This is a genomic window from Olivibacter sitiensis DSM 17696 (assembly GCF_000427965.1).
GTDB lineage: Bacteria > Bacteroidota > Bacteroidia > Sphingobacteriales > Sphingobacteriaceae > Olivibacter > Olivibacter sitiensis.
The window spans coordinates 1-52,878 of sequence record NZ_ATZA01000042.1 but is presented as its reverse complement, the minus strand read 5'-3'; the positions used below and the strand labels follow the sequence as shown (position 1 = coordinate 52,878).

Sequence of the window (52,878 nt, the reverse complement as noted above, 5' to 3'; positions counted from 1 at the left end):
CTGGGATTAGCGATGGCCTAACTTGGATCAAGTAAATAGAAGGAAGCTTATAGCTTCCTAAACACGCCAAGCTGCAAGCTACCCGCCCGCACTTGGGCTTTTACCCCAAAGCTTGCGCCAGTTTCCTTGGCAAAATAGGACGTACCAACAACCATTCAAAACAATGCCCCTCCCCACATAAAATCCTCGAAACCACCGGCCGATGGATGCAGCCCGACTAGCCAATCCGCTTGCAGGTCGATGGATGCGGCCCGTTGCTGCAGGGTTTTCTTGTCCTGCAAAACAGGTGTTTCTTTTACTTCGATGGCTATTTGGCCATCGAGTATGAAATCGATCTCCTGACCGCTCTTGCGCTGGTAGTAGTTCAGTTCGCCCAAGGTATATAGCTGTACCGCTACAGCATTTTCAAACAACTGCCCGCTAGACAAGGTATTGCCAGCCAGTGCCTGCAACAGGCCTGTATCTGCAAAATATAGTTTTTTCTGGTGAGATATCTCTTTGTCCACGTTACGTGTAAAGGGGGCAATTTGGTAGATCAGGTAGGTCTGCTCGAGCAATTGGATATAAGATGCTATCTTTTGCCTATTGATGCCCGATACACTGCTCAACTTAGAATTGTCCACCTTATTTCCTGCCCTAGCGGCCAATAGCTTGATCAACTTGTACAAATCTTCGCTCAACGAATAGTCGGCGAGTAACTTCACGTCCAGCTCGATGTACGAATTGATGATATCGCTCAGCATTTCCTTTTTATCTTCCACTTTCACCTCCAACACCACTTCAGGAAAGCCGCCATATGCAAGGTACTCTTCGTACCAATGCTTCATCTGGTTATACCAAGACTTCTTAAAGGTTTTCTGTGCATACCGGCCGAAGGTGTTTTTCCATATCTCCTTAAATACCAAAAACTCCTTGAAGCTCAAAGGATACATTTCAAAAATACGTTTCCTGCCTGCTAGACTTTCCGAGAACCTGTTCTTCATATAATAAGAACTGGAACCCGTAACGACAAACTTGGTAGAGTATGTATCATAGAAGTATTTGATGATGCTGGGCAGATTTTCCGAAAGCTGTATTTCGTCTATGGCAATGACTCCTGCCACCGCAAAATCGAAGCCCATTAGTTCCAGTTCGCTCCTGATCTCCTCGTAATGCGAACGGGCAAACAGCATTCTCACCTCTACGCGCTCACAATCCAGATACAGCACATTATCATGGCCTATATTGCGCAAAAGATGCTTAACGGCCGTACTCTTGCCTACACGGCGCATCCCCGTAATTACCGTCACCTGCTTTTTCTGCATATGTGCCTCCAATGCCGGATATATATCCCTCAAAAACATGACACAAAGGTAATATACAATCCCTAAATATGAAACAAAAAAATCATAAAGTATAACTTTATGATAAAAAACAAATCAAATAGTTATACTTTATGATTTTAAAATAGCGTAAAATACAATATATATTCTTCCTCGTATTTCATCAGGTAAGCCACATCATAGGAAGATATGTTAATGGTTAATTAGTATTAACCTGAGCTCGATTAATGGAGTTTGTACCGAAAAAAACCATCGATCGTCATCGTGAGCGAAGTCAAATCCATCATTCAACGCAAACTGACCCCTCCACTGTAGTCGGGGTGACGAGTTGTTTTTGCTTTTTTCAAGGAGTAACCTTAACAATCGAACTCAGGTTATTAAGTATCAAGACAAAAGTATCAAGATTAACTTGGCAGCCTGCTAGGGTGTCTCAAGCACTTGGGGTCTTTAGTCTTTTAAAAGACCAAAATACACCTTGACATTTATGAGATAGAGGGACTCTATCAAGCGGTTCCAATTTTCTATATATTCTATATCTTCAAAGCTCTTTATCAAGCCTATAGCGCTTTTTAGATGTCTGCGTAAAGAATAACTGTGATATTCGAATTCCCCAAAATCAAACACCTTGCTCAAGACCGAAAATGGATTAATACATTCCTCTAGGGATAGGTATGGATCATTTATTTCATATCCTTCGTTTTCCATTATAGGGACATAGGCATAAGGCCGTTTTTCCCTATCAAACCAATCTATAGGCCAATAGACACATCTGGAAATCAGATAGGCAACCTCAATTAAAGCCTGGAAGTGGTCGTGAAACTCCACCAGACCAGCAATTTCATCAGCGGATAACTGATTGTCTTCGTTTTTGGTCAACCCATATAAATTCGCGAGTTTATTTTTCAACGTCGAAGCATTTTCCTCACGCATCAGCTCATTAAGGTAATTAAAAGGCGCAAAAATAGCATCACCATCCGAATAAGCAGGGTTAAAGCCATCCTCGCCATATCCCATAAGCGGCGTATTGACAAAACTCTCGAAACACCATTTATGAAAAATACAGCACGCTTCAATTAACTTGAAAAGATGTTCACATATAGAAGCAATGCGTTCATCATCCATATATTCTACCGCACTGACGCCTGTAATCGCAGATTCTTCCCAATGTGACATCTTCCTTTTCCATTCAGGTAATGATGCATAATAAAAGAAATTTTCGAAGGCTAGATAACAATCCAAGCTTTCCTCTAGGCTCAGCCACCAAACCTTGCCGCCATGTAATTGGATTTTTTCATTAAAGAACCCTTTACTATGTTTTTGAGAGGAATAGAATGGGCTTTTTACATAACGCTCGAAATCCATATGATAACGATTATGCACATCGCGTTCGTAGAGCAATTCATGTGCAGCATCCATCAGCTTGCAAATTATCGCATGAGTTTTGCGTATTTCCAGCTTTTCTTCATTGGTTACAGCCGTTTCTTGTAGTATTATTGAAAACCAATGCCATACACGTTCTCGTAACTGATATGGGGCAATCTCAGTAAAAACTTCATCAATGCAGTTAGGGAAATATTCTTGACTGAAATCCCGTCTCAAAAAATCGCGTTTTTTTTCTTTTAGGTATTCCATAGGTTGTAGGTTTAGGTGAGACATTCAATCTATATCAACAAATATAAAAAGAAATAAATATGAAATAAAACAATATTTCAATAAAATATCTTTAAAAATTCTAGTCCAGAGACTAAAGACTAAAGCGTATACGGGCGTCCGCCAGCTGACGGATGCCCCAAGGGAATAAACCAACGACAAATCAACCAATAAGCTGCCCTACTGTCCACAAGCGTACAAAAAGTGTCCGAATACGAACATAATCGCTAAGGGCAAAAAATAACAAACTATTGATTTTCAATATATTGTATTTTTGGAACAAAAAAGGTGAATCAAAATAGAAAAAGAGCTAAGGCCTAATCGCTAATCGCTAACAGCTATTAAAGAATATGATTAAAATAACCAACTTACAGAAATTCTACCGTACAGAGGAAGTGGAAACGGTAGCGCTCAATGACTTGACCATCCATGTCAATAAAGGCGAATTTGTTGCCGTGATGGGCCCATCTGGTTGTGGCAAGTCTACCTTGCTTAACATCATAGGCCTGCTGGACGATTTGGACGAAGGTAGTTACCTCTTCAACGACATCGAGGTAGCCAAATTCAACGAGCGCAAGCGCTCCGACCTGCGTAAGCACAATATCGGCTTCGTGTTCCAGAGCTTCAATCTGATCGATGAACTCACGGTGTTCGAAAACGTGGAGTTGCCGCTCATCTACACCAATGTACCCGCTGCCGAGCGCAAGAGGCGCGTGGAAGAAGTACTGGAAAAAGTGCAGATCATGCACCGTAGGAACCACTTTCCGCAGCAGCTCTCCGGTGGTCAGCAGCAGCGTGTGGCCGTGGCCCGTGCCGTGGTGAACAATCCCAAACTGATCCTGGCGGATGAGCCCACTGGTAACCTCGACTCCAACAACGGTAATGAAGTGATGCAATTGCTCACCGAATTGAACGAAGCTGGCACGACCATCGTCATGGTAACACACAGTGAGCACGATGCCCGTTTCAGCGACCGTGTCATCCGTATGCTGGATGGACATGTGGTGATGGAAACGGTGGGGTAAATTTAGTTGTGAGTTGCAAGTTGTGAGATATGAGTAGTCTCAAATCTAAATACTAGATACAATGATAAAAAACCACATAAATACCGCTTGGCGCGTGCTGTGGAACAATAAATTGTTCACCGCACTGAACGTATTGGGATTGACAATAGGTATCAGTGCCTGTTGGCTGGTATTCAGTATTGTCCATTATGAGTTTAGTTTTGATAAGGATATTCCTGAAGTGGAAGATGTTTATCAGATTGTATCCGAAAATGAATTTGAGGGTGAAAAAAGCGGTTTCGCAGGTGCTCCTTTGGGTATGGCACCGTTATTGACCGATGAATCCCTGGACGACGCATTGGTTGTGCCTATTTATAGTCAATATTTCGAACGTTTGTCCATAAACCAAGACGGAGAAGACGAACCTTTGATGTTCGACGATCAAGAAGGAATGGTGGGTACACGGGCGACTTATTTCGACCTTCTACCTTACGAATGGATTGCGGGCAACGCCAAAACTGCCTTTGCCGCTCCCAACAATGTGGTATTGACAGAAGAAAGGGCCAAGGTCTATTTCCCGAAGACTAGGACCGCCGACCTTATCGGAAAGGCAATTATGGGTGATACGACACAATTGGTCGTATCGGGTGTCGTCAAAAACCTGCCATTCCCAAGCAGTTTTAACGCCCAAGTATTCATGCCGATCCCGGAAAAAGAATGGAGCAACCACAATTGGCTCGGCATGAATTCCAATCATATACTCTATGTGAAAGCCAAAAATCAAGCTTCCCTCAAACACTTGTTGGATTTAGCGCATAAACGCTACCAGGAGACAGCGTACGAACAACATGCGGCAATGGGATTCAAGGTACAATTTGCATCATTTCCTTTAATAAATAAACATTTTGAACGCCAATACGATACAGAGGGGACCAGCACCGACAAAAAAGTAATGTATGGGCTTATTGCCATTGGTGGATTTTTGCTCATCTTGGCCTGTATCAACTATATCAATCTAAGCACCGCACAGGTACCGCAGCGTGCCAAGGAAATCGGCATCCGCAAGACTTTAGGCGCCAGACCTATTTACCTGACGGCCAATTTTCTGGCGGAAACCCTGTGTATTACGCTTTTTGCCTTATTACTGTCTTGGCCATCGGTATCCTTTTTTCAAAAGATATATCCCGAGTTTATACCAAAAGGAATACACCACTTCGACAACGGACTTATCGTAGGCATATTCCTTATCGGATTGGTTATACTCGTATCGCTTTTTGCTGGTCTCTACCCTGCTTATCTGATAAACAAAGTGCGCTCTATAGAAACCCTAAAAGGCAAGGTAGAGACTAAAATCAAGGGTACCCGCCTTACATTGCGCAAGTCCCTTATCATATTCCAGTTTATCATTGCCCAGTTTTTTATCGTGAGTGCAATGATCATCGGGCAGCAACTGGATTACACGCTAAAAGCAGACTTAGGTTTTTCACACGATGCTTTGGTAAATATCCGTATGCCTTATAAATCATATCAAAACAGTGATGTTGACCCTTTTCTTTACAAACGGGCGTTGGAAAAACGTCCCGAAATAGCGGGTGTTGCGATGGGGCATGAACCGCAAAGCAACAACCATTGGGGAAACATATATTATTTTACCGCGGATACAGGACGTATACAACTGTCTACACCACGCAAATACATCGACAAGGATTACATCGACGTCTATCAGATCGAACTGTTGGCAGGACGCAATATACAGCAGACCGATACCATGCGCGATATCCTGATCAACGAGGCGGCCCTAGAGGCACTTGGATTGCAGTCTCCGGAACAAGCCATTGGACAGTTTCTCGTCCAAAGCGACAATATAAACCTACCTATTGTGGGGGTATTCAAGAATTTTCATCAAAAATCGTTGCGGACCGAGATAGGATCTTTGATATTGGGCTCGTCCAACAAATCAGGACAACTACAAACATTCCATATCAAACTGCCAAATGACCGGAAGCAATGGAAAAAGGCCATAGCCACCATGGAAAAAGAATGGAAAAACTTCTACCCAAATGCACCATTCGAATACAAATTTGTTGATGAAAAGATAAAAACACTTTATGAAACCGAATACCGCACGGCGAAATTGATCGATCTGGCGACAGGAGTCACGATATTTATCAGTTGCTTAGGCCTCTTTGGTTTGGCTACCCTCACCGCTTTCCAGCGCACCAAGGAAATCGGTATCCGCAAGGTGCTTGGCGCTTCGGTATCAGGGATAGTGGGGTTATTATCTAAAGATTTTGTAAAACTGGTACTCTTAGCCATTGTCATCGCCTCTCCCATTGCCTGGTGGGCTATGAACAAATGGCTGGAAGATTTTGCCTATAAGATAGAGATACAATGGTGGATGTTTGCCCTGGCAGGACTGGCGGCCGTGGTGATAGCCTTGCTCACGGTAAGCGCGCAGGCCATCAAAGCGGCGGTAGCCAATCCGGTGGATAGTCTAAGGGATGAATGATCATTTCGTATTGCGAGGTGCGACATGCGAATCGCGATAAAATTGAAAAATGAAAGAATAAGGGATAAAGATGAAAGAGCAAAAGACACCTAATATCTCAATACGCAATACGCATATCTCAATACTAAGTGCATGATAAGGAACTATTTCAAAACTGCTTGGAGGAACCTGAAGGAGCACAAATTCCACACCGCTGTCAACCTCAGCGGATTGGCCTTTGGTCTGGTTACCGCCATCCTGCTGCTGCTTTGGGTGCAGCACGAAAAGAGTTATGACCGCTTTCATAGGGACTATAATCGCATCCATTGCTTCGCAGCCCAACTAGACGTCAATACGGTTTGGGAGGGCGTTCCCGGACCTTTGGCCGTATATAGCCAATCCATCCCCGAAGTGGAATCCATCGTCCGCATTTCCGAAAACAATGGCCAGTTACTCACCAGTGAAGATCGGAGAACGGTGATTGACGGTCTCACCACAGCGTATGTCGACAGTACATTCCTGGATATCTTCAACTTTGACTTGCTCAAGGGAAATCGCTCACAGCTATTCCCCAACCCAAATAGCGTAGCCCTGACTGAATCGGCCGCGAGAAAGTTCTTTGGAGAGGCAAACCCCATGGGTAAAGTAATCCAGTACAGGGGAGATAACTTTACTATAACCGGCCTTTTTCAGGATTTTCCGGACAACTCCACCATGGCATTTGACGCCATCTTCCCGATGGCCTACTATGCACAACGATTTACGGAGCATGGTGGAAATGGCGATTGGAAGTCCATCGATGTGGACATGGGGAGCTATGCCTTTAAAACCTTTGTCAAATTACGTGATGGAGCCAATCCAGTAGCTGTCGAGCAGAAATTTACGAAATTTTACGTTGACGCCCGAAACGGTGAAAGCACGGTGCAGTTCAAACTACAAGCCCTTGCCGACCTCCATCTAATCGGCGTAGACGGAAACAATGCCTCGGCAAGGATGGTACAAATTTTTGTACTTATTGCCATCTTGGTATTGGCGATAGCGGCCGTCAACTACATCAACCTCACTACCGCCCGTGCGCTGGAACGCGCACGAGAAGTCGGCATCCGGAAGGTCATCGGCGCCAGCAAATGGCAATTGTTTTCGCAGTTTATGGTGGAGACCGCCATGCTCTTTTGCGTCGCGCTCTTGATTGCCATCGGTCTTATCGTCTTACTCTTGCCCTTCTACAACACCCTGGCAGGCAAGGAACTGCAGTTCTCCTGGTACAATCCCAATATCTGGAAAGTCATCGGATACTCGGCCTTGGGCACTTTGTTGGCCGCCTCAATCTATCCAGCTTTACTGCTTTCTGGATTCCAACCGCTCCAGGTGATGAAAGGAAAAATGTCTTCAGGCATAGGCGCCACGCTGCTTCGTAAAGTACTCGTCGTTTTCCAATTCTCTATCTCCATGGTGCTGATTGTGGCTACTTTAGTTATCGGCAGACAAATGGCCTATATGCGTTTGCTGGACCTCGGTTACGATAAAAACTACGTTTTCAGCGTGCCACTTCCGGATAATGCCGTGGAGCACATCGACGCCGTAAAAAATGAATTGAGAAACCATCCGGGCATCATCAATGTGGCGCTGGCGGACATGTACGACTTTACCAATATCGGCAACGCCACAGGCGACCTGGAATGGCCAGGAAAACCAGCCAATCTTGCCATCTTCGTCAGTCAATCTTCCATCGACAAAGACTTTATCCCTACCATGGGTATTCAATTGCTGGAAGGGCGAAACCTCACGGGTACAGCTGCCGACAGCAACTTATACGTCGTCAACGAAGCCGCGGTGAGGGAAATGGGCCTTACCCCGCCTTATGTGGGTACCCCCATTAGTTTCCACAACCGGCCGGGCACCATAGCGGGTGTTGTCAAGGACTTCAACTTCAAGTCACTCAAGGAAAAAATCTCGCCCTTGCTCTTTTTCCATTGGTATGACGGTAATATGTTGTATGTACGTACCACTGCTGCAGAGGCTTCGAATGCTATTAAGGCTGTAGAAAAGCAATACCAAAAATATGCGGGAGACTCCCCCGCTCCCTTCAAGTACAATTTTGTCGATAAGCAGTTTGAATCCAAATACCAATCGGATCAACGCACTGGCCTTCTTTTCAATCTGTTCGCCGCCATTGCGATTTTCATTTCCTGTCTTGGGCTCTTGGGACTCTCTACCTACACTGTTCGGCAGCGCGTAAAGGAAATCGGCATCCGCAAAGTACTGGGTGCCAGTGTCGGAAGCATCGTACAGCTCCTCTCTTTAGGTTCCATCATATTGGTATTCCTGGCCGTCCTCATTGCAACACCATTAGCCTGGTGGGCCATGAACAAATGGCTGGAAGATTTTGCTTATAAGGTAGAGATACAATGGTGGATGTTTGCCCTCGCAGGACTGGCGGCCGTAGCGATTGCCTTGCTCACGGTGAGCGCGCAGGCCATCAAGGCGGCCATGGCAAATCCGGTGGAGTCTTTACGCGATGAGTAAATAGCGAAATCCCTATGCATATCCTGTTGCTTGGATATACATAGTGAGTAAAGTTTGGGCGCTAGAAAGGTAGCACGCTGGTGTATCCCCCTCTTCGAGGGGGGTGTGTAGTAAAGAGCGTTGGGAGGGGGACAGTGACCTGCAAAGATAGTGCGGTAGGTAAGACTGTGCAGGTAACGAGCGGAGTTGCATTTAACTTCATTGAGCTCGCTGCGCTCGGTTTGCTAAACGGATGTACTACCTTGTAAATAAACATGATGGATAAAATGAAAAATTAAGCATAAAAATAGGATGAAATCTTTAATTATTACCGTAGTACTGGCCTCGCTGCTGTCTTTTGCGGCAAGCGCCCAAGTTTCAGTTCAAGAGAAAGGAACAACGTACACCAATGTCACCATTAACGACGACAGACAGTCGGCAAAGATAAAGGTTAAAGGTAAAATTGCCTTTAACGACGATGAAACGGATGTGCAGACATTACCGCCCGGCGGACGCATAAGCTATGAAAAAGATAACACCAGCCTGCTCGTCACCTCAGACAAGCAGGGTACGCTATCGTACGAAATCGACGGCAAAACCAAGTCATCGTTTACGCCCGATGAACGGCGCTTAATAGCCGATTGCATACAATTTTTGATAGACAGTGGCGTTGCCTCGCAAGAACGGGCGGCCAAACTATACGCCAGGGGCGGTTTTGAAGCCGTCTTTACGGAGATTCCCCGGTTCAAGAACGACTATGTCAAGACGACCTACATGAATTACCTGTCGCAGCAACCCACGATCTCTACCACTGATTTAATCAGGTTGCTGCATCAGGCTGACGACATGCTTTCGTCAGATTACTACAAGAGCAGCTTCCTCCAAACGATAAAGGCCGCACAGTTGGAAAACAAAGACGTAACAACAGCCTATATCGAGGTCATCGGTGATGTGCAGTCCGATTATTACCGTGCGGCTGTCACAAAAAGGCTGCTGGCTTCGCCGCTTTCGGATAGCCAATACAGTAAAATTCTGGACTTTATAGCACTAATAGGTAGCGACTACTACAAGGCGGATTTACTTTTCGCCAGCTTGAAATCCGTTGAGATGACCGACCGGAAATTTGCCGAACTGCTGCGTGTTTCGACATCTATTAACAGCGATTACCATAAAGCGCAAGTGCTCCAAAACCTGTTGAAACATAAAGCTGGTGCGAAAAATCGTTATTCACTCACCATAACGGCGATGGACGGCATAAAAAGTGATTACCACAAAGGACAGCTTTTAAGCCAACTGATTGACAAAAATATAACGGATAGCAGCGAATGGGTTAGCCTGCTGGAGTACACGCAAAAAATAAGTTCGGACTACGAAAAAAGTAAAATCTTACAGCAAATTGCAAGGGATATGCCAAATGAAGCAATCGTGAAGGAAAGCTTTTTGAAAGCAGCAAAAGGCGTTTCTTCCGACTATGAATACGGAAAAGTAATGCGGGCAGTCGAAACAAAAATATAATTCTTAATTCGTATTGCGACATGCGATATGCGAATTGCGATAGACATATAATGCCTCAATCCCGATGCTCGGGACTTCGTTTCACGCCGTACGTAATACGCTTTTCTCAATACGCAATACGCATGACTTGTCCCGTTTTCGGAATCTCAATACTAAGAATATGATAAAAAACTACCTCAAAACCGCCTGGCGCACGATGGCCAAGAACAAGGTCTATTCGACCATAAACATCGTGGGGCTCACCATAGGCCTATGTGCTTGTATGTTGGTTGGAACTGTCGTTTTGGACGATCTGTCCTATGACAAGTTTTGGTCGCGCAAAGACGACCTCTATCGCATCCTTAGCGTGTCGTCCACTGCTGGACTGGAAGGAAAAGAAGCCCAAGCATTTGCCAACCTAAACACCGAGCTCAAAAAGAATTTTCCTGAAGTAGAGGAAGCTGCCGCTATTGAAACAAGAAACATCCAACTAAGCAAGGAGAAGACGGCCGAAAACGTTTTTGATGTCCATATGATACGAACGGATACCAATGTCTGGAAAATGCTCGACATACGCATCCTCGAGGGAAATCCTCAGAACTTCGTGGCCGGACAGGGCAACCTCGTCATTTCCAAAAGCCTTAAGGAGAAATATTTCCCGAAAGAGGATCCTGTGGGCAAAATCATCTATAGCGTCTCGTCTTACAATGACGAACCGAGGCCCTATCTCATAACGGGAATCATGGCCGACCTGCCCAGCAACACGTATCTCCGTTCGGAAGCAATGGAAATTGCCAAACCCTACGACATGCCGTTGAGTACCGAGGGCGGTGGGTATTTTGTGGAGCAGATGCTCCTGATGAAGTCCAATACGGACATGGCCGCCTTTTCCAAAAAGGCCAACCAATGGTACCGCAATTTCCTTACCGACGTCAAAGAAGGAGGTAAAGCTTATATTCCTACTTTCGAGTTCCAACGCATTGACGATATCTATCTGCATTCGGATTTTACATCTCAGCCCGTCAAGGGAAGTACAACCAATATCTATATATTTTCCATTGTCACCACCCTGCTTTTGTTCATTGCCTGTATCAATTTCGTCAATCTAAGTACCGCAAGAGCACTGAAAAGACTGAAAGAAACCGGCGTACGAAAAGTGTTGGGAGCGCAGCGGAGGCAATTGATCTTGCAGTTCATTACCGAGTGTCTTTTGTTCTTCGCAATATCCACTGTAATGGCAAGTATATGGTATCTACTCTCCATAGGTCCATTGGAACGCTTCATCGGTCATTCACTTACAGTTACCTATTTTTCCAAGTGGGCAACGTTTCTATCCTTGTTCTTGACCATACTTGTCATCGGCATCATCACGGGAAGCTATCCGGCCTGGGTCACCTCGCGCTTTGACACGGCCGGTGCCCTACGCAATCAGGTAGGCAACACGCCCACAGGAGGCTTGTGGATGCGAAAAACGCTGATCGTATTCCAATTTGGCATAGCCATCCTCGTGCTGATTGGCATGGTGGTCGTCAGAAGTCAGGTACACTTCATGGTCAACAAGGATTTGGGCTTTAGCAGCAAAGGGCTGTTGGCCATTTCACAATTCGCTTCTGGAACCAGTGCGCAAAGCCTCAAACAGGAGTTACAGCAAATACCAGGAATAGAAAAAGTAAGCCTATCTGGTTGGACGCCTACCATAGGAGAAGCAAGTATGGGCAGGTACGTAGCTCATCCCGATAATCCAGACTCCAAGGTTTTGGTCAATTACATCTTTGGAGACGCTGACCTCCCCGATGTATTGGGCCTTCATGCCAATAAGGGTAGGCTCTTCGACCAGCGGGAAGCACGAGATACCTTACCCCAAAACATCGCATCATCCGATAAGCAACAAATGGCTCAAAACGCCCTTACGACCAAGGCCTTGATGACGGCAAGTACGGCATCTTTGTTTCACATAGACCATACGGACCAGCCTTGGAATGAATTCGGCATTACACCCATCGGCATCGTGAAAGATTTCCATAATATTTCCTTGCGAGAGCCTATAAAGCCAACCATCATATTCGTCGACAATAATCCCAGTTATACCAGTGTGCTCATATTGGTCAAAGCGGGTACGGAAGCTAAGGTATTGCCAGCCATCAACAAGCTGTGGCAGCAATTTCACCCCAATATGCCCTTGAAACTGGAATGGGTGGATGATATGCTCCAAAAACAGTATGACGCCGAAGCCAAGCAACAACAGCTCTTTGGCTTCTTCAGCGCCTTGACGCTTTTACTTGCCTCATTGGGCATATTTGGTCTGGTGGTCTATACAGCCGAGCAACGTACCAAAGAAATTGGCATACGAAAGGTGCTTGGTGCAACAGTAAGCAGCATTGTGCGTCTTCTATCAAAGGACTTTGTCAAACTGGTTCTTTTGGCCATTGTCATCGCTTCCCCCGTTGCCTGGTGGGCCATGAACAAATGGCTGGAGGACTTTGCCTACAAAATAGAGATACAGTGGTGGATGTTTGCCTTGGCGGGACTGGTGGCCGTTGTGGTGGCTGTCTTCACAGTGGCAACACAGGCCATCAAGGCTGCCATGGCCAATCCGGTGGAGTCGCTACGCGACGAGTAAGGGGCGTGTTGCAATACGCCCTAACCCATAACGCAATACGCATGACTTGTCCCGTTTTCGGGATCTCAATACTATAGAATATGATAAAAAACTATTTCAAAACCACCTTCCGCCATCTTTGGCGCAATAGGATGTTCTCCGCCCTGAACGTGTTGGGACTGGCCATAGGCATCAGCGCTTGCTGGATCATCTACCGCATGGTAGATTACGAATACAGTTTCGATAAGAAATTGCCCGATGTGGAACGCATTTACCAACTGGTGAACAAAAGTAAGAATCAAGACGGAGAAGAAGGTGGATTTGCCGGTGTCGAGAAGCCCGTAGTCAACGTACTGCTCGGCGACGTGTCGGGCGCCGAGCTGGTGGTACCCATGTTTTATCAGTATTACAATTCGGTATCGATACCGACTGGCAAGCAGCAATCCCCTACCCTTTTTGACCGCCAGACCGTACAGGTGGCCACCCTACCAGACTATTTTGATATGATGGAGTACCAATGGCTAGCCGGCGACAGGAAAACCGCACTGGATGGGCCGGATCGCGTGGTGCTTACCGATAAAAGGGCTCGGGAATATTTCCCCGACCTTAGTCCAGACCAAATACTGGGGAAAACACTCATTTATGACGATACGCTGCACAAGCAGGTTTCCGGAGTGGTGGCAGCGCTTGACTATCCAAACAGCTTCAACCGAGACAATACGGAATTTATACGGATAGCTGAAGCCGATCTGAACGACGATTTTTGGGGAGGTATGAGCTCCAACGATTTGGTATTCGTTAAAGCCCAAGCAAACACCAACCCACAGCATATCGTAGACCAAGTGAATGTGGTAGGCAGAAAATTCAATGCGGAACAATTTGCGAAATACCACTACGAAAGCTGGTATGAACTGCTGCCCATGACGGAAAGACACTTCTCTACGCAATTTGGTGCGCAGACGCGCACGGCCAATAAGAACGTACTCTATGGCCTAATGGCGGTAGGCGCTTTCCTATTGGCATTGGCCTGCATCAACTACATCAACCTCACCACGGCCCTCCTGCCCCAGCGGGCACGGGAAATCGGCATCCGCAAGACCCTCGGCAGCACGACTGCAAGCCTTATAGGGCAATTTATTGGCGAAACATTTGTCGTGACACTCCTCGCACTCGGTCTTTCTTTTCTGCTTACCTTCTTTGCCAGCAAGGTGTTTTCCGTATTCCTCCCCGAAGGTATGTTCGACTATGTAAATTATGGGGGCATGCTACTCTTCACGGTGCTATTGATTACGGGCATCGCGCTACTCTCCGGCCTGTACCCCGCATTCCTGTCGACCAAGGTCAGCACGGTCAACGTGCTGAAAGGCCAAATGGAGAACGTGGTGGGCCGTAATAGGTTGTCGCTCAGAAAAGCGCTGATTGTCTTCCAGTTTCTGGTGGCACAGGTATTTATCGTTTCGGCCGTTATCATGGGGCAACAGCTTCACTATACACTGAAAAAAGATTTGGGTTTCAACAAAGATGCCCTTATCACCATCGATGTACCATATAAGGTCTATAACCGCACGGAAAACAAAGATAAAGAATCTGTACTGGCCAATGAACTCAGGCGACTTCCTGCCCTTTCGGGCGTGGCCCTGGGAGACCGCCCAATGGACAACCGGATGATGAGCAACATGCACAGCTATTTCAGGGATACGGTAGAAATCCAGAAAGCCCTGCACATGAAGATGGCCGACACAGCTTATGCGGGCGTTTACGGGCTCAAGTTCCTCGCGGGGCGCAACATCCGTCCTTCGGACACCATCAATGAGCTGGTCATCAATGAAAAAGCCTCGAAAGCCTTTGGATTTTCCGCGCCAGAGGAAGCTGTCGGCGAGATGCTCGTGATTCCATCCAGCGGCAAAACCTACCCCATTGTTGGCGTGGTGGGCGATTTCCATCAAATGGGGCTTCGGTCAGAAATCCAGCCTACGGCCATCGTGTCCCAGAAAAGTAGATTGCATACCTTCAACATCAAATTGCCCAAGGAAACTGCACAGTGGCAGGGAACAATACAGGCCATCGAAAAAGAATGGAACAAGATTTATCCGGGAGTACCGTTCGAATACCGCTTTTACGACAAATTCATCGAGGAATTTTATGAGAGTGATCGCAATACCCAAACGCTGGTAAAGGCGGCAACAGGTATTACCATCTTTATCAGCTGTCTGGGACTATTCGGATTGGCCACGCTCATGGCGTTCCAACGGTCGAAAGAAATCGGCATCCGTAAGGTGCTGGGGGCTACGGTACAGGGCATCGTGGTACTGCTTTCCAGAGATTTCGTAAAGTTGGTGTTAATCGCCATTGTCATCGCCTCCCCCATTGCCTGGTGGGCCATGAACAAGTGGCTGGAGGACTTCGTTTACCACATCGATATCCAGTGGTGGATGTTTGCTCTAGCGGGATTAGCAGCAGTGGCCATTGCGCTGTTTACGATAAGCTGGCAAGCCATCAAGGCAGCCATGGCCAATCCGGTGAAGTCGCTACGCGACGAGTAAGGCTAAAGACGATCGTATAATAGGACTAACAAGATAGGTTTTAGCCGGAATTAGTTTTTGAGTGTTTGCAAGTAGCTTTCGGCGCTCATTATTGGGATCAACGCGTTCTTAAAATCCCTTTCGTTGCGCGTAATGATTAATTCGCAGCTTGATGCCACTGCACTAAAATACTGCATGGCATCCTCAAAATCCTTGAAGTCGGAATGATAAGCTCATTTTTTTGTTTGAAGCGTATTTTTTGGCCCTTTCAATTACGCTTTCATTTAGTTTCAGTGTGAGTTTCGAATCCATAATTTCAACAAAATTATACGTACAAATATAATTATTATATACGTCTTTTAAAATAACAAGGTGATTTTCAGTTTTTATAAGGCATCAGACACGGACCTGTGACAACCTCAATGAAGCAACATTTGTGTCTCTACCTTAAAATGTGCCCGACAGCAGGAAATCACCTACATGCATATGCTTCACGCCTTCTATGGTTACACCCCATAAAAGCACGTATTATAAATAAGTTTTTATGGTTATAACCATAAAAACTTAATAAAATAGACTGCTTTTTATGGTTATAACCTTTTGAGATGATCCTGCAATTTATCCGAGCATGCTCTGCGGCTTAACCAATGACCTCGATTTTCTGCAGATGCGGTCGGAAAGTGTTATAGAAAAGAGGATAACAGGGTTTAATGATTGCTTTGCCACACAACCAATTCACTGCATCCCACCATTTGGTCAAAATCCCGGTCGGTATGTACAAGGGGAACAGCAAACCAAATGGAGAAATAAGCAATTAAGCAATCATTACTTTTACGGATGGTGATGCCACGTTTGCGTAATAAACGGTATAAATCTGCGGCTCCAATAGCCGCTTGATAAGCAGGTATTTCTAATAGTCGGAAATAGGAAAGCGTTTCTTTGATCTTACCATATTTGCTATCCTCACGTATACCTTGCAGAATTTCCTGTAGGATAGTTGGTGTGATGAGCACCTCCTCATCCTCGAGAATATACGCTTCCAAAAGCTGGGCAGCTGGTGTGGTTTGCTCATTCAGGAAGTCAATCCATACCGACGTATCGAAAATCAAGGGTTCTCTCATAGACTGCGCATCTGCTCTAAGTCGCCTTCCCAAGTCCCTTTGTCACGAAGGGCTAGTAGCTTCTTTCGCTTCAACGACGCAACATATTGCTTCAATGCCTCGTGCACCACGTCTTTTTTCGTTTTCAGGTTACTGATTTGGAGTGCTTGCTTGACCAATTGGTCATCTAATTCAATATTGGTACGCATCATTTATCTTTTATTATAGGTGTAAAGATACTAAATTTTATACACATAGAAATACCTGTTCCCTTCACGATGTATTTTAATGGGTTTGGATATGGATGAGGTGCGATGCCTCGATGACTTTTTGGAGCTTCCCGTGTAGTTTGTTTACATAACCATGGAGTATGATTGGCAAAAGGCATAATCGACTTTTAATTAGGTTCTGTTTGCTCTTTTATTCGCTTTGTCCGTCTACTGCACACCTCGATATTAATCAAATATATAAGCTCAATAATTTTGAACAATTCTTGTCGCAATTCATCAAACTGATTATACGCCTTAAACTCTTTCTGTAACGCCCAATGTAACATGTAAAGCAGTTCTTGTCTTGCAAGACCGACACCAGTTCTGCGATAAATCTTCGATAAGGCCCAATGAGGGTTGCTAAATTGCTTGTTAGTCAAATGATGCTCTTTCAAACCATTCCCTTCTTCTAGCTTCGGTTCTTCAAAATGATCGTAAGTATCTGGATCGAGCCAAAAACTAGGCACCTCATCTCCTTGGGTCAATAACCATCCTCCCTCTAGTAACGTAGCAACATCCTCGTAAATACGCACCAATTTCCCTGGCTCTCCCTTGTTCCATAGGCTATCCTTTTCAATACCGCAATCAAACCACTCGTCAATCTCCTGTTTAAGCGAAGTGGCGTTATACCGATGCATAATCCAATTGATGTGTTCAAGCGGGTTGTATTTTCCGGTATTTCCTGCATCTAAATGAATAATCGTATAATCGTCTTCAAATAAATGCTCATTGTGGGGCATGCCGTCTTTGGTAAAACCACAATAGTAAGCCTCTTGGACATAGTACGCTACTTCGATAAGCTTTAGAAAATTTTCATAGGTATCCAAAGGCTGGTCATCCCAACCCGATGACGCGATACTATCCCATTTATTGGCATACTCGTGCCATTTATCCAATAGAAGACACCATTCGACGACGCTTATTTTAGAGAAAAAATCGTCCAATGCAATATTAAAATTTCTTAACTCATACTTATTTAACTGTTTCAAATCGCCTTTCGAAGCAATCCCGGGCCTGTTTCGCTTATCATAATCCGGATCTTGGTGTTTTACCTTCTGGCGAAAGGGGTTTTCTACCCATTCGATGTTTAATAAGGGTGGTGTAAATCGTTCCCTCCTCATTCGGTCTTTAAATACCCAAGCTCCATTGATTAAGTCCTTCATCGTTTCGATTACTTTCGTAAAATCCTTTGTCTTGTAATCGTGTTCAGGGTCTTGCGCCGTCACGACTTTCGTTAAAGACCACAAGGATTCTTTCAACTTTTCATAGCCAAACAACCTGAGAGGCCATAAAAATTCATGGGTTAGATGATCGATATATTCATTATCATCTTTCGGAATCTGGTAGGTAAAATCGTTTTTCATTATTTGCATGATAAATTTGATTGCCCGTTTAGTTTTTGTCTTCCCCACCACGTTCTTTCTCTTCTTCCTTCCTATCATGACCTTTTGGATAAATAACTTTATCTTGAACGGTTTGCTTCTTGCATATATCCAAGTTGATCAGAAAGAGAACATCTAAAAGTTTGAGTATAAATCGTTTCGTGTCGATATAATTTTCGTCTAAACAACTTTTTTCTTTAGGGGCGGTAGGGATTTGGCACCCATTTCCTGTCTATATCGCAGTCTTCAAAACCCAAGCGTTCTTTATGATGTAGAAAAAAGTGCGCGCCTTTGACCATTCCTGTCGTATGGTCAACAATTTTGTTAACAACGCCTTCATCAGGAAGGTCTGTCAATTGGGATGTTACCCAAGTCGTTAATTTCCATAGCTTTGCCGCGAACGATTCGCTATTATCATTGTATAGTGCTTCGCGGATTCCTTCCATCAGATATTCCTGTTGGTCAAAAAACTCTTCAGAAGTTTTTAGATATATATTTTCCATTTCATCAAGTGCTTTATCAGTTAATTCCGTTCAAAATTGGTTGTTATGACAAAACGTTGGTTTGTTTTGCTAGGTGCTCCACCTCCTTCAGCACACCGTTACAAAGGCTACTAAACAGCTTAAAATAAACTTGTGCTTTATCATGCGCATACCATTCAACCCAATCCGCTGATATCAAACCACTTTCCCACCAGATACGCCGCGGATGAAGCGTCAAATGAAATAATCTTGTTTCTTCCTTGTTGTTAGAGGCCGTATGTTCTATGACGGTCCGCCCCGTTACACCAGACCAATCGAACAGTTCATCGAGGTTAACCTGCTTAGGAATGAATCCCACGGCAAAATACAAATGTGTATGAAGGCCTATTGCAAATAAATCACTCAAGAGCTGCAATCCGACATCTGCAGGTAGGTTTTCGGTACTTTCAATCAGGCTTAGGATGTTTTCCATGCAGGTCTTCGCATTCTGCCAGATCTCTGTCAGGCGCTCATACTCATCTTTCCAATCCACCTCCGCCACTGCAAAATCTGGTTCAAAAGTAGATTTCTTGCGTAACACCCAGCCTTTGGTCCACAGGGTATGGACAAAGCGGTGACCTTCGGCAAGCTTCTTTTTCACATAATCCAGGTTGAGGTAGAGTACCCTAGCACTGGCCATCCCTACTTGCAAGCACCTAAAGTTGAAAGGCCCTTTACTTTTCATCAAAACAACTAGGTACAGCTCCACCTTGGCCCCTTCCTTTTCCAATTCGGGTTCATGCTGGAAAAGACTGCCCCCAGAGAAACCGCCGGTATGGTAGTTCAGCATCCTGATCTGCTCGGGATTGTGCTTTTGGCGAAGGCTATCCAAGAGCGCATTGGCATCCTGCTTATATTGTTCCGGCCAGGGGAAACGCGAGAAATCCTCGCAGATAATCTGCATGGGGGCAGCGGTCGTGGCAAGCGTAGGCTTGGAGACCCCGGTTTTTTTTTCCTCGTCTGCATGACTATCCGCCTCTTGCGGCAATTGCTCGCGGTAAGCCGTAATCCGTTCCACCATCGATGCCACCATGCTATCCATGGCTACTTGTGCGTACTTGCATTTTTCCAATAGGATGTCAAATTCCTCTGGGGTGATCTCCACCGTTTCTTGCTTTTTGGCCTTGAGATAGCTTTGGTCCAACAGGCGGAACAGCTCTACCGAAGGGCTGTCATACGGAAAGATGGACAACAGCTGCGGAGCTACAGCCCTGACAGACTTTATCAAGTGTTCAATGTTGTGCGATTTGCCTCCGTTCAATCCTACGGCAGACTGAAAACCTTTGAGGCGTAATTCCAGAAACTGGTGCAGCATGAAAGTAGCTTGTCCATAATCGTTTCGAGCAAGGAAGTTATCTACGCCTTCCCTGAATTCATCGGCGTTTTTAGCACATTTCTCGTAATTTACACGGGAAAGTTCAAGCAGTCCCATTATAGTCTTATGGGAGAAAAGCGGACTTTTCTTCTTCGGGGCCGCGAAGAGTTCATGTCGAGGCAGTGACGCGTAGGTGTAGTAGAGGCTTCCTTGTTTCAAGTGATTCTGCCACTCCCCTGCCAGGATCATATCAAAAGGGATTTCTTCCATATCCGACATACATAGGGATACGATGGGCGCCATCGCCTTGGGCGATAGTCCTTTTAACGGGTTGACTACCAGCAAAAGGTGCTGCCGTTCCTCTTCCATATAAGGATAGGAAAAAAGAAAAACTCGGTTTAAGTCCATTCGGCTGATCAGTCGCTCCACAAGAATTTGCCTGTTGAATATGCTTGTTTCCATAAAAACTAAATTATTATATTGAATTTCTATACAAAAGTATAGATAAAATATCAATATAAAGAAATTTTATTCATAATTTCTATACAAAACAGATATTTATCGGAACAAATGATTGGATTTTATGACAAAATTAGGTGAAATATTAGCTAAACGCTCGGTAAATAAGTCTATGGTAGCAAGAAGAACCGGGCTGAGCAAAGCTCGGATGAACGAACTAACGCTCAATCCTTCAACCAAATTGCGTGCGGACGAGTTGTACCTGATAGCCAAAGCCATTGACACGGATCCCTGCACCTTATTGAATACCTTATATGGTCATTTGACGTTGATGCCCGATGAATAAGCCTTAAAATATACAATAGTTACGAATACAGCCGTCGAAAGCAATCTTCATCAAATGGGGATAACCATGAAAAAGCCAATGGTATATCTGGATAATTGGCGTTGAACAATTTGTATTTAGAAGGCTTGATTAGTTGCTTATCATATTTTGCTTCGATAGCCTTAGGAGCATCAATATCACTTAACACAAAATCTACTTCGTTACCATCGGTTGTACGCCAAAAAGAAAGACCTTCCAAACCATATCTTTCTGCCAGAACACGATAAACCATGTTTTCCCATATTTCTCCTTTATCCAAGCGACCATTCAAGGGATCAAAATTATTGAGCAAACAATTTCTCAAACCCAAATCCAGCATGTATAGCTTAGGCATTTTGGTAAGTTCCTTGCGGATGTTCTTATGGAAAGGCGTAACCAAAGCCATATGAAAACACTTCCTTAGCACAGTAATATAATTTGAAGCCGTTTGATGTTTGATCTTTAACGTCAAAGCCAATTCATTGACATTTACCAAACTGCCAGTTTGTGAGGCCAGGATTTTAAACAAGCTGTAAAACATAGTTTCGTTCAGTACTCCCGATTCATGGATATCCCGCTTCACAAAGGAATCACGAATTTCGCGCAATCGTGCTATTTTTTCTCCCCTGTCAGATTCTGTTATCACGGCAGGATATCCGCCATATAGCATATAAAGTTCCCATTCGTTCCGCAAATGATCGATAGAGATCGTTTTTGCACTTGGCTCTCTTAAGATTCGCTTAAATTCCTCCGCCAACTCCATTTTTCCCGAAAGCGACAAATATTCGTCAAAAGAACAGGTCAACAAATGAAATATTCTTTTCCTACCAGCCAAGGAGTCACGGAATTTATCATCTATATAGAATGCACTACTTCCTGTTACTACCAGTTTTATTTGACCTTGATATTCGTCATAAATCAGTTTCAAAAAATTAGAAGGGTCTTTCAGGTACTGAACCTCGTCAATAAAAGCCACCTTATATCCCTGATCATCTGGCAAGTATTTCAACAAATTAAATGGGTGACCATCCAAATCTTGGCGTAACGTATTGTTCTCCAGATTAAAAAAAGCTGTCCTAATATTACTTTCACGGCAATATGCTTCCAGCTGCTTTAATAAAGTAGATTTGCCCGTTTGCCGTGCGCCAGTAAGAATGGTGATTTCCTTTTTTTCAAGGTGCCGTTGCAAATAAGCAAACAATTTCCTTTTCATGTTATATCCTCCGAACAATTCAAAGGTAAAAAAAACCGATAATTTTACCCATATATAGGTAAAAAAAACCGATAATTTTACCGATACACAGGTGAGATTATCAAAAGAGTATATTAAAATATACATGTGCGCAGGACAAAAATCCCAATAACTACCTGTGTCCACATCATTCTTTCGTTGCGGTAGGCCGTGAACAACTACACCGCCCATACCTACCCACCCTAAAATGCCCATATTTGGACAATAAGTGTTCGAAATCGAACACTTAGCACAACCCAATCTATAATAAATTATTATATATCAGCATGTTATATTTTTGGTACAGTTGCTGTTCCAGCAAGTGTGTAGAGATACACGACATAAATCCGTTCTTGTTCGCCAAGAAGTATTTGTGCCCTAAATTATCGCTCGCCAAGACACGAGTTGTGTGTTGTATGTTGTGAGAGAGCCGATAGCAAAAAAAACGGGAATTAAAGTAATAAGTTTTAAGTTGTAAATAGTCTCAAATCTCATATCTGATGTCTCATATCTAATTACCATGATAAAAAACTATTTAAAAATAGCCTGGAGAAGTTTGTCCAAAAACCGATTTTTCAGCTTGTTGAACATATTCGGTCTGGCAGTAAGTTTAGCGGTTGCAGTCCTGTTGATCACTTACGCCCGACAGGAATTGAGCTTTGACAAGCAATTTGCAAAAGAGGCCAGCATGTATCGCGTCGTTATGGAAGCAAACGCCGAATACAACTATGAAAAATGGACTACGCTTCCCAATTCCGTAGGTCCCACGATGTTGACCGACATACCTGAAGTGCAGTCCATGGCACGCCTGGTCAAGCTGGATTTCACCGGTTTTGGATCTGTACGTGCCAATGAGAACAATTTCAGCGAAAAAAATATTTTTCTCACGGACTCTTCATTTTTTAGCCTTTTCGACGTAGCATTTACCGAAGGTAATCGTCATTCGGCCTTTCTCCATCCGAAGAGCGTAGTCATCTCCGCAAGCAAAAAGAACAAGATGTTCGGTAACGAACCAGCCTTAAACCAGAAAATCGTTATCAACCAACAGGATACCTTGAATATATCGGGTGTTTTTCAAGACCTACCTGCAAACAGTTCGTTCGATGGCGATATTTTCCTGAACATCATGGATTCGTGGATGGGCAAAAATGTGCACTGGTCGAATGCCAGTTACCAAACTTTTTGCCTGCTGAACGCAAACGCCAATCCATCCGAAGTGGAGGAAAAAGCAACCGCCCTGATAGACAAGTACGTTGCAAAGGACAGACAATATTATACACGCTTTTTCTTACAGCCTTTATCCAAAGTGCACCTATATTCGACCGATCTGCGCGATAATTTGTCAGCGCGGAATGGGAATATCAGCACCGTCAAAACGGTATTCGTCCTTTCCTTTTTGATCATTCTCATCGCCTGTATCAATTACATGAACCTGGCAACCGCCCGTTCGCAAAAAAATGCGAAAGAAGTAGGCGTAAACAAAGTTTTGGGAGCTCATCGCAACCAAATAAAGCTTCGCTTCTATTTGGAAACAGCAATTATTTCGTTCGTTGCCATTCTCTTGGGTTTGGTTCTCGCGTCAGTAGCCTTGTCCGTATTCAATGGGATAGTAGGTTCCGACATTCCTATTTCGCAGCTGTTCAGCATGGAAAACATGGGGATATCCTTGGCGATCTGGCTGACCATTACCTTATTGGGAGGCAGCTATCCGGCATTCTTCATGGCCAATATCCCGAGCCTGTCGCTCATGAAAAACATCATTACGCAGAGCACCGTGGCCCAGTTCCTCCGCAAAGGATTGGTCGTTTTTCAATTCACCTGTTCCATTGTATTGATCATTGGGGTCATTATCATTTCCTTACAGATGCGCCACGTGGCAGAGAAAGACCTTGGCTACCAGCCTACAAACATCCTGACTATTCCCATTCGCGCCATCAACTCCACGGAAAAATTCAATAGCATACAGCAATCCGTCCTCAGTCTGGCAGGAACGGAAAGCATGGCTGCATTGCAGACTTTTCCCGGTTTTGGAGAAAGTGGAAAAACGATGCATCGCCCAGGCGAGACGAATGAAGGACTGCCTATCAGGACTTCCAGCAGCCGTGGGGCTGTGATACCCACGCTTGGCCTGGACTTATTGGCCGGTACGGACTTGCCGAATGAGCTGTCGACGAACGACACAACCTGTTATATACTCATCAACGAGGTGGTGGCGGCTTACCTGGGTTATGCCGATCCAAATGAGGCGGTAGGACAGCATCTTTCGACAGAAATGATGCCCAACTCGACCATCGTGGGCGTTGTCAGGAATTTTAATTACGAAAGTCTGAAAAATACGGTTGGCGGATACGTATACTATCGCATGAACAGGCCAAATGAGGGCTATCGCTACTTCTTGGTGCGTTATAACGCGCAAAATGTAACCCCATATATCGCACAGATACAACAGATATTCAACCAACAACTCCCTGATGCGGCGTTTGACTACCAGTTTTTGGATGAACACATCCAGAGCTATTACGCAGAAGAGAACCGGACAAACAAAATAATCACCATATTTTCATTGCTGACGATCTTTATAGCCTGCCTGGGTTTGTTCGGGCTGGCAGCATTTATAGCCGAACAGCGGAAAAAGGAAATCGGTGTGCGCAAGGTTTTGGGAGCAACCACTTATAAGATCGTACATCTCCTTTCGGTCAATTTCGTCGGATTGGTTTTTCTGTCTTTGGTCATAGCCAGTCCCATTGCCTGGGGACTATTTTCCCGTTGGCTTCAAGATTTTAATGATAGGATTAGCATTCCATGGTGGTCCTTTGGCTTGGCCGGGTTGTTTTCGGTGGGCATTGCGGTACTTACCGTTGGCTACCAAGCCGTCAAGGCTGCACAAGCGAATCCAGTAAACAGTTTGAGGGATGAATAATGGACAGCTATCCGCTATCAGAAATCAGCTATCAGCTCCTTTCTGACGACCCGAAGTTAAATACAGATGTAAAATTAACAAACAATATAGAAGGCCGATTGCCGAGAGCTGACTGCTGAAAGCCAAATAAATAATTAAACTATACAGGAGCCGATTGCCAAGAGCTGACTGCTGAAAGCTTAAATACTATGTTAAAAAACTATATCAAAATTGCCTGGCGCAATATCCGAAAAAACAAACTCTACAGTTTTGTAAATATCATTGGATTGACCACTGGTATTGTATCCTGTTTACTCATTGGAGTATATGTGTGGAACGAACTAACATACGACAATTTCCATGAAAACAGGGATCGAATTGCCCGTGTAACCATGGAATATCAGTTTTCGGGAAGTAACAATAAAGTAGCCGTTACGGGTACCAAAGTAGGACCTGACTTCAAACGCAACTTCCCCCAGATCGAAAGCTACGTGCGTACCATGAAATACCCACGTGTGGTATCCAATGGACTGCAGTCGTTTGAGGAAAAACAGGTAGTATATGCCGACGAGGATTTTTTCAAGGTGTTCTCTTTTCCTGTCTTGCAAGGCAACGGTGCCACGGCACTGAATACGCCCAACAAGATCGTACTTTCCGAAACGGCCGCGAAGAAATATTTTGGTCACGACAATCCAATCGGCAAAACCCTCACCCTGGATGGAGGAGACCGAGCATATGAAATAACAGCCGTGGTGAAAGACGCCCCACTGAATTCGCAAATTCAGTATGATATATTGGTGTCCTTTACCAGCCTAGGCGCTGCATCGACGGAAACATGGAAAAATGCCAATTACATTACCTACCTTCTGCTGCATGATGGGAAGGAGCTGAATAATCTGGCCAGCCAGATTACAACATATATGAAAAAGGTTGGCCAAGCTGAAATGGGCATCTCGGAAAACAGCTCCGACTTTTGGACCTATCACCTGGAACCTTTAAGGTCTGTTCACCTTCACTCCACACTGGCGGGACTGGAGGTTAACGGCAACATGACCTACATCTATGTGCTCAGCATCGTGGCTATCCTTATCCTGCTTGTAGCATGTGTGAACTACGTGAACTTGGCTACCGCGCAATCGGTAAGCCGGAGTACGGAGATAGGTGTCCGTAAGGTAATGGGGGCAGGTAAATCGCAATTGTGGGGACAATTTTTAGGAGAATCCTTTGTCATCACTTTTCTAGCTACCGCATTGGCACTTGCCATCAGTATATCGGTATTACCCCTTTTCAATGTCCTTACCGGAAAGGTATTCACAGCGGCCGTTTTTATGCGTCCGCAGTCATTAATAGTCGTCGTGCTTTTGGCCATACTGATCAGCATCATAGCGGGTGCCTATCCGGCATTTGTACTTACCGGTACCAAGCTGGTAAACATATTGAAATCGGGCATAAGGGTCTCTCATTCGGGTGGCATGCTCCGTAAATCCCTGATCACCTTTCAGTTTGTCATTGCCATATTCTTGGTAGCGGCCACCCTGATCGTGACGCAACAACTTGCCTATATCCAAAAGAAAGATATGGGCTACGATCGAGAACAGGTGGTGGTATTGCCCGTAGATAGCAAAACCAAGCCGGCATATGAGCAATTGAAAGCGGCGTTCCAGAATGTACCGAATGTGATAAGCATCACAGGCTCGTACGAAGATCCCACTTCCATTGGCTGGGGGGATGGCATTTCGGTAGATGATGGCAACGGTGTAAAGGAATTGTCGGTGAATGCCACCCCCGTGGACCTAAACTACCTGCAAACGATGGGCATGCAGTTGGTTGCGGGAAGGGATTTTACCAAAGCTGACTTTGCATTGCAAGATACCAGCGATAATTACAAAAACTATAGGTCTACCTTCATGCTCAATGAGACGGCGGTAAAAGACCTGGGATGGACACCCGAACAGGCCATTGGAAAGACGGTATCGCGATACGGACCGGGAACGGTAGTTGGCGTTGTAAAAGACTTTCATTTTGAATCCCTGCATGCTCCCATCGGTCCATTGCTCATCTTTCTGGATACGAACACCGTACAGCAATTGTTCATAAAGATCAACACCCAAAATACGGCTCAGACTTTGGCGGCGCTGGAATCCGTATGGAAGTCGCGTATTGCCCATAGATCCTTCGACTACCATTTTATGGACGAGGATTTCAATGCCCTGTACAAAACGGAAGAACGGATTGCCAACCTGTTTTCGTTGTTCGCCGGGATTGCCATCGTCTTGGCCTGTTTAGGTCTATTTGCTTTAGCAGCATTTACCACGGTTCAGCGCACCAAGGAGATTGGCATCCGTAAGGTACTCGGGGCTGGTGTAGGAGACATTGTTGCGCTCATTTCAAAGCAATTCTTGGCATGGGTAGGCATTGCCATCCTTATCGCTACTCCCTTAGCCTGGTTGGCAGGGAACAGCTGGCTGAAAGATTTCGCCTACCGCATTGATATCCAGTGGTGGATTTTTGCCCTTGCCGGAACCATAGCTGCCTTGATTGCATTGGCAACCGTCAGCTTCCATGCCATCAAAGCCGCAAGGGCCAATCCAGTGGATAGTTTGAGGGATGAATGACTAATCAGTTGCCAGTTATGCGTTGTGAGTTACGAGAAGGGCTGACAACTCACAACCCGCAACTCACAACTAAAATAGCTATGTTAAAAAACTATTTAAAAATCGCCTGGCGTAACCTGATGCGCAATAAATCTTATGCGTTTATCAATATAGCCGGACTTGTAATGGGTACACTTAGTTGCCTTTACATAGTCATTTATGTGCAAGATCAATTTAGTTATGATAAGCATCATCAGCGTGCCGATGATATATATCGGGTCAATACCTTGCTGAATAGCAGGGGACAGGAAATGAACATGTCTACTGCCTCTCCACCAGTTGGGCCGGCCTTGAAAGCCGATTTTCCTGCTGTAGAGGAGTATACACGTGTTGTCAACATGGAGAAGATGGGCATTCCGCAAAACCTGGTTACTTACGGGGAAAAGGCACTGTACGAAAAATCGGCTCTACTGGTCGATTCTACGTTCTTTTCCATTTTCGACTATCATTTCGTGGCGGGTGGCTCACAAAACGCACTCAATGAACCAAATACAATAGTTCTGGAAAAGAGCTTTGCAGACAAATTATTCGGTGACGAATCTGCGATGGGCAAAATCATTCAAATCGATAACGTCAATGGTCCGCAGAACTTGAAGGTGACCGGTGTGGTTGACGGAAAGCTTGGCAAATCGCATCTACAGGGGCAGTTGTTCATTGCCATGAATAGTTCGGGCATGGGGCAATACACGCTGCAAAACAATGTATGGGCAGGCAATAACTTTACCAGTACGTTCGTAAAACTCCATCGGCAAAGCGATCCGCGTGCTTTGGAGAGCAAACTACCTGCTTTCTTGCAGAAATACGGCGCAGATGAGCTGCGGAATATGGGCATGCAGAAAAAACTGTCTTTGCAAGCTATCACTGCCATGCATACAGACACTTCATTAGACCCCGAAATGTTCAAAACCCAGAACCCCACGTTCTTGTATGTATTGCTTCTGGTTGCCATACTGATCCAGGCAATCGCCTGCATCAATTTCATGAATTTATCCACTGCCCAAGCCTCCCTAAGGGGGAAGGAAATAGGTGTAAGAAAAGTGATCGGCGCGGAAAAACAACAACTATTCAGACAATTTATGGGCGAATCATTTCTGATGGCATTTTTGGGAGTCGTCATTGCATTGCCTTTTTTATGGCTATTGTTACCGCTCATCAATCAGCTTACCGAATCCAACCTACTATGGCACGATTTCCTCAATATACGCAGTCTCTCCATCATTGCAATAATCGTATTGGCTACGGGCTTGTTGGCTGGAAGCTATCCTGCTTTTTACCTGGCGTCCTTTAGTCCATTAAAGGTCCTGAAAGGCAATTTTTCGAGTCGAATATCAGGCACGCAAATTCGCAGAGTACTGGTTGTCTTTCAATTTGTGCTCACCATTGGGCTCATTGCCAGTATCCTGGTTATTCGCAGCCAACTCGGTTTTATCAAGGAGACGGACCTTGGCTTCGAGAGCGACCAAAGGCTTATTTTTAGTTTTCACACCACGGAGGCGCAGCAGAAAATGGGTGCTTTTGCACAAGCTGTGCTCGAATTGCTAGAGGTCGCCGTTGCCAGCAAAACCAATAACTATCCCAGCCAATTTGTACATAACGACAGAGGTGTCTATCTACCTGGCGGTGATATGGCCAACTCCACCAATAGTCAATTCATGACAACCGATGAGTATTTCGTAAAAGCCAATGGCATTCACCTTTTGGAAGGTAGAGACTTCAGGCAGGGAGATGTAGATAAAGTCCTGATCAATGAGTCTCTGGCCAAGAAGCTCCAACTGGATTCCCAAACCGCAATAGGCGCAAAACTGTATAGCCAGTATGGCTCCGATCCTGCTACCTTTGTCGAGGTAATCGGAGTGATGAAAGACTTTCATTACAATTCGCTTCACCATGAAGTTAGGCCATTCATGCTCCAGTACACGGATATACCAGAGTACTTTTCCCATATAGTACTCGCCGTGAACAACGATGATTATACTTCCGTGCTACGCAAATTAGAACAGGTCTGGCATCAAGTCTTGCCGAACATACCTTTCGACTACGCTTTTATGGATCAGCAAGTACAGCAGCAATATGAAAAGGAGGTCGTATTATCTCGGGTCATTAATGCCTTCACAGTAATTACCATCACCATTTCTTGCTTAGGTCTTTTCGGTCTCTCGGCATTCAGCACAGAGCAACGTAGAAAGGAAATAGGCATCCGCAAGGTGCTGGGCGCCACAGTATCGGGTATCGTCGGTCTACTTTCAAAGGATTTCGTGAAATTGGTATTGATTGCCATTGCTATAGCCTCTCCCATTGCCTGGTGGGCCATGAACAAGTGGCTGCAAGACTTTTCCTATAAAATAGAAATACAGTGGTGGATGTTTGCCCTTGCGGGACTGGCAGCCGTAGTGATTGCTTTGCTCACGGTAGCTACGCAAGCTATAAAGGCAGCGGTAGCCAATCCAGTCAAAAGTTTGAGGGATGAATGACAATTTCGTATTGCGAGGTGCGACATGCGAATGGCGATAAAATTGGAAAATAAAACAAGATAAAATAAGGAATAGAGATGAGGAGCAAAAGATACCTAAGGTCTCAATCCCGATGCTCGGGACTTCGTTTCACGCCGTACGCAATACGCTTTTCTCAATACTAAGAATATGATAAAAAACCACTTCAAAATCGCTTCTAGGTACCTCTGGAAAAACAGGCTGTTCACCTCGCTCAATATCTTTGGCCTGGCCATAGGTGTAAGTGCCTGCTGGATCATCTACCGCATAGTGAGCTATGAATTTAGCTATGAACAAAAACTATCTGCCAAGGAAAGTATCTATCGGCTGGTGACAGGCCGGGTATTTGACGAAAAGGAAAGCTATTACGGAGGGGTTTCCGCTCCAATTTATCAGGGCGTGCGCGAAGAAGTCAGTGGCGTGGCCAATGTGGTACCGCTTTACGGACGATGGATCAATAGCCTCGAAATCCCGCAAGATGATGGCCAGCCATTGCTGATAGAAGATCCGCAGGGAGTGATTGCTACAGATTCGGCCTATTTCGATATGGTTGCGTACACGTGGCTGGCAGGGAACAAACGATCGGCATTTGCTCATCCAGACAATGTCGTGCTGACCGAAAGTAGGGCAAAAAGCTACTTCCCGAATACCAAACCGCATGACATTGTGGGAAAAACCATGCTGTACAATGACAGCTTAAGGAAAACGGTCTCGGGTATCGTCCAGGACTTGGACTACCCGACGGAATTCGTGGCACAAGAATTTCTTTATTTAAAACCGACCGCTTATCCTTTGGTTGAATGGACCAATACCAATGGAACTGACAAGCTATACCTACAGATAGATCAAGCTGCAGACACGACAAAGGTATTGGCGCAAATCAATGCGCTGGTCGACCAAAAATGGAAAAGGTTTCAGGAAGATACAAAACCCACTTATGAATTTAAGCGCTGGTTTGTACTGGAATCGCTTACCAACATGCACTTTACCACACATATCAACGAACGCGGGGTTAGAAAAGCGAGCAAACCTGTACTTTTTGGGTTGATGGGCATAGGTGCTTTCCTCCTATTATTGGCCTGCATCAATTACATCAATTTGAGTACGGCCCAGATTCCTCAACGGAGCAAGGAAATAGGGGTGCGCAAGACCTTAGGCGGAAGCAGCAAGAGCCTGATAGTACAACTCTTATCCGAGACGACCATCATCGTGGCACTGGCGGCATTCTTGGCCTATGGTTTTCAAAAATTGGGACTCTATCTATTGACCGATATGATACCCGAAGGGGCCTTGCTATATAATAAGGACCTCATCACCACGCTGTTCATAACAGGTCTTCTACTGCTTACCATTTTGCTCTCCGGCATATACCCTGCCTGGTTGGTGACGCGTGTCAACCCGATCAATATCTTCAAACCTGGTGTGAGCAGAAACAATGGCAAACAAAACTTGAGCTTGCGCAAGGGCTTGATTGTGTTTCAATATGTCATTGCCCAATGCTTCATCATCGGCGCATTGATCATGGGCCAACAGTTGAACTACACACTTCACAAAGACCTCGGGTTTGATAAAGAAGCCGTATTATTGATAGACATACCTTGGAAAGTCTTGTTCAACGACGCTTATAAGGGCAAAGAGCAGGTACTGGCGGAGGAACTCAAAAAGGAATTGGGAATACGCATGGTATCCCGAGGCAAGGCGCCTCTGGTACAAGGATTTTCCTCCAGTCCCTATATCTATTCATCTCCAGATATAAGCGCTCCCGTGAATAGGCAATTGCAAAAAAAGGTAGTCGATACCGATTACCTGCAATTTTACGATATGCAATTATTGGCGGGTCGCAACCTGCATGCAACGGACACCGTAAGCGAACTGATCATCAACGAGACCGCCGCCAAGGCCTATGGATTTGCCCAGCCACAAGATGCCATTGGTAAGATCCTCACACAGAGTGATAGACCTTATCCCATCGTGGGCGTGGTGAAAGACTTCCATTCACAAGATTTCTATACGGAGATACAGCCCCTGGCATTGATGACAGCTGCTGGCAGTATGGGTACCATAAACGTCAAATTGAATCCCGACCCCTCTACCTGGCAAAGCACCATCCAGCATATGCAGCAACACTGGAACAGCATCTATCCACCAGATACATTCCACTACCAGTTCTATGATCAAAACATTGAGACTTTGTATCAACAGGAACGAAATATGGCGCAACTGATCAATATGGCCACTGCTATATCCATTATCATCAGTTGCCTCGGCCTGTTTGGCTTAGCCACGCTGACCGCTTTCCAGCGCACCAAGGAAATAGGCATCCGCAAGGTGCTGGGCGCCACGGTATCGGGTATTGTCGGTTTGCTCTCCAAAGATTTTGTAAAGCTGGTGCTCCTAGCCATTATCATTGCCACCCCTATTGCCTGGTGGACGATGAACAAGTGGTTGGAAGATTTCGCCTATAAAATTGAGATACAGTGGTGGATGTTTGCCCTGGCTGGATTGATGGCCGTCGTCGTGGCCATCTTCACGGTAGCCACACAGGCCATAAAGGCAGCGATGGCCAATCCGGTGGAATCATTGAGAGATGAATGATCTCTCAATGATTCGATCCTTCTTGGTCTTCTTCCTCGCCACTTCTCAACTTTTGGCTTTTCTCGTCGTACATGCCCTTTAGCTCGTCCCTCACGGTGCCCTCCCATAAATTGGTTTTGATCAGATAAGCACAGCGGCCTATCATATGTGCGGCCACGGGCGCCGTAAGTACCAGAAAGAAAAGGATGGCAAAGGCCTTGGTGCTGACGGCTACTTCCGGAAAATAGATAGCCGCACTCAGCAAAAGCAGCCCACTGCCAAGCGTGGCCGCCTTAACCGTGACCGATAGACGTAGGTAAAAATCGGGCATCCGAACGATGCCGATGGCGGCAATCAATATGGAAAGTGCACCTATAGTACTCAAAACTGCAATAAGAATATCAATCATTTCCTTTTTTCTCTAAGTAATACGAAAAGGCAATAGTGCCAAGAAAAGCAATAAGAGCCAATATCATGGCTACATCCAAAAAAGTGGATTGCTTCATGCTGATACTATAAACGGTGATAATACTTACCCCGGTAGTAATCAACAAATCCAGTGCTATAACCCTATCCACCACGCGCGGCCCCTTAAAAAGCCTGTAAAAAATAAGCGTAATGGAAATAGCCAGCAGAGGCAATATCACATAATTAAAATACAAGCTCAAACTCATCGTATAATCTCCAATAATCTACGTTCATACACCCGTTCAATTTTCTGAATAAATAATTCCCGATCATTGTTTTTCAGGTGCATAACATGAATATATAATACCTTCTTGTCTTCGCTGATGTCCATGATCAAGCTCCCCGGAGTGAGCGATATGATCGTGGCCAGCATATTTACTTCAAAATCGCTACTCGCATGTAGTGGGTATTTGACAATAGCTGGCTGCATATGAAACTTGGGGCTCAACACGCCATAAGCTACTTCGATATTTGCCTTGATCATCTCGTAAACGAAATACAATACAAAGGAAATAATACGCGGCACACGGTTAAAGTACCGATGATCTTCCCCATCGCGGTTCATCAGCCATAGGATAAAGAAACCCAGCAGAAAACCGAAATAGAAATTGGAAAAGTAAAGAACACCAGTTAATGCTACCCATATAAAGGCTAGCAAAAGGTTCATCAAAAACTGCTTAACCATAACAACATCAATTATCTTTTATCATTTATTTCCCAAAACGGCATCGATATACGGACTGGTGTCGATCATCTCGGCCGCTATATGTTTCACTACTACAACGATATTTTCGGCAGCCAATCCCACATACAAGGTGGCTATCGCCAGAAGGCATATAGGAATAACAAGCAGGGCTTGTTTCCATCTACTGTAATCCTTAAAATGATCTATCAAAGAATCATCACCCTCCGACGGATTCTTCCAAAACACATCAGACCATAAGCGTGCCATGATATACAAGGTAAGAAAACTACCTATTATCAAGGCAGCGATGAAAAAATAATTGTGCGTAGTGAAACCAGCTTCAAACAGGTAGATCTTGGGCCAAAAACCAGAAAGCGGAGGCACCCCAACAAGCGAAAAGAACACCAATGCCATTACCAAGGATATTTTCGGGTACCGCGCATACAAGCCACCCGCCTTTAGGGTATTCAAGTTTCCCTTCATATTTCTTATAAGGCCCGAAATCAGGAATATATTAGTTTTCACGAGTATATCATGAATGAGATAGAACAAAACACCCGACAGTGCAATAGGTGTGAATAGGGCAATCCCTCCTATCATAAACCCGATATGGCAAACAATAAGGTAAGAAAAGATTCTGCGGACATCGCGCTTGATAAGCGCACCGAAACCGCCAGAGATAATAGTCATGACCGAGAGCACCGTAAGCACGATCTTCATAAACTCATTCGGAACAAAGATCAGGGTGAATATCCTCAATATCGCATATACCCCTACCTTGGTGAGCAAGCCTCCAAAAACGGCCGCAACTGCCGACGGAGGCGTATGGTATGATGAGGGAAGCCAGTAATACAAAGGGAAAACAGCCGACTTAATGCCAAAGCCGACCAAAAAGAAAATAGCCGTAATATCTATAATATTGCGGTTTTCGACCAAGGGAACCTTAACAGCCAGGTCGGCCATATTCAATGTACCTGTTATGCCGTATAAGATGCCTATCCCCGTAAGGAAGATCGTAGAAGCAAGTATATTCATGGCCATGTATTTCACCGCGCCTTCCAGCTGTGTTTTCCTCCCGCCCAACGTCATCAGTACAAAAGAAGAAATGATGATTACCTCGAAGAACACATAAAGATTGAAAATATCTCCCGTAAGAAAGGCTCCATTGAGGCCCATCATTAAAAAATGGAAAAGGGGGAAATAACCAAAACGCTGCCGAGCATTTCCAATACCTACCGATGAATAGATCGATACGGCAAAGGCTACTATGGAAGTTATCAGTACCATAGTGCTGCTGAAAACGTCCGCTACGAAAACAATCCCAAATGGCGGTTTCCAATTGGCCGATTCCATAATGAGGATATTTCCACTCCAGACCTTGGAAAACAGGGTTATGGACATGAGCAAGACAACGAGACTGCCTAAGATGCTGATAAAACGCTGAGGATAACTCTTGCCCCAGAAGAACAAAAGTATAATTGCCGTAACAAGCTGGGCAACAACTGGGTAAATTATTGTATTGTCAATCATATATCCTCTTCCTCTGGTGTATTTAAATCATCTAGGTCATCCGAATTGATGATGCTATAAACTCTTTTCAACAGCACGATGGCAAAAGACTGCAAACCGAAACCAATGACAATAGCCGTCAATATAAGCGCCTGTGGAATAGGGTCTGCGTAGATGTCGGTAAAAATTTTCGATGCTTCGTCAATGACAGGAGGTTTCCCCTTGGTAATCCTTCCCAATAAAAATATAAGGATATTGGCACCGTTGCTCATGAGCATAATACCCAAAAGCACCTTAACCATACTGCGTCGCAGCAGTAGGTAAATGCCGGAGGCGTATAATATTCCAATTAATAGTATGAGTAATAGTTCCATAATCGCTATTCGCTGTACACAGATATTGTAAACAGAATGGTGAGAACAATGCCCACCACCAGAAAGTAGACACCAAGATCAAAAAACAAGGCAGACCCAATCATCCCTATTACGGGTACAGGTTCCTCAAACCATAAACCAGTCATCACGGGCAGGTCAGAAAACAACGGAGCTAGCATACTCAGGGTAGATAGGCCTAAGCCAACCGGAATTAGGCTACCGGGATGAGTACGCAGCAATTTCAACGTGTTTTCGGTCCCGTGCGTAAAACTATGCAGCACGAAAGCTATTGCCGCTACCAGTCCTCCCACGAAACCACCACCGGGATAGTAATGCCCGCGCAGCAGGATGAAGACGGAGAACAACAATAAGATTGGCAAGAGATAACTCGATGCCGTTTTTAAAATAGTACTCTTCATTACTTATTCTTTTTCAGAAGGTTTTAGCCTTAACTTCAACAAACTATACACCCCAATGGCCGCTATACCAAGTACGACGATCTCAAACATCGTGTCTATGCCCCTAAAGTCTACCAGGATAACGTTAACCACATTTTTCCCTTTGGCAAGCTTATAAGCATTGTCTCCATAAAACTCGCTAACCTCGTGATTGACAGGGCCATTTAGCACCTGCAAGGCTATTAGAGAAATAACAATACCGAAAGAGCCTGCCACGATCCCGTCAATGGTTTTGGCTCTTTTGTTGGCCAGATTAAGAAAGGGAGGTAAACGGAAAAGAACCAACACAAACAGCACTACCGTCAACGTATCTATGGTAAATTGCGTGATTGCCAAATCTGGAGCGCTATAAAAGACGAAGAACAAACAGATGCAATAGCCCACTACGCTCATGGCCACTATGGCAGTCAGTCGTGACGGGGTAACCACCGTAAGGACTATTGCACCTATCAAGATACCCAAGACCACCACATCATAAATATCTACGGACGAGACTTTCGACCAATCGATATAGATATGTCCCCCTACTATGAGCTTATAGCCCAGTAAAAGGACGGCAAACACAATGATACGTCTTAGATAGACCCTCAAATAGCCATTCAGCATAATATTGGAATACCAGGTAGCCACCTGCTGTGTCCACAGAGCCGATTTGGCAAATATCGTTTGTGGCGAAAAGCGATCAAACCTTGCCAATTCGGCCATGCCTTTGGCGGTGGGCTTACGAAATAGATAAAGCAAAGTGCCCAAAAACAAGGTAATACCACTTAGTAGTAGGATGATATTAAAGCCGTGCCACAATTTTAAGGAAGCGTCTATCCTTGCGTTGGCTATAGCCCGAGCGGCCGGATTGACAAGGCTGTTGTCTATTAAAAATGGAAAACAGCCAAAGACAAGCCCTAAGATTCCCAAGAGCAATGGCGGTGCCCACATCAACCAGTGCGGAAGGTGGACGTGGCTATATTCTTCTGGAAGTTTGCCCGAAAAAGGTTTTATACCGGCCAGAAATCCCGCATATAACAGCAAGACATTGGTTATGAGCGCAAGCGCCGTCAGTACCATGCTCCATATTCCCTGCGTGTGCAAAGTAGCTTCGTATATGAGATCCTTACCGATAAAACCGAAGGTGGAAGGAAGGCCGGCACTTGACAATGCTGCCAGCAAACCTGCAATAGCCAAGGGCATCATTACCTTGCGCAGACCCGCCAAGCGTGTTATATCTCTAGTACCCGTCTCGTGATCAATGACCCCGGTCATCAAAAACAAAGCCGCCTTGTAGAGCGCGTGCACCAACACAAACGCAGACGCCGCAAGCAAGGACTCCTTCGTCCCTATTCCTATAAGGAAAACCAGAATACCTAAGGCTGCTATAGTAGAATAGGCCAATACGCCCTTGAGATCCGTACGAAAGATAGAATGGAAAGCCGCATACAGCATTGTGAAGCCTCCCACAATGACCAAAGGATAGGTCCAATAGTCCGTGCCACCAAGAACCGGAAAAAGTCTAGCCAAGATATATACCCCTGCCTTTACCATCGTAGCAGAATGCAGGTAAGCGGAAACAGGCGTAGGTGCCTTCATCGCCCCCGGCAACCAAAAATGAAATGGAAATTGGGCAGATTTCGTAAACGCTCCGGCAAACACAAAAAACAAGATGAGTCCGTATAGCGCATGCCCTTTCAGCATCGCAGCGGACGTCAGCATTGCTTGTATCGAATAAGTACCTGACAAGTACCCCATTAACACCAATCCTGCCATCAGCAGAAAACCTCCCCCACCTGTTATCCCCAGCGCAATCATGGCGCTTTTACGCGAATCTGCCTGTTCATTATTAAAGCCTATCAAGAAAAACGAACTGATACTGGTGAGTTCCCAAAAGATAAAAAGCAGCAACACATTGTCTGATAGCACCAGCCCCACCATAGATGCCATGAATAAGCTCAGGTAGCCATAGAAACGATCGAGGTACTTGTGTCCTTTTAAATAAGGCGACGCATAAAGGAAAACCAAGGAACCAATACCCGTTATAAGCATAACGAATAGCAGGGCAAGGCCATCCAAGTAAAAATCGAAATTGACACCAAGGGAAGGAATCCAATCATAATGGAACGAAAAGGTTTTCCCATCCGCTATTTGGGGCACAAAACTAAGAAAGTATAGAAACAGACCTATTGGGAGCAGTGCTATCGTCACGGACAAACGCCCTTTGAAGTACTTGCCCAGAGGAATAAACAATATAGAAATAATTAGTCCTGCTAGTACAGCTATTAACATCTAATGGAATATCATTTAGTTCATGGAAGCTGCTAATATAATCAAAAAAGTGGGCAAACACGAATAAAAAGGGGCAAATATTGAATTTTATGCCGTTTTGAGTTCCCTGATTTCATGCTAGAAGATCAGTCTAAAAAGAAATATCCCCTTATCGATGCGACGTGAAAACCGCATGATAAAGAGATATTTGTGTTTTTTCTATGTGCTACAGATTAATCCAGAGCGCCAAAGACATTTTTCAAAAGGGAAGTGGTGCGAAACACGGAATTGTTGCGTATCCCGCTTTCCTTTTCGGCTACCATTTTGAAAACGCCGTTGACGGTTTGTTCGGTCACGTAGGCATTCAAGTCGGTATTTATGTCTTGTCTGGCAATTGTGTTGTATTGCGTAATCATCTGCTCCCATGCCTTATCTGCCCCTACTTTGCCCAGGGAATTTTCCACCTTGGGCTCAAATGCGGTAAAGAGTTGCTCGGAAGTCTTTGTTTTCAGATAACTTGTAGCGGCGATACTGTCTCCAAGGAGAATCTGCTTAGCATCGTCGAAACTCATTGACGTGATGGCATTGGCAAAGATGGGAGCGCCCTCCTTCACGGCATCTTCCGCCGCACGATTAAGTAATAAGATACCCCTATCAGCCAGGGATCCCAAACCTACCGACCTCAAAGTCGTTTCCACTTTCCGCAATTGCTCAGGCAGTAATATCTTCGTCAAGGCATTCTTGTAAAAACCGTCCTCTGCTCCCAATTTCTCAATTCCTTCACTTACCCCTATATTCAGGGCTTGCTTCAAGGCACTGGAAACATCGGTCGTAGATAGGCCATCCAGCGCAGCTGAATTTTTCGATGTACTTTCAGTGCTGCTATCGGTGCTTGTGGTGGCACTGCTGGCAGCTTTTTTCAACTTATCCAATATACTTTGTGCGCGCAAAGTTGAAAAGCTACATGCTCCCACCAGTAGTAACGCTAAAATAGATTTCTTTCCGATCGTCATTTTCGTCTTATATTTGTATAGATATATTGTTGCAAAGGTAAGCATCCTACTGTTAAATAGTCTTAACGATGCAATAAATAGGACTTTTCCTTTAGACTAAGTGCATGGTAGAGAAAATCATTAATTGGTGTAGAAACGTGGAATAGCTCTCCCTGCCGCCGCACTTCACCTGCAAAAATAGCCAGTTCAGTAGCCCTTTTGGCTTCCACATCCTGCAACATGGATGTTTTGCCTTCCGGATATAAGCCAACAACGATTTCCACCATTTTGTTTATATCTTCATCAAGAAGGTCAATACCTTTCTTATTGGCAATGGCCTGCACTTCCTTAGCAGCTAGCACCAAAAGCTGCCGTGCATTTTCAATATCCCGAAAAACTTTGAAAGGCAGTTCCAGCAGGGCAGAAACCTGATTGACGGCTACATTGAGCATAAATTTGAACCACATGGCTTTCAATATGTCTGGCGGCACTTGATAAGGTATACCGGCATTGCCCAATAATTCCTTAACAGCATTTACCCGATCACTTATACTATTATCCTTTTCTCCAAATACAATGTATCCCATGTGTGCATAGTTTACCTGCCTACCTATACGCAAGGCATCCATCTGCAAACCAAAGGCATATAGAATATGTTCCTGGCCAAAATGATCGGCAATGACCGCCTCACTGGAAATCCCATTGAGCAGAGACAAGATGGTCGTTCCTTCGCTCACAAATGGCGCTACCAACGGCAACGCTGCCTCCAAATGATGTTGCTTGACGGCTACGATGATCAGATCGGCAGCAGGTTCATCGCTGGCTGGAGTGATAAAAGAAAAATGGTACGGAATGTCATTGACCAGAATCGCTTCTTTCTCATAATCCCGTTTACGGTCTTCGTCTACTACTACTTTGACCAAGTCGCTGTTATAGGTATGCAATTTGGAGGCATACATGGTACCCAAAGCTCCCAAGCCAAGAAAATATACTCGTTTTATCGTTGATGTCTCAAGTCTCATATCTATAGTAATCTTACAAAATAACTTCCCTAATTCGAAGCTTAAGAACTTTACCAAAGTTTGCTAGCGCTATGGCCTTTGCGCACAACTTTGGTGAAGTTTTCAGAAGAAAGTCGGGAAGTTATTTTGTATCTCAATGCTGCTTGCGCAGGTATTTGGTGAGAATCACGATGAGCTGTCCCTCTACCCTGCCTTCTATCTGCTCAGCATTCTCTTCTACCAAGCGAATATTTTTCACTACCGTGCCCAATTTGGCACTTAAGCTGCTTCCCTTAACGTCCAGTGTCTTTGTCAGCACCACGGAATCGCCATTTTGAAGCACATTGCCATTGCTATCCTTATGCACGACGGCTTCGATTGAATTATCGTCATCGGCTACCGCCTTAGCCCATTCCATCATTTCGTCATCAAGGTAAAGGATATCCAGCGCATCGGCGGCCCAGGTCTCCCCTTTCAGGCGATTGAGCATGCGCCAGGCCAAGACCTGTACCGCTGGCACCTCGCTCCACATGGTATCGGGCAGAAAACGCCATGCGTCGGCTTGGAGCGCCTCACTCCCATCTATCTGGCCAAGCAAGGATTTGCTAATCAGTACTTCATTACCTGCATAACTGTCGGGCAATACGCTATAGACTACGAGCTCGCCTTCCTCATGGCTCAACTCACATTTGCCTCCACTCCTACTTCGCAATAGTTCATCCATCTTTTTAGTTCATTGTTTGCCGGCAAAAATAACATTTTTTAGTTTGTATATTTTCTTTGGCAACAATGGTTTAACATGTTTTATATTTTATGTGCGATAAGGTACAAATGGTGTCCGATTTCGCACACTTACTACCATGGTAAATCGACCATTGCCCCCTGAAAAAGTAGTTTTTTGTTATTGGAAAGTTTGTTGTGGACTTGCTGATCGGAGACTAACATTGTTGAAGTTATACGTGGTAAGTTTCCTGCTTGCTATAAATCGAGCAATTTATATAACTTTAGACTCGTTTTCAGAATTGGCTTATTTGTTGCCATATCACAGTTGATTTTATTTTTAAATGAAAGAGGCCCTATTTGTCCTATTGATTTTCCTGGTATCAAACACCAACGCACAAGTATTACGCAAACGGGTAACCCAACTAATGGGCAGCCGCTTTGAGATTAGTATTGTGGCCGAGGATTCCCTTTCTGCAGAAAGGTATATCGATACGGTGATTGCCGAGGTGTCACGAATAGAAAATCTGATCTCGGATTGGAAGCCCGATTCACAGATATCAAAGGTAAATAAAAACGCAGGCATCCGTCCGGTACAAGTAGATCCCGAAGTATTTGCACTGACCGAACGGGCACTTCACGTGTCGGAAATCACCGGAGGTGCTTTCGACATCAGTTTTGCGGCTATGGAGCGAGTTTGGAAGTTTGATGGGAGCATGACGGAAATGCCCACGGCGAAGGCCATTAAAAAATCGGTGAAAAAGGTGGGCTATAAGCATGTAATCCTAGACAAAAAAAACGGCACCATTTTCCTGAAACGAAAAGGCATGAAAATTGGGTTTGGAGCCACGGGAAAAGGTTATGCCGCAGACCACTGTCGCGATAGGATGATTTCCATGGGCGTCCAGGCGGGAATAATAAACGCTTCCGGCGACATGAGCGCATGGGGAAAACAGCCCGACGGGAGCGATTGGCTGGTTGGCATTGCCAATCCCATGGAACAGGACACAATCTTGGCCGTTGTCCCCTTGTCACATGGAGCCGTGACTACTTCGGGAAACTACGAGCAATTTGTCGTATTCAATGGCATCAGGTATTCGCACATTATCAATCCGGCTACCGGTTATCCAGCCACTGGTCTATGCAGCGTGACGGTATTTGGTCCTAGTGCTGAGGTTGCCAATGGATTCAGCACTTCCATCATGGTATTGGGAAAGGACAAAGGAATGGCGCTGATGGAGCAATATCCAGATTACAAATGTATTCTCATTACTGATGACGGCACCGTTTTTTCAACACCGAATATAGCCTCGGAAAACCAGAAATTGCCATATTAAGACACATGCGACACGCCTGCACCAGTGGGTGAATGTTCAGCTTGCATAAACTGGCGCGCGACTGTGGCGCGTGCCCGTAAAGTCTCCAACATCAATAACAATCGGTCAAAACCTGATCGTGCGACTGGTAATAGCTGATACTTTTACCTAGTTTTTTCTGGCAGACGGAATCCAGCAGATCGAGTACATCTTTCTGCATGGAAAGGGAACCGCAAATCATCAGTACGCCTCCTTTTCCCAAAACGCCCAATACGAAATCGATATCCCTGTTTATCAAATCGCTCACATATTGCTTTTCCCCTTCTCGGGAGAAAGCCACGTGAAGTTGGCCCAGCCTACCGGCATGGCTATTGGAAGCAAGGAAGTCGCTATATATGGCAAAGGAAGAGGCGTGGCGAAAACCACAATATAAGTGACAGGGCCTTTTGGCGGCGTTCTGACTTACCATACCCAAGAAAGGAGCGATACCCGTCCCATTGGAAATCATCACCACCTCCCCTGCCTTCTTTGGAAAATGGAAATGGGGATTGTTGACGATACGCGCACGGATTTGTTCACCAGATTCCAAGCGATGCAAAAAGCCAGACCCCAGACCACTGGCATGCAGTCGCACGCTTAGCTGGATCTCGCCTTCTACCTTCCCTATGGAATATAAGCGTTCACGATGGTCATTTTCCGGGTAAATGGCCAACAAATCTCCAGAAGTGACCTTCACTCTCCCTTTTGGACGAAGACGAACCTGAAAAGTGCCGTCTGATTGATCGAGCTGTACCTTGTCCGTTACAGTGAATGCTTTTAAGCATTCCGTATTTGCGCTAAGTTGCTCAGACATAACTAAAACAGGCATATCAGACTGTTGTGCCCATGATTCTGCCCAGACACCAAAATCTGCAGGAGATCTATCATTAACGGTATGAATGTCCAGCAAAGGAATTGCCCATTCCTGCTGCGATAGCAACTGGTCTACATCGAATGCAAACTTGCAAAAATCCTTATAGGACCGCGAACCAAAACCGAGCACGGAATAACGGACAGGATGATCTTGCGGCTGCTTCTCAAGCAAGCGGAAAAAATTTGCCGCATTGGAAGGAGCCTCTCCCAGTCCGTAGGTAGAAGTGAACACCATGAGGTATGCTGCTTTCGGAAAAACAGTGTAGACATTCAACTCTCCGATAAAGCTCTTCTCTCCTTGCTGAAGCAGGTGCCTATGGATCGCATTTGCGAAACGAAAGGTGGAACCGTTCTCGGAACCAACCAATATGATAAAGCGACATTCGGCTGCGGGGTATTTGTTTTTCACCAAATTGGCCCTGCGCTTCCAAGTGATTGCAAAGCCAGAATATATAAAAAAAAGTATGTTGCATGAAGCAATGGCTAATACAATAGCCCATAAGGCACTTGTTCTGCCAGTATGGAGGTTGAGGCTCAGTGCCGACAACAGTACGGGCAAGGGGTACTGTTCTTGGCTAAGGATATCGCCCGTTATCTGATTTACGGCAATTACCCGATCTTTGAGTTTAAGGGTGTAATAATCTTCGGGATCGTCCGAAAATGGAAATTCTACGGTCTGCACCTCCGATAGCCGGATGTCTTTGAAAACGGGAAAATCGACAGGGTTTCTCTCCGGTGTGGAACTTATGGCATCGAAATCAACATCGGCAGAAACGTTCCTGTTTGGGATGATCTCAAAATAGGTCAGCGACAGATAACTACCCGTCAGAGCAATGATTAGGATGGGAACCAGTGACAGCCTTCCAAGGATGACATGATAGTATTGAGCGAAATTCTCTTTCACCACACGCGAGAAAAACCGCTTAAGACCTCTCTGACGTTGCAGCACCAGCATGATTCCCGAAAGAGCGATAAACAACAGCAGAAAGGCAGTGAGGCCCACAAAAAATCTTCCTATTTGATGCAGAAAAAGAGAGCGATGCAATGCCGTCACCCATTGAAAGAAAGCGCTTTCCTTGGTCACTGGACCCAATAGCTGCCCTGTACTAGGGTCTATGTAGGCCGCTATCTCATTGCCTTCATCGTCAATGCCCTTTATCTGTGTAAACTGGTTGGCATCTACTATAAGTTCGTTGACACCTGGATAGCTATTCCTGATCAATGGAAGACTTTCTGCCAGCGTCATCTCATTAAAGCCAACCACATGGTATGGCCGTGATTTTTCAATGAGGGGCTGAAAGGCAAGGATTACCCCCGTAACGGATGCAAGTGTAAGAAATAGAAAGGAAGATACGGCCAAAGCTAAGTGGCTGTATCGCCATATCGAAAGTGTCATAAAAAGGGACTAATTGAGCGTAAAGTGCACGTAATAGTTATAAGCAGTTTCATCAGTTCTACTATTCTGTGCTTTCACATCCAAGGGAATGCACTCTTGCAACAAAAAAGTATTTGCTGTGAAAATAGCGGTCATTAATCCATTCATTTTTGTCAAATATTGTCTAGTAATTTAGCTGGGTGCGTAACCAATCTGCTATACCTTACCTTTAGGAATAGTTTCGTTTGCAAGAGACAGCGAAATATGATTATTATTTTAATATCACGGTCGCAAAGGTAAAAGATATTTAGATTAATTTTAAATTGAGGCAAAAGTAAAAACTATTCTCAAAAGATAATAACGATAACAGGTAAAAGCCGCCAGAAAAGTTCTTTAAATACGATGAATAACGAAAGTTTTAACCAATAATCAAGATCGCCCGCAACAAGAATCGGCATTGCCCTTGAAGGGATGTCCAGCCTGTAATCCCAATTTCAGAATTATAATTTTTTGTAAGGAATCCATTATTGCGCTAGCTAAGTATCGTTTGCGGCGATTAGTCCATTAAGAGAATGTAGCGCTACGATGGCATAGACCGTTCTATTGAAGTGAAAACTTAAATAAACCAAACATGAAACACCTGTTTATTTGTGCTACCTTGCTATTTTCCTTTGCCTCTTGTTCGCAGGGAATTGTTGAACCTGAAATCATTGTGGAACCTCCAGAACCCGTAGAGATAGTGGTGGATAGTATACTACAAGGAACGCTTTACAATGTCACGATAGGCGACGACGCTGAAAAGGTGTATGCAGACCTTCAAGAGTTTTCAGAAAGTTTGACTCAGCGCCCTTACCTAGCCATCACGGGACAGTTCAACGACAGAATCGAAGACTTAAAAGATAGGATTCCACTCTATCAATCCTTGGTCTTTGACAGAAAACCCAGTTCCCCCAACGGAGGACAGATCTATTTCGAAGACGGTATCATCAAATCCATCTATAACCGTAAGGGCGAAAAACTGACGTCATGGCCACAGTCGTCGGCAAATGCCCTACGCGTGGGCGAACCCGTTTCGGGCATCTATGACAAACTGGTGAAAATAAATACAGACCAGCGGTTTTCCTCCTTTTTTGACTATATCGGTATGTTTGAAAAAAACACGAAAACGGCATATGACCCGGTACAGAATAGATCGCTCCTCTGGCAATATAGTTTTGGCATTGACGAGAAGCAGTTCAACCGAGTGGACCTGGTATTCAAGGACGGCATGCTGACCATGATCAAGACGCGATATGAACGGTATTTGTAAGGTGTTCTTTGCACGTAATAAGGTGGGTGAATAACCTATTACATGTCCATAAGCACTTGGATAAACTTTCTTGGCTCCTCTATTCTATTTATAAGATGCTGTAAATAAGACCTTTCAAAGACAAGCTAAAAAGAAGAATAGGAAAGAAATACCTATTAGAAACTAATACGGTAATAGAATTTTGGCTTAAAAGAGCAACTTCGGTTCAATGGTCAGAAATTCTTGCCAGGGGATGCCTCCCTGCCCTACCAGCAAGATCTTGTCAGGGGCCACTCGTTTCCTAAATTCAGACGCACTGCTTTTGGGCATTGTAGTTCCGCTTTTCACCTCAATACCAATCACCTTGCCACCGTGCTCCAATACAAAGTCCATCTCATAATTACCTTCGCGCCAATAGTAAAGACCAAATCCGTCGGAATACGCCGCATTAACGAGGTGTGCGCCAATAGCTGATTCCACTATTCGCTCCCATAGAACGGGTTGGCTATGGGCAACGCTAAACTGTTCGGCTTTCTGTGCACTTATCAAAGCGGTATTGTGTATCTGAAATTTAGGGCTGGAGGATCGTTTTCGGATCACTTTATGATCGAATTTTTCGAGACCGCATAGCAAACCAGCTGTATTCAGCAGTTGCAGATAATGCGCTAGTGTGGTAGTATTTCCCGCATCTAACAACTGTCCCATAATTTTGGTATAGGACAATACCTGACCGGAGTATAGGCAGCCTAGCTCAAAAAGCTTCTTCATCAATGCGGGTTTGTCTACCCTCGTGAGCATCAAGATGTCTTTGGATATACTGGTTTCTATTAACGAATCCGTGATATAGCGTTTCCAACGTTCCTCATCATTCACCAGTGCCGCCGCTCCCGGATAGCCACCAAACCATACGTATCGATCTACATCCCACCCAAAAGCTTGCTGCATCTCTTCAAAAGACCAATGCCCCATATAGGTCGTTTCAAAACGCCCTGCCAGTGATTCCGTTAATCCTTGTTGTAGTAACAAACGTGAGGAACCAAGCAGGATTACTTTCAGATTCGTGCCTTCACGCGTATCCTTATCCCAAAGCAGCTTAACCGTTTCGCTCCAATTGGTTATCTTCTGTATTTCATCTACGATGAGCAGGAACTCCGTGCTTTCATTTTTCGGCATCAAGGCTTGAGCCGTATCCCATTGCTGCACCAGCCAGGCATCATTTGCGGCAGCTACGCCATCGGCAGAGGTGAACAGGTAAGGAATGGCCATTTTTGTTACTAGCTGATTTACCAAAGTGGTTTTTCCCACTTGTCTAGGCCCCATAAGCACTTGGATAAACTTTCTTGGCTCCTCTATTCTATTTATAAAATGCTGTAAATAAGATCTTTCAAACATAAATAAAATTTTACTCAATGTATTGAGTAAAATTACTCAATACATTGAGTAATTGCAAATAGTTTGTTGAGCATTTCTTAGGGCTACATTTTCAAAGACAATTGGGGTTAGATTAACTAATAACATATCATTTCTTGATAATGTAACTGGCCATTTCTGTTGGTCACGGATAGCTTTTTGGCCCCAATAAGTTTATAGAGCACATCTTTGACCAGCATGGGGCTTAACAAAGGTGAATAGCGGCAACGGTATTCCACCTCGCGATAAATATCGTAACCTAGTCGACCATGGCGGAAAAAGCTTCTGCTCAGCATGCCGCCCATCGTCTTCTGCAATTTAGGCAAAAATCTAATTAAATCTGCCTTTGTCCCGGTATCTTTTTTGAACTCTGTCAGATTCAACTTTTCTTTTGATCTGTCCAAAACAATCCAAGGTACAGAAATGTGGTACAAAGACCTATTTCGTTCAGCCTTGTGCCTCACACTTATAATTCGCGGTTCAAACACATCAATGTCTTCGCTTGCGAACTTGATAGTTCCGCCTTCTATACCAGAAAAAATCTGGTTCAATAGGGTGATATCGTTTTGCCGTAGTTTAGGCGAGGAGGCAAACATTTCGTAATCCGAAAAATAATAAGGTGGCTTGCTCATCAAGAATGACACTTCCTCAGGAGTATACTGGCAGCTAATACGGCAGTTCAAATAACGATACCATTGCTTAAATTCGCTTTGTTCCAGCATTCCAGCATACGATGTCAAGATAGGTTCCATGGCAATTCATTGATTTTTAATATTATTCTTCCTGTACCCCGCCCAATTTTCGGGACGGGATAACAAGAAGTCACACATGAAAAATTATTATGGTTTTTCCGCTAATCAAACAAGCGCAACAATTCATCTTTGTTCAGCGATTTCAGCACATTGGTCTCCTCTTGGATCAACGTATCGGCCAAGGCTCGTTTATTTGCCTGCATTTGCAATATCTTTTCCTCTATGCTATCCTTGCATATCATCCGATAGGCCATCACATGCTTGTCTTGCCCAATGCGGTAGCAGCGATCGATGGCTTGGGCTTCAGCTGCGGGATTCCACCAGGGATCCAGGATGTAGACGTAATCGGCAGCAGTAAGGTTGAGGCCAGTGCCACCTGCTTTGAGACTAATCAGAAACACTCTACAGCTTTCTTCCTCCTGAAATTTAGCAACTTCCCTTTGTCGCTGCTCGCCCGAACTTTTGCCATCCAGATAGGCATAAGAAAACTCCAGTTGTTTCAATCTTTTGCCCAATAAGCCCAATACCGCGGTAAAAGAGGAAAACACCAGCAGTTTATGTCCTTTGGTATTTTCCAAGATATGCTTCTGTATTTCATCGAGCTTGATGGACTGATCTCCTAAATCTTCTTTCTTGATAAGAGCCGTCGAATTGCATATTTGCCGAAGTTTCATCAAGCCTTCCAGTACAAAAAAAGTAGCCTTGTCCATTCCTTCGTCCATTTTGCTCTCCAATTCACCTCGAAAGTGTAGTCGATAGCGTTCATATACGGCTCGTTGCTTAGGCAGCATCTCGCAATACAGCACCATCTCCGTTTTTTCGGGAAGATCCTTTGCCACCTCCACTTTGGTACGCCGTAACATAAAAGGAGAAATGATCCGCTGGAGCATTTCCAGTGTTTCCTTACTAGCTGTGCCATCCACAATTCCAGGAAATTTGCGTTTAAAATCTGGAAATTTACCGAGGAAACCTGGATTTACGAAATCCATCAGCGCGAACAGGTCCGCAATACCATTCTCAATTGGCGTTCCAGATAGTGCCAAACGATAATCTGAACGAATGGATTGTACAGAAGCAAATCGCTTAGATTTCGAGTTTTTTATAGCCTGCGCCTCGTCCAGAATTAGATAACTGAATTTTATTGTTGATAACAGTTCAATATCTGAAATGAGCGTGCCATAGGTGGTAAGCACCAAGTCTTTCAAATTGGGTTTCAAATCTATCGATCGGCCGATACCATGGTGAACCAAGACTTTGTGTTGAGGGGTGAATTTCTGAATTTCCTGCTGCCAATTGAACAGCAGTGAGTTGGGTACCACAATGAGCGAGGCAGGAGCATGTGGATCTTCCTGGTAATGATATTCCAAAAGGGTCAGCACCTGCAAGGTCTTTCCCAAGCCCATATCATCAGCCAAAATACCTCCCCAACCAAATTCACGTAGGAAGCCCATCCAACTAAATCCAGCCTCTTGATATGGTCTCAGCGTGGCAAGTACGCCATCAGGCTTTGCCAAAGGTTGGATTTTTTCTAACGACTGCAGCTTTTGCCTTTGTTCCTTTACTCGTTCTCTCAGTGTATTATCCGTGATTTTATGGGCAAAGGATTGAATAGCGACGAAATGTTTGGAGGAAATCCGAGCCCCTTTTTGACCTTCTTCCGCCAAGGCCATCAATGGCTTTAGCTTTTGCTTTAGGGCCAGTGGTATTAATCCTACCGAACCGTCAGGAAGTTCCATCATCTCACTACCATATTGCATGCCCTTTTTTAATGCTTCCAATGAAATTCGTTGTTTGCCAAAACGCATATCCAGGCCAATATCAAACCAATCTTTGTCCCCAGTAATTTCCATTTCCCATTTGACAGGATGAGGATTGACCTGAAACCCACTTAGGTCATCCAGCCCTAATACTTCCACTCCATGATCTTGTAACGTCCTGACTGTTTCGGCAAGCCATTTTCCTGTTTTGACTTTTGAGACCAATACTTTGTAATAATCAAGTTCCTGTTCATCAACAAAATCTTCATGCTGCGAGGCCAATAGCTGATGGAAATCCATTTCGCCCTCCTTGTCCCGCCAATACAGCACAAGCTTGCCGTTAGAAGCTTGAATGACACTATTACCTTTATTTAAGGGATTCACCACAACTGAATAACCATAAAGGCACTGCGCTTTCACAATGAGATGGTCTCCTTGTATTTCCAAAATGACTTGCCTCCGCAACAAACGCAATTGCTTTTGTTTCAAGAAGACGTTGTTACTAGAATTGTATTCGCAAGACATTTCATAGTGATCGGTTAAGTCATCCAATATTTCACCACAAAACTTCTCAAATTGATGTGGCAACACACTGATGGAACCACCTAGTTTTTCAAATTGCCGAATGGTCTCAGCATCCCTTACGGATTGCACCAATGTATAGTCATTGGACTCGCCTGTTGTAATGAAAAAACCGGATGTACTTGATAAAAGGCAAACTTCATTCAAACGCCGTCCATCGATATGTACGGTCATCCGTAACCTTACGGAATGTTCGTCATCGACCAACAAAAATATGACTCTTGGAAGCGACGTAACAAATCGTACAACAGAAAAACAACTAGGCTTTGGCCTCACTATCATTCTGTTACGAAAAGTAGAATTAAACACCAGCACAATTTCCTTTTCAAGAAAAGGAATCATTTGTTTCCAATAGCGAAAAAGCAGCTGATTTTTATATTGCGCGAGTGTTCTATCTTCGCTTGGAGTTGTTTCTGATGGTACGATTTGGGAACTGAGTTCACGGATACAGGTATCCGAAATCTCTAACATAATTTGGCAGAGTGAGTTGATTAATGATTGATTGGGCGTAAGAATAGATTTATCGAAGCTCTTCCTTGAATTCAAGAGAAAGCTCTTGTCGAAGGAAAGTAAGGTTCTTTTACTCGACTTATTGGGATTCTTATCCGCCATGTAAGGCAGCAAAATTGGTTCTGGAAAATGCTCCTCATCGTCAGGAATGGCATATACTAACTGTTTGTTGCTCATCGCCTGCTGCTCTTGGCGTATGGGTAAATGACTATACGGCAAATACAATACTTCCCCACGATTAATAAAACCATATAGCCGTCCGAATTTTTTGTGACTTTTGAACTGTAGGCCAGAACGAAGGGCTTCCACACTTAAAAGCTGTTTTTGGTCAATCGTTAAACTATGTAAGTCGGCTATTTTAAATCTACTGAAATAGTTATCCCCGAACCACCGATTGAAAGTTTGCAATGATTTCCAAACGTGGGCGCATAGTCCCGCCTCTTCATTTTTGCATCCACATTGGATTGCAATATGGGTGTCATTGATTTGATAGCTGATGGTATATCTCTTCTTGCTACAGTAAGTCGAGATTGACAAGGTACCCGTTAATATATCAAATTGCTGGTTATACGGATAGAAATACTCTTTTTCGTATTCATCTTTCTTCTCTTTTGCAATAAGTTCAGAGATATAATTATGTGACAGCTTAAAAGCTTCCCCATCCTCCCAGGGAACCACAAAAGGTTCTGATGATTTCCGTTTGCTTTGGGCATCTTCAGCCTTTGCAAATTGAATTTTTTCGGTAGTAGATTGTTTGGTCATGGTCGATTTTGTTGAAATGCCGAATGGATATCCGGCAGGTAATAGTTATATTTGTTAATACTACCACAAAGATAGTATGATTATTTTATACATAAAAATAAAAAGTAAAATAATTTCATATTTAAATGAGTTTATCATACAACGAAAGGCTGTTTCAGGTCTATGATTACCTAAAAAAACATAATAAAATAAAGACTTATGTGGCTTTTGGAGGTATAATTGGAGAGAACAAAGCTGGTGTGAACGATCTAAAGAACGATCGGAAAAAGGCAACTATAGAGCATTTCAACAAATTGAAAATATCATACCCTGAATTAAATGGCGATTTTCTGATTGGCGTGTCGGATATACTTGTGCTATCAGATGGAGGCACCGATACCGCACAGCAGACAGTGGATGCCCCTTCTGAGCAGGAAGCCATTATCGCGGCCTTGCGGGAAACCATTGCCTCCAAGAACGAGACCATCGCTGCGCTCAAGTCATTGCTGGAGGGAAAAAGTTAAGCAATAGTGAGTTGAATCTACCGAGTTAAAAGACTTCAAAGCCATTATGGAAGAACTAGATGAGTTAGAAGATATAAAGCTTTATGATGAAGCTAAAAAAGACAATGAACCGTCTATCCCTATCGATAACGCTTTTAAAATGATTGAAGCTAAACGCCGTAAGGCAAAGTAATGGCTTTTAATGTAACCTTAAAGAAACGAGCTTAAAGGGTAAGTATAAATAGGAAAGGTCAACTGACAGCTTATTAACCGAAACCAGAGCAGTAAAAAAGAGACTGTAAAATAAACTGTGTCAAGGATAATAAATAGAAGTATTATTTTTGACATAGTAATTATGAGTATTAAGGAAAACGATTTTGATTTTGAATCCATGAAGGACAAAGCGCTGGAACAGTTACGCAGCGGTGAAT

Annotated in this window: 38 protein-coding genes; 15 read left to right on the top strand and 23 right to left on the bottom strand. The window is 44.4% G+C overall.

What is annotated here, in order from left to right; translation table 11 throughout:
* Nucleotides 1–155: 155 nt before the first annotated feature.
* On the bottom strand, nucleotides 156–1,343 hold the full coding sequence (locus A37S_RS0117915; protein WP_036603045.1) for an ATP-binding protein: 1,188 nt from the start codon (nucleotides 1,341–1,343) through the stop codon (nucleotides 156–158).
* 426 nt (nucleotides 1,344–1,769) lie between these two features.
* A complete protein-coding gene (locus A37S_RS0117910) occupies nucleotides 1,770–2,954 on the bottom strand; it encodes a hypothetical protein (protein WP_157278801.1) in 1,185 nt (394 codons plus the stop codon).
* A gap of 368 nt (nucleotides 2,955–3,322) precedes the next feature.
* Between A37S_RS0117910 and A37S_RS0117905 the strand changes: the two genes are divergently transcribed.
* The 6 genes from A37S_RS0117905 (at nucleotide 3,323) to A37S_RS0117880 (ending at nucleotide 15,605) form a co-directional block, all read left to right on the top strand.
* Nucleotides 3,323–3,997, top strand: a complete 675-nt coding sequence (locus A37S_RS0117905; protein ID WP_028298187.1) for an ABC transporter ATP-binding protein — start codon at nucleotides 3,323–3,325, stop codon at nucleotides 3,995–3,997.
* 61 nt (nucleotides 3,998–4,058) lie between these two features.
* Nucleotides 4,059–6,485 (top strand): ABC transporter permease, encoded by a 2,427-nt coding sequence (locus tag A37S_RS0117900; RefSeq protein ID WP_028298186.1) that lies wholly within the window; start codon nucleotides 4,059–4,061, stop codon nucleotides 6,483–6,485.
* Nucleotides 6,486–6,617: 132 nt separating this feature from the next.
* Nucleotides 6,618–8,990, top strand: coding sequence for an ABC transporter permease (locus A37S_RS0117895; protein WP_028298185.1), 2,373 nt, complete (start codon nucleotides 6,618–6,620; stop codon nucleotides 8,988–8,990).
* A gap of 291 nt (nucleotides 8,991–9,281) precedes the next feature.
* Nucleotides 9,282–10,484, top strand: coding sequence for a hypothetical protein (locus A37S_RS0117890; protein ID WP_028298184.1), 1,203 nt, complete (start codon nucleotides 9,282–9,284; stop codon nucleotides 10,482–10,484).
* Nucleotides 10,485–10,644: 160 nt separating this feature from the next.
* The gene (locus A37S_RS0117885; protein WP_028298183.1) at nucleotides 10,645–13,083 is read left to right on the top strand and encodes an FtsX-like permease family protein; all 2,439 of its coding nucleotides are present in this window, start codon (nucleotides 10,645–10,647) and stop codon (nucleotides 13,081–13,083) included.
* An 80-nt stretch (nucleotides 13,084–13,163) separates the two neighbouring features.
* Nucleotides 13,164–15,605 (top strand): FtsX-like permease family protein, encoded by a 2,442-nt coding sequence (locus A37S_RS0117880; RefSeq protein ID WP_028298182.1) that lies wholly within the window; start codon nucleotides 13,164–13,166, stop codon nucleotides 15,603–15,605.
* A gap of 183 nt (nucleotides 15,606–15,788) precedes the next feature.
* Here A37S_RS0117880 and A37S_RS28340 read toward each other — a convergent pair whose 3' ends face one another.
* The 6 genes from A37S_RS28340 to A37S_RS0117855 all read right to left on the bottom strand — a co-directional run bounded on the left by A37S_RS28340 (nucleotide 15,789) and on the right by A37S_RS0117855 (nucleotide 20,633).
* Nucleotides 15,789–15,896 carry a DUF6364 family protein gene (locus A37S_RS28340; protein WP_425414412.1) on the bottom strand — a complete coding sequence of 36 codons (108 nt, stop codon included), beginning with the start codon at nucleotides 15,894–15,896 and terminating at the stop codon, nucleotides 15,789–15,791.
* A 395-nt stretch (nucleotides 15,897–16,291) separates the two neighbouring features.
* A complete protein-coding gene (gene vapC, locus A37S_RS0117875; RefSeq protein WP_028298181.1) occupies nucleotides 16,292–16,705 on the bottom strand; it encodes a type II toxin-antitoxin system VapC family toxin in 414 nt (137 codons plus the stop codon).
* On the bottom strand, nucleotides 16,702–16,896 hold the full coding sequence (locus A37S_RS0117870) for a type II toxin-antitoxin system VapB family antitoxin (RefSeq protein ID WP_245586419.1): 195 nt from the start codon (nucleotides 16,894–16,896) through the stop codon (nucleotides 16,702–16,704). The genes vapC and A37S_RS0117870 overlap by 4 nt, the downstream gene beginning before the upstream one ends.
* Before the next feature lie 185 nt (nucleotides 16,897–17,081).
* Entirely contained in the window at nucleotides 17,082–18,317 is a 1,236-nt protein-coding gene (locus A37S_RS0117865) for a hypothetical protein (RefSeq protein ID WP_157278799.1), read from the bottom strand.
* Between the two features lie 215 nt (nucleotides 18,318–18,532).
* Nucleotides 18,533–18,838 carry a hypothetical protein gene (locus A37S_RS0117860; RefSeq protein WP_028298178.1) on the bottom strand — a complete coding sequence of 102 codons (306 nt, stop codon included), beginning with the start codon at nucleotides 18,836–18,838 and terminating at the stop codon, nucleotides 18,533–18,535.
* 43 nt (nucleotides 18,839–18,881) lie between these two features.
* Nucleotides 18,882–20,633: a HEPN domain-containing protein gene (locus A37S_RS0117855; protein WP_028298177.1), complete on the bottom strand. Its 1,752-nt coding sequence runs from the start codon at nucleotides 20,631–20,633 to the stop codon at nucleotides 18,882–18,884.
* 121 nt (nucleotides 20,634–20,754) lie between these two features.
* Between A37S_RS0117855 and A37S_RS0117850 the strand changes: the two genes are divergently transcribed.
* Entirely contained in the window at nucleotides 20,755–20,976 is a 222-nt protein-coding gene (locus A37S_RS0117850) for a helix-turn-helix domain-containing protein (protein ID WP_028298176.1), read from the top strand.
* A gap of 19 nt (nucleotides 20,977–20,995) precedes the next feature.
* On the opposite strand, the gene A37S_RS0117845 is transcribed toward A37S_RS0117850, so the two are convergent.
* Complete coding sequence (locus A37S_RS0117845) at nucleotides 20,996–22,207, bottom strand: ATP-binding protein (RefSeq protein WP_036603053.1); 1,212 nt, start codon at nucleotides 22,205–22,207, stop codon at nucleotides 20,996–20,998.
* A 538-nt stretch (nucleotides 22,208–22,745) separates the two neighbouring features.
* Here A37S_RS0117845 and A37S_RS0117840 point away from each other — a divergent pair.
* The 4 genes from A37S_RS0117840 (at nucleotide 22,746) to A37S_RS0117825 (ending at nucleotide 32,862) form a co-directional block, all read left to right on the top strand.
* A complete protein-coding gene (locus A37S_RS0117840; protein WP_028298174.1) occupies nucleotides 22,746–25,145 on the top strand; it encodes an ABC transporter permease in 2,400 nt (799 codons plus the stop codon).
* A gap of 188 nt (nucleotides 25,146–25,333) precedes the next feature.
* Complete coding sequence (locus A37S_RS0117835; RefSeq protein ID WP_028298173.1) at nucleotides 25,334–27,739, top strand: ABC transporter permease; 2,406 nt, start codon at nucleotides 25,334–25,336, stop codon at nucleotides 27,737–27,739.
* Between the two features lie 80 nt (nucleotides 27,740–27,819).
* Entirely contained in the window at nucleotides 27,820–30,249 is a 2,430-nt protein-coding gene (locus A37S_RS0117830) for an ABC transporter permease (RefSeq protein ID WP_028298172.1), read from the top strand.
* A gap of 168 nt (nucleotides 30,250–30,417) precedes the next feature.
* Nucleotides 30,418–32,862, top strand: a complete 2,445-nt coding sequence (locus A37S_RS0117825) for an ABC transporter permease (protein ID WP_028298171.1) — start codon at nucleotides 30,418–30,420, stop codon at nucleotides 32,860–32,862.
* A gap of 4 nt (nucleotides 32,863–32,866) precedes the next feature.
* On the opposite strand, the gene mnhG is transcribed toward A37S_RS0117825, so the two are convergent.
* From mnhG to A37S_RS0117775, 10 genes are all read right to left on the bottom strand, one after another.
* Entirely contained in the window at nucleotides 32,867–33,250 is a 384-nt protein-coding gene (gene mnhG, locus A37S_RS0117820) for a monovalent cation/H(+) antiporter subunit G (protein ID WP_028298170.1), read from the bottom strand.
* On the bottom strand, nucleotides 33,243–33,515 hold the full coding sequence (locus A37S_RS0117815) for a cation:proton antiporter (protein ID WP_028298169.1): 273 nt from the start codon (nucleotides 33,513–33,515) through the stop codon (nucleotides 33,243–33,245). Before A37S_RS0117815 ends, mnhG begins: the two co-directional genes overlap by 8 nt.
* Entirely contained in the window at nucleotides 33,512–33,994 is a 483-nt protein-coding gene (locus tag A37S_RS0117810; RefSeq protein WP_028298168.1) for a Na+/H+ antiporter subunit E, read from the bottom strand. The genes A37S_RS0117815 and A37S_RS0117810 overlap by 4 nt, the downstream gene beginning before the upstream one ends.
* Nucleotides 33,995–34,015: 21 nt before the next feature.
* Nucleotides 34,016–35,524, bottom strand: a complete 1,509-nt coding sequence (locus A37S_RS0117805) for a proton-conducting transporter transmembrane domain-containing protein (RefSeq protein WP_028298167.1) — start codon at nucleotides 35,522–35,524, stop codon at nucleotides 34,016–34,018.
* A complete protein-coding gene (locus A37S_RS0117800) occupies nucleotides 35,521–35,877 on the bottom strand; it encodes a Na+/H+ antiporter subunit C (RefSeq protein ID WP_028298166.1) in 357 nt (118 codons plus the stop codon). Before A37S_RS0117800 ends, A37S_RS0117805 begins: the two co-directional genes overlap by 4 nt.
* Before the next feature lie 5 nt (nucleotides 35,878–35,882).
* On the bottom strand, nucleotides 35,883–36,296 hold the full coding sequence (locus A37S_RS0117795; RefSeq protein WP_028298165.1) for a Na+/H+ antiporter subunit B: 414 nt from the start codon (nucleotides 36,294–36,296) through the stop codon (nucleotides 35,883–35,885).
* Nucleotides 36,297–36,299: 3 nt separating this feature from the next.
* Nucleotides 36,300–38,609: a putative monovalent cation/H+ antiporter subunit A gene (locus A37S_RS0117790; RefSeq protein WP_028298164.1), complete on the bottom strand. Its 2,310-nt coding sequence runs from the start codon at nucleotides 38,607–38,609 to the stop codon at nucleotides 36,300–36,302.
* 212 nt (nucleotides 38,610–38,821) lie between these two features.
* Complete coding sequence (locus A37S_RS0117785) at nucleotides 38,822–39,601, bottom strand: DUF4197 domain-containing protein (RefSeq protein WP_036603042.1); 780 nt, start codon at nucleotides 39,599–39,601, stop codon at nucleotides 38,822–38,824.
* Nucleotides 39,602–39,663: 62 nt separating this feature from the next.
* Nucleotides 39,664–40,602, bottom strand: coding sequence for a ketopantoate reductase family protein (locus tag A37S_RS25170; protein ID WP_036603039.1), 939 nt, complete (start codon nucleotides 40,600–40,602; stop codon nucleotides 39,664–39,666).
* Between the two features lie 133 nt (nucleotides 40,603–40,735).
* Nucleotides 40,736–41,305 carry a PhnA domain-containing protein gene (locus A37S_RS0117775; RefSeq protein ID WP_028298162.1) on the bottom strand — a complete coding sequence of 190 codons (570 nt, stop codon included), beginning with the start codon at nucleotides 41,303–41,305 and terminating at the stop codon, nucleotides 40,736–40,738.
* Nucleotides 41,306–41,645: 340 nt separating this feature from the next.
* Here A37S_RS0117775 and A37S_RS0117770 point away from each other — a divergent pair, with 340 nt between their 5' ends.
* Complete coding sequence (locus A37S_RS0117770; protein ID WP_028298161.1) at nucleotides 41,646–42,638, top strand: FAD:protein FMN transferase; 993 nt, start codon at nucleotides 41,646–41,648, stop codon at nucleotides 42,636–42,638.
* A gap of 91 nt (nucleotides 42,639–42,729) precedes the next feature.
* Here A37S_RS0117770 and A37S_RS0117765 read toward each other — a convergent pair whose 3' ends face one another.
* On the bottom strand, nucleotides 42,730–44,925 hold the full coding sequence (locus A37S_RS0117765; RefSeq protein ID WP_028298160.1) for a PepSY domain-containing protein: 2,196 nt from the start codon (nucleotides 44,923–44,925) through the stop codon (nucleotides 42,730–42,732).
* Between the two features lie 610 nt (nucleotides 44,926–45,535).
* Here A37S_RS0117765 and A37S_RS0117755 point away from each other — a divergent pair.
* Entirely contained in the window at nucleotides 45,536–46,213 is a 678-nt protein-coding gene (locus A37S_RS0117755; RefSeq protein ID WP_028298159.1) for a hypothetical protein, read from the top strand.
* Between the two features lie 186 nt (nucleotides 46,214–46,399).
* Here A37S_RS0117755 and A37S_RS0117750 read toward each other — a convergent pair whose 3' ends face one another.
* From A37S_RS0117750 to A37S_RS26405, 3 genes are all read right to left on the bottom strand, one after another.
* The gene (locus A37S_RS0117750; protein WP_028298158.1) at nucleotides 46,400–47,584 is read right to left on the bottom strand and encodes an ATP-binding protein; all 1,185 of its coding nucleotides are present in this window, start codon (nucleotides 47,582–47,584) and stop codon (nucleotides 46,400–46,402) included.
* Between the two features lie 116 nt (nucleotides 47,585–47,700).
* Nucleotides 47,701–48,354 (bottom strand): hypothetical protein, encoded by a 654-nt coding sequence (locus A37S_RS0117745; protein WP_028298157.1) that lies wholly within the window; start codon nucleotides 48,352–48,354, stop codon nucleotides 47,701–47,703.
* 101 nt (nucleotides 48,355–48,455) lie between these two features.
* Nucleotides 48,456–51,965 (bottom strand): DEAD/DEAH box helicase, encoded by a 3,510-nt coding sequence (locus A37S_RS26405; RefSeq protein WP_051293272.1) that lies wholly within the window; start codon nucleotides 51,963–51,965, stop codon nucleotides 48,456–48,458.
* A gap of 125 nt (nucleotides 51,966–52,090) precedes the next feature.
* Between A37S_RS26405 and A37S_RS26400 the strand changes: the two genes are divergently transcribed.
* Both A37S_RS26400 and A37S_RS28165 read left to right on the top strand, forming a co-directional pair.
* Nucleotides 52,091–52,468, top strand: a complete 378-nt coding sequence (locus A37S_RS26400) for a hypothetical protein (RefSeq protein WP_051293271.1) — start codon at nucleotides 52,091–52,093, stop codon at nucleotides 52,466–52,468.
* 46 nt (nucleotides 52,469–52,514) lie between these two features.
* On the top strand, nucleotides 52,515–52,640 hold the full coding sequence (locus tag A37S_RS28165; protein WP_281169877.1) for a hypothetical protein: 126 nt from the start codon (nucleotides 52,515–52,517) through the stop codon (nucleotides 52,638–52,640).
* The last annotated feature ends 238 nt before the right edge of the window (nucleotides 52,641–52,878 follow it).

Excerpts from the sequence above, each read along its gene's own strand:
- A37S_RS0117830 (WP_028298172.1), top strand. The coding sequence starts at position 27,820 with ATGTTAAAAAACTATTTAAAAATCGCCTGGCGTAACCTGATGCGCAAT.
- A37S_RS28165 (WP_281169877.1), top strand. The coding sequence starts at position 52,515 with ATGGAAGAACTAGATGAGTTAGAAGATATAAAGCTTTATGATGAAGCT.
- A37S_RS0117825 (WP_028298171.1), top strand. The coding sequence starts at position 30,418 with ATGATAAAAAACCACTTCAAAATCGCTTCTAGGTACCTCTGGAAAAAC.
- A37S_RS0117750 (WP_028298158.1), bottom strand. The coding sequence starts at position 47,584 with ATGTTTGAAAGATCTTATTTACAGCATTTTATAAATAGAATAGAGGAG.
- A37S_RS0117905 (WP_028298187.1), top strand. The coding sequence starts at position 3,323 with ATGATTAAAATAACCAACTTACAGAAATTCTACCGTACAGAGGAAGTG.
- A37S_RS0117855 (WP_028298177.1), bottom strand. The coding sequence starts at position 20,633 with ATGGAAACAAGCATATTCAACAGGCAAATTCTTGTGGAGCGACTGATC.
- A37S_RS0117785 (WP_036603042.1), bottom strand. The coding sequence starts at position 39,601 with ATGACGATCGGAAAGAAATCTATTTTAGCGTTACTACTGGTGGGAGCA.
- A37S_RS25170 (WP_036603039.1), bottom strand. The coding sequence starts at position 40,602 with ATGAGACTTGAGACATCAACGATAAAACGAGTATATTTTCTTGGCTTG.
- A37S_RS0117880 (WP_028298182.1), top strand. The coding sequence starts at position 13,164 with ATGATAAAAAACTATTTCAAAACCACCTTCCGCCATCTTTGGCGCAAT.
- A37S_RS0117790 (WP_028298164.1), bottom strand. The coding sequence starts at position 38,609 with ATGTTAATAGCTGTACTAGCAGGACTAATTATTTCTATATTGTTTATT.
- A37S_RS0117900 (WP_028298186.1), top strand. The coding sequence starts at position 4,059 with ATGATAAAAAACCACATAAATACCGCTTGGCGCGTGCTGTGGAACAAT.
- A37S_RS26400 (WP_051293271.1), top strand. The coding sequence starts at position 52,091 with ATGAGTTTATCATACAACGAAAGGCTGTTTCAGGTCTATGATTACCTA.
- A37S_RS0117755 (WP_028298159.1), top strand. The coding sequence starts at position 45,536 with ATGAAACACCTGTTTATTTGTGCTACCTTGCTATTTTCCTTTGCCTCT.
- A37S_RS0117845 (WP_036603053.1), bottom strand. The coding sequence starts at position 22,207 with ATGAAAAGGAAATTGTTTGCTTATTTGCAACGGCACCTTGAAAAAAAG.
- A37S_RS0117745 (WP_028298157.1), bottom strand. The coding sequence starts at position 48,354 with ATGGAACCTATCTTGACATCGTATGCTGGAATGCTGGAACAAAGCGAA.
- vapC (WP_028298181.1), bottom strand. The coding sequence starts at position 16,705 with ATGAGAGAACCCTTGATTTTCGATACGTCGGTATGGATTGACTTCCTG.
- A37S_RS0117885 (WP_028298183.1), top strand. The coding sequence starts at position 10,645 with ATGATAAAAAACTACCTCAAAACCGCCTGGCGCACGATGGCCAAGAAC.
- A37S_RS0117775 (WP_028298162.1), bottom strand. The coding sequence starts at position 41,305 with ATGGATGAACTATTGCGAAGTAGGAGTGGAGGCAAATGTGAGTTGAGC.
- A37S_RS0117915 (WP_036603045.1), bottom strand. The coding sequence starts at position 1,343 with ATGTTTTTGAGGGATATATATCCGGCATTGGAGGCACATATGCAGAAA.
- A37S_RS0117800 (WP_028298166.1), bottom strand. The coding sequence starts at position 35,877 with ATGGAACTATTACTCATACTATTAATTGGAATATTATACGCCTCCGGC.
- A37S_RS26405 (WP_051293272.1), bottom strand. The coding sequence starts at position 51,965 with ATGACCAAACAATCTACTACCGAAAAAATTCAATTTGCAAAGGCTGAA.
- A37S_RS0117815 (WP_028298169.1), bottom strand. The coding sequence starts at position 33,515 with ATGAGTTTGAGCTTGTATTTTAATTATGTGATATTGCCTCTGCTGGCT.
- A37S_RS0117805 (WP_028298167.1), bottom strand. The coding sequence starts at position 35,524 with ATGATTGACAATACAATAATTTACCCAGTTGTTGCCCAGCTTGTTACG.
- A37S_RS0117850 (WP_028298176.1), top strand. The coding sequence starts at position 20,755 with ATGACAAAATTAGGTGAAATATTAGCTAAACGCTCGGTAAATAAGTCT.
- A37S_RS0117860 (WP_028298178.1), bottom strand. The coding sequence starts at position 18,838 with ATGGAAAATATATATCTAAAAACTTCTGAAGAGTTTTTTGACCAACAG.
- A37S_RS0117810 (WP_028298168.1), bottom strand. The coding sequence starts at position 33,994 with ATGGTTAAGCAGTTTTTGATGAACCTTTTGCTAGCCTTTATATGGGTA.
- A37S_RS0117770 (WP_028298161.1), top strand. The coding sequence starts at position 41,646 with ATGAAAGAGGCCCTATTTGTCCTATTGATTTTCCTGGTATCAAACACC.
- A37S_RS0117765 (WP_028298160.1), bottom strand. The coding sequence starts at position 44,925 with ATGACACTTTCGATATGGCGATACAGCCACTTAGCTTTGGCCGTATCT.
- A37S_RS0117840 (WP_028298174.1), top strand. The coding sequence starts at position 22,746 with ATGATAAAAAACTATTTAAAAATAGCCTGGAGAAGTTTGTCCAAAAAC.
- mnhG (WP_028298170.1), bottom strand. The coding sequence starts at position 33,250 with ATGATTGATATTCTTATTGCAGTTTTGAGTACTATAGGTGCACTTTCC.
- A37S_RS0117835 (WP_028298173.1), top strand. The coding sequence starts at position 25,334 with ATGTTAAAAAACTATATCAAAATTGCCTGGCGCAATATCCGAAAAAAC.
- A37S_RS0117865 (WP_157278799.1), bottom strand. The coding sequence starts at position 18,317 with ATGAAAAACGATTTTACCTACCAGATTCCGAAAGATGATAATGAATAT.
- A37S_RS0117890 (WP_028298184.1), top strand. The coding sequence starts at position 9,282 with ATGAAATCTTTAATTATTACCGTAGTACTGGCCTCGCTGCTGTCTTTT.
- A37S_RS0117795 (WP_028298165.1), bottom strand. The coding sequence starts at position 36,296 with ATGAAGAGTACTATTTTAAAAACGGCATCGAGTTATCTCTTGCCAATC.
- A37S_RS0117870 (WP_245586419.1), bottom strand. The coding sequence starts at position 16,896 with ATGATGCGTACCAATATTGAATTAGATGACCAATTGGTCAAGCAAGCA.
- A37S_RS28340 (WP_425414412.1), bottom strand. The coding sequence starts at position 15,896 with ATGGATTCGAAACTCACACTGAAACTAAATGAAAGCGTAATTGAAAGG.
- A37S_RS0117910 (WP_157278801.1), bottom strand. The coding sequence starts at position 2,954 with ATGGAATACCTAAAAGAAAAAAAACGCGATTTTTTGAGACGGGATTTC.
- A37S_RS0117895 (WP_028298185.1), top strand. The coding sequence starts at position 6,618 with ATGATAAGGAACTATTTCAAAACTGCTTGGAGGAACCTGAAGGAGCAC.